Source organism: Saccharothrix syringae (assembly GCF_009498035.1).
GTDB classification, from domain to species: domain Bacteria; phylum Actinomycetota; class Actinomycetes; order Mycobacteriales; family Pseudonocardiaceae; genus Actinosynnema; species Actinosynnema syringae.
Window position 1 is genome coordinate 7,739,810 of record NZ_CP034550.1, and the last position, 57,526, is coordinate 7,797,335.

50 protein-coding genes and 1 pseudogene (2 of these 51 cut by a window edge) are annotated in these 57,526 nt (G+C 74.0%); 14 read left to right on the forward strand and 37 right to left on the reverse strand.

Annotation, left to right across the window (positions count from 1 at the left end):
- The 10 genes from EKG83_RS32525 to EKG83_RS32570 form a co-directional block, all read right to left on the reverse strand.
- A protein-coding gene (locus tag EKG83_RS32525) for a carbohydrate ABC transporter permease (protein WP_033434882.1) crosses the window boundary here: on the reverse strand, positions 1–310 show its 5' portion. The gene continues 539 nt to the left of window position 1, outside the view; the window shows 310 of its 849 coding nt (coding positions 1–310); the start codon lies at positions 308–310; the stop codon falls past the left edge of the window.
- Between the two features lie 23 nt (positions 311–333).
- Complete coding sequence (locus EKG83_RS32530; protein WP_033434883.1) at positions 334–1,290, reverse strand: carbohydrate ABC transporter permease; 957 nt, start codon at positions 1,288–1,290, stop codon at positions 334–336.
- Positions 1,287–2,558, reverse strand: coding sequence for an ABC transporter substrate-binding protein (locus EKG83_RS32535; RefSeq protein ID WP_033434884.1), 1,272 nt, complete (start codon positions 2,556–2,558; stop codon positions 1,287–1,289). The genes EKG83_RS32530 and EKG83_RS32535 overlap by 4 nt, the downstream gene beginning before the upstream one ends.
- A gap of 269 nt (positions 2,559–2,827) precedes the next feature.
- On the reverse strand, positions 2,828–4,624 hold the full coding sequence (locus EKG83_RS32540; protein ID WP_228122303.1) for a beta-L-arabinofuranosidase domain-containing protein: 1,797 nt from the start codon (positions 4,622–4,624) through the stop codon (positions 2,828–2,830).
- 79 nt (positions 4,625–4,703) lie between these two features.
- Complete coding sequence (locus tag EKG83_RS32545) at positions 4,704–6,029, reverse strand: glycoside hydrolase family 6 protein (protein WP_153278598.1); 1,326 nt, start codon at positions 6,027–6,029, stop codon at positions 4,704–4,706.
- 19 nt (positions 6,030–6,048) lie between these two features.
- Positions 6,049–7,389: a cellulose binding domain-containing protein gene (locus EKG83_RS32550; RefSeq protein ID WP_407690738.1), complete on the reverse strand. Its 1,341-nt coding sequence runs from the start codon at positions 7,387–7,389 to the stop codon at positions 6,049–6,051.
- A 31-nt stretch (positions 7,390–7,420) separates the two neighbouring features.
- Positions 7,421–8,785, reverse strand: coding sequence for a glycoside hydrolase family 43 protein (locus EKG83_RS32555; RefSeq protein WP_153278599.1), 1,365 nt, complete (start codon positions 8,783–8,785; stop codon positions 7,421–7,423).
- Positions 8,786–8,936: 151 nt separating this feature from the next.
- The gene (locus EKG83_RS32560) at positions 8,937–10,580 is read right to left on the reverse strand and encodes a glycoside hydrolase family 27 protein (RefSeq protein WP_033435578.1); all 1,644 of its coding nucleotides are present in this window, start codon (positions 10,578–10,580) and stop codon (positions 8,937–8,939) included.
- A 50-nt stretch (positions 10,581–10,630) separates the two neighbouring features.
- On the reverse strand, positions 10,631–11,644 hold the full coding sequence (locus EKG83_RS32565; RefSeq protein ID WP_033435579.1) for a non-reducing end alpha-L-arabinofuranosidase family hydrolase: 1,014 nt from the start codon (positions 11,642–11,644) through the stop codon (positions 10,631–10,633).
- A 25-nt stretch (positions 11,645–11,669) separates the two neighbouring features.
- On the reverse strand, positions 11,670–11,816 hold the full coding sequence (locus tag EKG83_RS32570) for a hypothetical protein (RefSeq protein WP_153278600.1): 147 nt from the start codon (positions 11,814–11,816) through the stop codon (positions 11,670–11,672).
- Between the two features lie 692 nt (positions 11,817–12,508).
- On the opposite strand from EKG83_RS32570, the gene EKG83_RS32575 reads away from it, so the two are divergent.
- Positions 12,509–13,918 carry an endo-1,4-beta-xylanase gene (locus tag EKG83_RS32575; RefSeq protein WP_153278601.1) on the forward strand — a complete coding sequence of 470 codons (1,410 nt, stop codon included), beginning with the start codon at positions 12,509–12,511 and terminating at the stop codon, positions 13,916–13,918.
- A 41-nt stretch (positions 13,919–13,959) separates the two neighbouring features.
- Here the strand turns inward: EKG83_RS32575 and EKG83_RS32580 are convergent, their stop codons facing one another.
- The gene (locus EKG83_RS32580; RefSeq protein WP_033435580.1) at positions 13,960–15,012 is read right to left on the reverse strand and encodes a LacI family DNA-binding transcriptional regulator; all 1,053 of its coding nucleotides are present in this window, start codon (positions 15,010–15,012) and stop codon (positions 13,960–13,962) included.
- 104 nt (positions 15,013–15,116) lie between these two features.
- Here EKG83_RS32580 and EKG83_RS32585 point away from each other — a divergent pair, with 104 nt between their 5' ends.
- The 3 genes from EKG83_RS32585 to EKG83_RS32595 are packed head-to-tail and all read left to right on the forward strand — an operon-like array spanning position 15,117 to position 18,147.
- A complete protein-coding gene (locus EKG83_RS32585; protein ID WP_033435581.1) occupies positions 15,117–16,460 on the forward strand; it encodes an ABC transporter substrate-binding protein in 1,344 nt (447 codons plus the stop codon).
- A gap of 8 nt (positions 16,461–16,468) precedes the next feature.
- Positions 16,469–17,308, forward strand: a complete 840-nt coding sequence (locus tag EKG83_RS32590) for a carbohydrate ABC transporter permease (protein WP_033435598.1) — start codon at positions 16,469–16,471, stop codon at positions 17,306–17,308.
- On the forward strand, positions 17,305–18,147 hold the full coding sequence (locus EKG83_RS32595; protein WP_033435599.1) for a carbohydrate ABC transporter permease: 843 nt from the start codon (positions 17,305–17,307) through the stop codon (positions 18,145–18,147). The genes EKG83_RS32590 and EKG83_RS32595 overlap by 4 nt, the downstream gene beginning before the upstream one ends.
- A 35-nt stretch (positions 18,148–18,182) precedes the next feature.
- Here EKG83_RS32595 and EKG83_RS32600 read toward each other — a convergent pair whose 3' ends face one another.
- From EKG83_RS32600 to EKG83_RS32630, 7 genes are all read right to left on the reverse strand, one after another.
- Positions 18,183–18,764 (reverse strand): M15 family metallopeptidase domain-containing protein, encoded by a 582-nt coding sequence (locus EKG83_RS32600; protein ID WP_033435582.1) that lies wholly within the window; start codon positions 18,762–18,764, stop codon positions 18,183–18,185.
- The gene (locus tag EKG83_RS32605) at positions 18,761–21,133 is read right to left on the reverse strand and encodes a glycoside hydrolase domain-containing protein (RefSeq protein ID WP_033435583.1); all 2,373 of its coding nucleotides are present in this window, start codon (positions 21,131–21,133) and stop codon (positions 18,761–18,763) included. Before EKG83_RS32605 ends, EKG83_RS32600 begins: the two co-directional genes overlap by 4 nt.
- A 203-nt stretch (positions 21,134–21,336) precedes the next feature.
- The gene (locus EKG83_RS32610; RefSeq protein WP_033435584.1) at positions 21,337–22,572 is read right to left on the reverse strand and encodes a styrene monooxygenase/indole monooxygenase family protein; all 1,236 of its coding nucleotides are present in this window, start codon (positions 22,570–22,572) and stop codon (positions 21,337–21,339) included.
- Between the two features lie 32 nt (positions 22,573–22,604).
- Positions 22,605–23,195, reverse strand: coding sequence for a GTP-binding protein (locus EKG83_RS32615; protein WP_051767000.1), 591 nt, complete (start codon positions 23,193–23,195; stop codon positions 22,605–22,607).
- Positions 23,176–23,511: a DUF742 domain-containing protein gene (locus tag EKG83_RS32620; protein ID WP_033435601.1), complete on the reverse strand. Its 336-nt coding sequence runs from the start codon at positions 23,509–23,511 to the stop codon at positions 23,176–23,178. The genes EKG83_RS32615 and EKG83_RS32620 overlap by 20 nt, the downstream gene beginning before the upstream one ends.
- Before the next feature lie 55 nt (positions 23,512–23,566).
- On the reverse strand, positions 23,567–24,007 hold the full coding sequence (locus EKG83_RS32625; protein ID WP_033435585.1) for a roadblock/LC7 domain-containing protein: 441 nt from the start codon (positions 24,005–24,007) through the stop codon (positions 23,567–23,569).
- The gene (locus tag EKG83_RS32630; protein WP_084717163.1) at positions 24,000–25,277 is read right to left on the reverse strand and encodes an ATP-binding protein; all 1,278 of its coding nucleotides are present in this window, start codon (positions 25,275–25,277) and stop codon (positions 24,000–24,002) included. Before EKG83_RS32630 ends, EKG83_RS32625 begins: the two co-directional genes overlap by 8 nt.
- 326 nt (positions 25,278–25,603) lie before the next feature.
- Between EKG83_RS32630 and EKG83_RS32635 the strand changes: the two genes are divergently transcribed.
- Positions 25,604–28,840 carry a GH92 family glycosyl hydrolase gene (locus EKG83_RS32635; protein ID WP_033435586.1) on the forward strand — a complete coding sequence of 1,079 codons (3,237 nt, stop codon included), beginning with the start codon at positions 25,604–25,606 and terminating at the stop codon, positions 28,838–28,840.
- Here the strand turns inward: EKG83_RS32635 and EKG83_RS32640 are convergent.
- The 6 genes from EKG83_RS32640 to EKG83_RS32665 form a co-directional block, all read right to left on the reverse strand.
- The gene (locus EKG83_RS32640; RefSeq protein WP_228122304.1) at positions 28,827–29,219 is read right to left on the reverse strand and encodes an SRPBCC family protein; all 393 of its coding nucleotides are present in this window, start codon (positions 29,217–29,219) and stop codon (positions 28,827–28,829) included. The genes EKG83_RS32635 and EKG83_RS32640 overlap by 14 nt on opposite strands.
- A gap of 167 nt (positions 29,220–29,386) precedes the next feature.
- Positions 29,387–30,280, reverse strand: coding sequence for a MerR family transcriptional regulator (locus tag EKG83_RS32645; RefSeq protein ID WP_033435587.1), 894 nt, complete (start codon positions 30,278–30,280; stop codon positions 29,387–29,389).
- A gap of 130 nt (positions 30,281–30,410) precedes the next feature.
- Positions 30,411–30,698: a WhiB family transcriptional regulator gene (locus EKG83_RS32650; protein ID WP_033435588.1), complete on the reverse strand. Its 288-nt coding sequence runs from the start codon at positions 30,696–30,698 to the stop codon at positions 30,411–30,413.
- A gap of 186 nt (positions 30,699–30,884) precedes the next feature.
- Entirely contained in the window at positions 30,885–31,832 is a 948-nt protein-coding gene (locus EKG83_RS32655) for an ArsR/SmtB family transcription factor (RefSeq protein ID WP_033435589.1), read from the reverse strand.
- A 296-nt stretch (positions 31,833–32,128) separates the two neighbouring features.
- Positions 32,129–33,031, reverse strand: a complete 903-nt coding sequence (locus tag EKG83_RS32660; RefSeq protein WP_033435590.1) for a pyridoxamine 5'-phosphate oxidase family protein — start codon at positions 33,029–33,031, stop codon at positions 32,129–32,131.
- Positions 33,032–33,033: 2 nt separating this feature from the next.
- Positions 33,034–33,486, reverse strand: a complete 453-nt coding sequence (locus EKG83_RS32665; protein ID WP_033435591.1) for a VOC family protein — start codon at positions 33,484–33,486, stop codon at positions 33,034–33,036.
- Positions 33,487–33,615: 129 nt separating this feature from the next.
- On the opposite strand from EKG83_RS32665, the gene EKG83_RS32670 reads away from it, so the two are divergent.
- Positions 33,616–34,164, forward strand: coding sequence for a CGNR zinc finger domain-containing protein (locus EKG83_RS32670; RefSeq protein WP_033435604.1), 549 nt, complete (start codon positions 33,616–33,618; stop codon positions 34,162–34,164).
- Positions 34,165–34,195: 31 nt separating this feature from the next.
- On the opposite strand, the gene EKG83_RS32675 is transcribed toward EKG83_RS32670, so the two are convergent.
- Complete coding sequence (locus EKG83_RS32675) at positions 34,196–34,600, reverse strand: hypothetical protein (protein WP_051767001.1); 405 nt, start codon at positions 34,598–34,600, stop codon at positions 34,196–34,198.
- Between the two features lie 190 nt (positions 34,601–34,790).
- Here EKG83_RS32675 and EKG83_RS32680 point away from each other — a divergent pair, with 190 nt between their 5' ends.
- Genes EKG83_RS32680 through EKG83_RS32690 form a run of 3 tightly spaced genes read left to right on the forward strand, consistent with a single transcriptional unit; the run spans position 34,791 to position 37,602 of the window.
- Positions 34,791–36,194, forward strand: a complete 1,404-nt coding sequence (locus tag EKG83_RS32680) for a hypothetical protein (protein WP_033435592.1) — start codon at positions 34,791–34,793, stop codon at positions 36,192–36,194.
- Positions 36,191–36,454, forward strand: a complete 264-nt coding sequence (locus EKG83_RS32685) for a hypothetical protein (protein ID WP_033435593.1) — start codon at positions 36,191–36,193, stop codon at positions 36,452–36,454. The genes EKG83_RS32680 and EKG83_RS32685 overlap by 4 nt, the downstream gene beginning before the upstream one ends.
- A complete protein-coding gene (locus tag EKG83_RS32690) occupies positions 36,451–37,602 on the forward strand; it encodes an ARPP-2 domain-containing protein (RefSeq protein ID WP_033435594.1) in 1,152 nt (383 codons plus the stop codon). Before EKG83_RS32685 ends, EKG83_RS32690 begins: the two co-directional genes overlap by 4 nt.
- Before the next feature lie 457 nt (positions 37,603–38,059).
- Here the strand turns inward: EKG83_RS32690 and EKG83_RS32695 are convergent, their stop codons facing one another.
- Together EKG83_RS32695 and EKG83_RS48540 are read right to left on the reverse strand one after the other, a co-directional pair.
- On the reverse strand, positions 38,060–39,238 hold the full coding sequence (locus EKG83_RS32695; RefSeq protein ID WP_033435595.1) for a PucR family transcriptional regulator: 1,179 nt from the start codon (positions 39,236–39,238) through the stop codon (positions 38,060–38,062).
- Positions 39,239–39,252: 14 nt separating this feature from the next.
- Complete coding sequence (locus tag EKG83_RS48540; protein ID WP_033435596.1) at positions 39,253–40,608, reverse strand: helix-turn-helix domain-containing protein; 1,356 nt, start codon at positions 40,606–40,608, stop codon at positions 39,253–39,255.
- 436 nt (positions 40,609–41,044) lie between these two features.
- Between EKG83_RS48540 and EKG83_RS32705 the strand changes: the two genes are divergently transcribed.
- Both EKG83_RS32705 and EKG83_RS32710 read left to right on the forward strand, forming a co-directional pair.
- Positions 41,045–41,662, forward strand: coding sequence for a DUF6801 domain-containing protein (locus EKG83_RS32705; RefSeq protein WP_051767003.1), 618 nt, complete (start codon positions 41,045–41,047; stop codon positions 41,660–41,662).
- Positions 41,663–41,762: 100 nt separating this feature from the next.
- Positions 41,763–42,224, forward strand: a complete 462-nt coding sequence (locus tag EKG83_RS32710) for a PaaI family thioesterase (RefSeq protein ID WP_033435607.1) — start codon at positions 41,763–41,765, stop codon at positions 42,222–42,224.
- 64 nt (positions 42,225–42,288) lie between these two features.
- Here EKG83_RS32710 and EKG83_RS32715 read toward each other — a convergent pair whose 3' ends face one another.
- The 5 genes and pseudogenes from EKG83_RS32715 to EKG83_RS32730 all read right to left on the reverse strand — a co-directional run bounded on the left by EKG83_RS32715 (position 42,289) and on the right by EKG83_RS32730 (position 47,526).
- A complete protein-coding gene (locus EKG83_RS32715; RefSeq protein ID WP_033435597.1) occupies positions 42,289–43,218 on the reverse strand; it encodes a MerR family transcriptional regulator in 930 nt (309 codons plus the stop codon).
- A gap of 89 nt (positions 43,219–43,307) precedes the next feature.
- Positions 43,308–43,790: a cellulose binding domain-containing protein gene (locus EKG83_RS49875; protein ID WP_211269316.1), complete on the reverse strand. Its 483-nt coding sequence runs from the start codon at positions 43,788–43,790 to the stop codon at positions 43,308–43,310.
- 156 nt (positions 43,791–43,946) lie between these two features.
- Positions 43,947–45,350: pseudogene (locus EKG83_RS48550) on the reverse strand (endo-1,4-beta-xylanase); the annotation flags it as partial.
- A gap of 230 nt (positions 45,351–45,580) precedes the next feature.
- Positions 45,581–46,612, reverse strand: a complete 1,032-nt coding sequence (locus EKG83_RS32725; protein WP_033435064.1) for an alpha/beta hydrolase family protein — start codon at positions 46,610–46,612, stop codon at positions 45,581–45,583.
- On the reverse strand, positions 46,609–47,526 hold the full coding sequence (locus tag EKG83_RS32730) for a zinc-binding dehydrogenase (protein ID WP_033435077.1): 918 nt from the start codon (positions 47,524–47,526) through the stop codon (positions 46,609–46,611). The genes EKG83_RS32725 and EKG83_RS32730 overlap by 4 nt, the downstream gene beginning before the upstream one ends.
- Positions 47,527–47,614: 88 nt before the next feature.
- On the opposite strand from EKG83_RS32730, the gene EKG83_RS32735 reads away from it, so the two are divergent.
- Entirely contained in the window at positions 47,615–48,553 is a 939-nt protein-coding gene (locus EKG83_RS32735) for a LysR family transcriptional regulator (RefSeq protein WP_033435063.1), read from the forward strand.
- Here EKG83_RS32735 and EKG83_RS32740 read toward each other — a convergent pair.
- On the reverse strand, positions 48,550–49,908 hold the full coding sequence (locus EKG83_RS32740; RefSeq protein WP_084717098.1) for a sensor histidine kinase: 1,359 nt from the start codon (positions 49,906–49,908) through the stop codon (positions 48,550–48,552). The two genes, EKG83_RS32735 and EKG83_RS32740, sit on opposite strands and share 4 nt — an antisense overlap.
- A gap of 146 nt (positions 49,909–50,054) precedes the next feature.
- Positions 50,055–51,671, reverse strand: coding sequence for a MocR-like pyridoxine biosynthesis transcription factor PdxR (pdxR, locus tag EKG83_RS32745; protein ID WP_033435062.1), 1,617 nt, complete (start codon positions 51,669–51,671; stop codon positions 50,055–50,057).
- 28 nt (positions 51,672–51,699) lie between these two features.
- Here pdxR and EKG83_RS32750 point away from each other — a divergent pair, with 28 nt between their 5' ends.
- Both EKG83_RS32750 and EKG83_RS32755 read left to right on the forward strand, forming a co-directional pair.
- Positions 51,700–52,623: a DMT family transporter gene (locus EKG83_RS32750; RefSeq protein ID WP_033435061.1), complete on the forward strand. Its 924-nt coding sequence runs from the start codon at positions 51,700–51,702 to the stop codon at positions 52,621–52,623.
- Positions 52,620–53,324, forward strand: coding sequence for a B3/B4 domain-containing protein (locus EKG83_RS32755; RefSeq protein WP_033435075.1), 705 nt, complete (start codon positions 52,620–52,622; stop codon positions 53,322–53,324). Before EKG83_RS32750 ends, EKG83_RS32755 begins: the two co-directional genes overlap by 4 nt.
- A 45-nt stretch (positions 53,325–53,369) precedes the next feature.
- On the opposite strand, the gene EKG83_RS32760 is transcribed toward EKG83_RS32755, so the two are convergent.
- The 3 genes from EKG83_RS32760 to EKG83_RS32770 all read right to left on the reverse strand — a co-directional run.
- Complete coding sequence (locus EKG83_RS32760) at positions 53,370–54,161, reverse strand: efflux RND transporter periplasmic adaptor subunit (protein ID WP_033435060.1); 792 nt, start codon at positions 54,159–54,161, stop codon at positions 53,370–53,372.
- A 288-nt stretch (positions 54,162–54,449) separates the two neighbouring features.
- Entirely contained in the window at positions 54,450–57,299 is a 2,850-nt protein-coding gene (locus EKG83_RS32765; RefSeq protein ID WP_051766874.1) for an AfsR/SARP family transcriptional regulator, read from the reverse strand.
- Between the two features lie 79 nt (positions 57,300–57,378).
- Positions 57,379–57,526: the final stretch of a helix-turn-helix domain-containing protein gene (locus tag EKG83_RS32770; protein ID WP_228122305.1), read on the reverse strand. Its footprint extends 1,070 nt past the window's final position; only the last 148 of its 1,218 coding nucleotides appear in the window; its start codon lies off the right edge, out of view; the stop codon is at positions 57,379–57,381.

Below are 57,526 nucleotides of genomic sequence, written 5' to 3' on the forward strand. Positions count from 1 at the left end.
TGGCGAAGGCGAACCCGGCCAGCGCGCACAGCACCGCCTGGCCCACGCCGATGGCCGTGGCCACGACCAGGCTGTTGAGCAGCGCCTGGATGAACGGCACCGTCTCCAGCACCAGGCCCAGCAGGTGGAAGAAGTTCCCACCCGGCACCACCTCGGGCGGCATCCGGGTCGCCGTCGCCGTGTCCGTGGTGGCCACGATGAACATCCAGTACAGCGGGAACAGGCAGGCCACCGTCGCGGCGGTCAGCAGCAGGTAGGTCCACCAGCGGACCCGGCCGGGACGCCGGCCGCGCGTCGCGGGTGCCGTCATCGGTCCGTCCTTCGCGGGGGCCGTCATCGGTCCGCCCTGATCCGCGCGGACAGCAGGTAGTTGATCGCGGCGATGACCACGATCATCACGAACAGCGCCACGCCGATCGCCGAGCCGTAGCCGAACGCGAACTCGCCGAAGCCCTGCTCGTAGAGGAACAGCGTCAGCGTCTGGCACTGCCGCACCGCGCCGCACGTCAGCGGCGCGCCGGTGGCGATCAGCAGCGGTTCGGTGAAGATCTGCAACCCGCCGATGGTGGAGGTCACCACGGTGAAGATGATCACCGGCCGCAGCGACGGCACGGTGATGTGGCGGAACTGCTGCCACGCGCCCGCGCCGTCGATGGCCGCCGCCTCGTAGACCGCGCGGGGCACCGCCTGGAGCGAGGCGAGGTAGAGCAGCGTGGTGTAGCCGAACCACCGCCACGTCACCATCGTGGCGATCAGCACGTGGCTGCCCCAGGTGGACTGGACGAAGTCGACCGGTGCCACCCCGACCAGGCCCAGCAGCCAGTTCAGCAGCCCGTAGTCGCGGTCGAACAGCTGCGCGAACACGATCGCGGTGGCCGCCACCGAGGTGATGTAGGGCACCAGCATCGACATGCGGAAGAACAGCGCGAACCGCAGCCGGGCGTGGTTGAGCACGTGCGCCAGCACCAGGGCCAGCAGCAGCTGCGGGACCGTGGACAGCGCCCAGATGCTCACCGTGTTGCCCGCGGCGTTCCAGAACCGCGGGTCGCCGAGCATGCGGGTGAAGTTGTCCGCGCCGATGAACACCTGGTCCCCGATGGGGTTCCAGTCGAACAGCGCGACGTAGAAGGTGAAGGCGAACGGGAACAGCCCGAACACCGCGAAGATGACGAAGAACGGGGCGATGTAGGCGTACGCCGACAGGCGCTCCCCCCACCCCCGGGTCACCCCGGGGGTGGGGGGTGGCGCGGCCGGGCGCTCCAGGGTGAGCGGGGCGGCCACGGTGCTCACTTGCCGATGGCGGTCTTGATGTTGCGCACCGCGTCGTCCCACGCCGTGGCCGGGTTGCCGCCGCTCTGCTCGACGTTGGTGATGGAGTTCAGGAACTCCTGGCCGATGGTCGCGCTGTCGGGGCCGATGTAGAACGGCTTCAGCTCCAGCAGCGCGTCGGTGTAGATCTTGCCGGTGGGCGCGTTGGAGAAGAACGGGTCCTTGGACTCGGCGAGCTTGGCGTCCTGGTAGACCGAGGGCGTCGACGGCAGGGCGCCGGACCGGCCGAAGTGCTCCAGCTGTCCCGCCGGCGACTGCATCTCCTTGATGTAGTCCCAGGCCGCCTGGGGGTTCTTCGCGCGCTTGGGGATGGCCAGGTAGCTGCCGCCCCAGTTGCCGGCGCCGCCGGGGATCTTCGCGATGTTCCACTTGCCGTTGGTGTCGGGCGCGGTGCTGCGGATGGTGTTGAGCATCCACGACGGCGCGGACACGGCCGCGTACTGGCCCTGCGCCATGCCGGCGCTCCAGGCGCTCTCGAACGACGACTGCCCGGCGGTGATCCCCGCGGTGGCCGCCTTGATGCCGAGGTCGAACGCCGCCTTCACCTCGGGGTTGCTGTCGTAGACCAGCTTGCGGTCCTTGTCGTAGTACTTCGCCGAGACCTGGTTGACCGCCTGGTAGAACACGCTGGTCGCGGCGTTGTCGGTGAACGCCTTGCCGGTGGCCTGCTTGTAGCGCTTCCCGGTCTCGATGAACGCGTCCCACGTCGGCCACAGCGCGCTGACGGCCTCCGGGTCGGTGGGCAGGCCCGCGGCGGCGAACAGGTCGGTCCGGTAGGCCACGGCCATGCCGCCCACGTCGGTGGGGATGCCCAGCACCTCGCCGTCCTTGGCGATGCTCTGCGTCATCACCCAGTCCAGGTAGTCGCCCTTGATGTCGTCGGCGCCCAGCGTCCGCAGGTCGACGAAGTTCTGCGGCTGCTCCACGAACTTCGGCAGGTTGTCGCCCTGGATCAGCACCAGGTCCGGCACCTTGCCGCCGGCCAGCGCCGTGGTCAGCGCCTGCGCGGTCTCCGTGGAGGTGCCCACCTCGGTCAGCTTGATGTCGATGTCCGGGTGCTTCTGCTTGTAGGCGTCGACGGACGCCTTCTGGTTGATCGCGGCGAAGGACCAGAACTCGAAGGACTTGCCGTCACCGCCCCCACCGCCGCCGCCCCCACCGGGCGTGCAGGCGGCGGCGACCAGGGCGAGTGCTGCGACGGCGGGCAGCAAATGCGAGCGGAGGGTCACGGCGTTTCTCCAAGTTGTCCGAGGCGCGCGGCGCACAGCCTCGTTGAGCAATCGAAAATTTTCGTTACGAATCCCGATTGTTAGCGTTCACGACCGTAAGCTGAGTCACAACTTTCGTCAAGAACTCTCTGGTGCGGGCTTTGCCGACGGGCGGCGAAACTGTTTCGCAGCCCCTCCCGGGTTGGAGCTAAAAAGTGGGGCCGAACTTTTAGCTCCCGGTGCGCGCAGTCCGGCCCCGGTGGAATACCGGTCCTGCCGAACTGCCAACGTCAACTCCCGGTTCCCCACGAGCCGCCGGTGCGCCAGTAGACGGTGTAGTTGAAGCCGTGGGCGTCGTGGAACGGCCGGAGGTCCACGGTCGCGCCGTCGGCGCGGGCGGTGAACGCCAGGGGCGACGTGCCGGTGCGGGTGATGGAGCCGGTGTCCAGCGACGGTGGCGCCGACAGGGCGGTGTCGCCGTAGTCGCCCGCGAGCACCACCGGCCCGTAGGTCACGGCGACGACGCCCGGGTCGTCGTTGGCGGGCTGGACCACCACGCGCATGGGCAGCCGGAGCGTGACCACGTCGCCGGACGACCACGCCCGGGTCAGGCAGGCGTAGGTGCCGGGTGCGGCGGTGACGTCCCGGGGCACCCCGTTGACGCTGACCCGCGCGCCGTTGGCCCACGTCGGGATGCGGAACTTCATCGTCCACGTCCCGCCGACGCCACCGGTGACCGTCAGGGTGGTGGTGTCGCTCGCCGGGTAGGTGGTGGTCTGGGTGACCGTGATGTCGCGGGAGGACCACGTCAGCACCGAGGACGCGTAGAGGTTGACCACCAGCGTGGTGCCGTTGTGGAAGTAGATCGAGTCGGCCAGCTTGGTGTTGGTCTCCAGCGCCGTGCCCTGGCAGCACCAGAACGAGCCGTAGTCGGTGCTCCAGTTGCCGCCGCCCCACGCGGGGCCGGTGTCGCCGCGCCGGTGGCCGGGGTTCAGGCCGGTGAAGTAGCAGACGCGCCCGTGCTCGTCGGACGGGTCCTGCTGGCCGATGAGGTGGTTGAGCAGGGCCCGCTCGTAGTAGTCGAAGTAGTCCACCCGGTCGGGGTCGAGCAGCCACAGCTCGCGGGTCAGCTTGAGCATGTTGTGGGTGTTGCACGCCTCGGCCGTGTCGGTGTCGAGGTGCGCGGCGATGGCGTTGGGCGCGCGGAAGTGCTCGGCCTGGCTGTTGCCGCCGATCACGTAGGTGTGCGCGCCGACGGTGAAGTTCCAGGCGTTGACCGCGATGTTGCGGTACCGGGGCGTGCCGGTGGCCTTGTACTCCCGCACCGCGCCGACCCACTTCGGCACCTGCGTGTTGGCGTGCAGGCCGTCGAGCCGGTCGTGGCCCGCCGCCAGGGGCGTGAACGCGTCCGCGTGGTCGAACCGCTGCGCCGCGACCAGCCACCGGGGGTCGCCGGTCCGCTGGTACAGGTCCGCGAGCACCGCGTTCATGCCGCCGAACTCCGTGCCCAGCACGGCCTGCATCCGGTTGTAGGACAGCCGCGCGGTGCGCCGGTCCACCCAGCCGGCCAGGCCCAGCAGCACGTCCCGGGCCTGCGTGCCGCCGATGTGGCGCCACACGTCCAGCAGGCCGGCCAGGGTCTTGTGCAGCGCGTAGTACGACACCGCCCTGGGCGAGCCCGCCTCCAGCGCGTCGAGGTCCGACTCCGGGAAGCCGGACAGGTAGCCGGTGTTGAAGCCGGCCGCGCCGTTGTTGGCCTGGCACTTGGCCAGTTCCGCGACCAGGTGGTTGGCCTTGTCGCGGCACGTGGTGTCGCCCAGCACCGCCCACGCCTGCGCCCAGGCGGTGAGGAAGTGGCCCTGGCTGTGCGTGCGGAACGGGAAGTCCGGCGCCTCCCAGCCGCCCAGCGGCGCCGCGCCGCCGGTGGGCAGCCGGTGGTTGGCGCGGAAGTTGTAGAGCAACCGGTCGACGTCGACGAACCGCAGGTAGGACAGCGTCCGGTCCTGGTTGTCCAGCCACCGGCCCGAGGTCAGCCGGACCTCGGAGAGGTCGAACGGGTAGGCGGACACGCCCGCGTCGTCCCTCACGGGCGCTCCCGCGGGGTGGCGGCCCCCCACCCGGCGAGGGCAGTCGCCGGGCGGGGGACCTCCGGGGTCCGCTGCCGCGTCAGGAGCACGCGGTGCCGTTCAGCACCGGTGACGAGAACGGCGGCGTCGCCCCGCTGTAGCTCGCGTTGTACCCGATGGTGGCGGTGCCACCCGTGGCGAGCGAGCCGTTCCAGGACGTGTTGGTGACGCGCACGGTGTCGCCCGTGTCGGTCCACGTCCCGTTCCACCCCTGCACGACGGTCACGCCCGGTGCCGAGAACGTGAGGGTCCAGCTGCTGATCGCCGCACCCCGGTTCGTGATCACGACCTCGCCGGTGTACCCGCCCGACCACTGGCTGACCACCCGGTGGGTCACCGCGCAGCCGCCACCGGGGTTGTTGCCCGTGGTGGTGGTCGAGGTGGTGGTGCTGGTGGTGGTGATCGGGCCGGCGGCGATGGCCAGGTCGTAGGCGCGTTGGGGCACGAACTGGCCGGCCTGGGCGATGCAGCCGTCGGCCTCGCCGGGCAGCTTGACCCACAGGAAGGCGTCGATGCGGGAGTCGCCGGTGGTGGTCGTGCTCGGCGTGCCGATGGCCCGGCCGGCCGGGTCGCACCACTCCTCGCCCAGCGGGCCCTTGCCGTTGCGGCTGGTGTCGATCACGGCCTTGAGCCGGGAGTCGCCCACCGCGTTGAGGATGTTCTTGACGTAGTTGACCTCGTCGGAGGTCCAGCGGTAGTTCGACACGTTGGAGGCGATGCCGTCGGCGCTGTTGGAGATGTCGGCGGCGCGCAGCCGGTTGGCCGCCTCGGACGGGGTCAGCCAGGCGGAGTTGCCGATGTCGTAGTACACCCTCGCCTGCGACGACCCGGCCTTGAGCCGCTTGCCCGCGTACGCCATCGACGCCCGGGTCTCGGCCTGCTGGTTGGCGTCCTGGCAGTTGGACATGATCGGCAGCACGTCGGGTTCCAGCACGATCGACGCCGGACGGCCGGCCAGCCCGGCCGCGACCTCGTCCACCCACGCCCGGTAGGCCGAGTGCGAGGGCGCGCCACCGCCGCTGGCCCCGCCGCAGTCCCGGTTGGGGATGTTGTAGACCACCAGGATCGGGATCTTGCCCGCCGACGCCGCCGCACCCACGAACGCGCTGACCTCCGCCCGCACCGACGAGGTGTTGGTCGTGGTGAACCACCGCGCCTGCGGCACCGACGCGATCCGGTCCCGGATCACCCCCGCCCGCGAGTCGCCCGGGTTCTGCGCCACCCACCGCGCCGCCGAACTCGACGGATCGGCGTAGAACGGCGAATCAGCCGCCTGGGCGGCCGTGCCACCGGCCAGCGCCAGGGCCGCGGCCACGAGCGCGCCCGACAGCGCGGTCGCGGCCGCGACCTGCTTGTTCCTCTTCATCGAAGCTCCTCTGACGAGTTCAGGCGAGGGCGCACGCCGCGCCGTTGAGCGCGAACGAGGTCGGCTTGCCCGCGTCACCCGTGTGACCGGCCTGGAAGCCGATGGCCACCGACGCGTTCGGGGCGATGTCGGCGTTGTAGGAGACGTTCCTCGCCGTCACCTGGCCGGACGTCGGGGAGTACGACGCGTTCCAGCCCGAGGTGATCGTCTGCCCGCCGGGCAGCGTGAAGACCAGGGACCAGCCGGAGATCGGCGCCGAACCGGTGTTGGTGATGGTGATCGACGACGTCAGGCCGTTGTTCCAGGCGTTGATCGTGTTGGTCACCCGGCACGACTGCCCGCCCGGGTCGGTCGAGGTGGTCGTGGTCGTGGTGGTCGTCGTCGTGGTGGTCGTGCTCGTGGTGGTCGTCGTCGTGGTCGTGGTGCCGCCCGGGGTGCCCTCGAACTGCGAGAAGAACCTCCAGACCTCGCCCTTGGTCCACGTCCGGGCGCCGTTCTCGCAGGAGCACCCGTCCACGGGGCCGGGCGTGTGCCCGCCGTCGAACGCGGCCCACACCACCGGGTACCCGGCCCGGCACCCCGTGTACGCGGTGACGACGTGCGTCAGGCTGCCCGCGGCCGGCTCGCGCGGGTTCGTGGCCGTGCAGCCGTTGTTGCGGACGAACCTGTCGCGCAGCGACCGGCCCTGGGAGATGTTGAGCACCGTGTCGCCGATGCCGTGGATGCCCAGGTACGCCACGGGCTGCGTGCCACCGTCGCACCCGCTCAGCTGCGCGCCCGAGAACACCGCCACCGCCCGGAAGACGTTCGCCCGGCCGCACGCGAGCGAGTAGCTCATGCCGCCGCCGTAGCTGAAGCCGGTCGCGAAGCGCAGGTTGGTGTCGACGCACAGGGCGGCGTCGATCCTCCTGATCATCTCGTCGACGAACGCGGTGTCCTGGCCGCCGCTGTTGGGCCACGCGTTGTCGATGCCCTGCGGCGCGACCAGGATGGCGCTGTTGTTCGACAGCTCCTGCTGGCCGTAGTAGGCCCACGACGTGCCGCTGCTCCCGCCCGTGGCGACCTCGTTGGCCGTGCCGCCCCACCAGTGGAAGGCGAAGATCAGCCGGTACGCCCGGGTGTTGTCGTAGTTGGCGGGCACCCTCAGGATGAAGGTGCGGTTCTGCCCGCCGCTCTGGATGGTGTGCGTGCCGCTCGCCAGCCCGGGTGCCTTGCCGCACCCGGCGGTCGTGGCGGCGGCGCCGACACCGGCGGTCGTGGCGGGCTCGGCGAGCGCTCCGCTCAACGCCGTGCCCGCCGTGGCCAGTGCCAGGAACGCCGCGACGACGGCTGCCCCCAGTGTGGACCTGTGCCTCATCACGCGTCTCCTTCCGCTGTTGGGATGGCGGTGGTCAGGCGGCGAACTGCCACCAGTTGACGTTGAGCAGGTAGCCGCTGCCGCCGGTGAACCGCAGGAACAGGTCCTGCGTGCCGGTGGCGCCGCTGACCGGGCAGGTCACCGACTGCCACGTCTGCCAGCCGCCGGTGTTGGGCACGGTGCAGCGGCCGACGACCGTGCCGGTGGCGCTGCCCAGGCGCAGCTCGATCGTGCCGCCGGCGGTGGAGGCGGAGGCGACGCGGGCGGTGAACGACGAGGCGCCGCCGCCGAAGGCGACGTTGCGGACCTTGGTGTAGTCGCCGTTCTCGATGAACCCGATGTTCATGCCGCCCTCGGACGACACCTCGGTCTCGATGCCCGAGCCCCAGGCGATCGTCTCGGCCTCCTGCCGGACGAACGGGTTGAGCGTGTCGGCCGGCGGCGGGCCGCCCGTGCTCATGTTCATCGTCGGGATGCTGCCGTCGGCGTTGTAGGTGAACCGCTCCACCGCCACCGAGCGGGTGAAGCCACCGCCGCCGGGCAGGGCGCCGTTGTGGTAGAAGAAGTACGAGCTGCCCTTGTAGTCCACCACGCCCGCGTGGTTGGTGAAGCTGCTGCCCTGCGTGGGCATGACGGTGCCGCGGTAGGTCCACGGCCCCGTGGGCGAGGGCGCGGTGGAGTAGGCGATGAACTCCGAGCAGCACTTGGCGGCGTAGACGTTGTAGTACAGGCCGTTGCGCTTGTAGACCCAGGGCGCTTCCTCGTACAGCGTCGGCCTGCTCGCGTCACCGGTGCGGGTGCCGAACCCCGCGGTGGTCAGCGGGATCTTCGTGGCGCTGCCGGAGAACGAGATCATGTCGGCGTTGAGCCGCACGTACCACAGGTTCGGGTTGCCCCAGTACAGGTACGCCTGGCCGTCGTCGTCGATGAACACCGACGGGTCGATCTCGCCGTTCTCCACCAGCGGGCGGCCGAGCGCGTCGCGGAACGGGCCGGTCGGGCTGTCCGAGACGCCGACGCCGATGGCCATCCGGTTGGTGGACCGGTTGACCACGGGCACGTACCAGTAGAACTTGCCGTTGCGGTAGATGGTCTGGCCGGCCCAGGCGTCCTGCTTGGCCCAGGAGAACGTGGCCAGGTTCATCGGCGAGCCGTGGTCGGTCCAGTTGACCATGTCGGTCGACGACCAGACCCGCCACTCCTTCATGGTGAACCAGGTCGAGCCGTCCTCGTCGTGGCCGGTGTAGAGGTACACCCGGCCGTTGTGCACCAGCGGGGCCGGGTCGGCGGTGTAGATGTGCTGCACGATCGGGTTGTCGGCTTGGGCCGTGCCCGGGACGAGGGCGAGGGTGCACAGCACGCTCGCAACCCAGGCGATCAGGCGCCTTCTGCGTTGCACGGTTACCTCCATCAGCGGCTGCCGTCGGATGGGTGGGAAGGCGGGGTGCCGCGCGCCGCCGGAGGGCGGTAGCGGCGCGCGGCACCCGGTCCCCGCTCGCTCGGGGTCTAGGGGTGCGCCCGCACGAGGTGTCGCGCGGGCGCGCCGTCGCTCACACGCGCGTCCACTTCTGGTTGTCCTGCCCGTTGCAGGTCCACAGCACCAGGCGCGAACCGTTGGCGGTCGCGCCCTGCTCGACGTCCAGGCACAGGCCGGCGCGGGTGTTGCGGATCGAGCCGTCGGAGTTGAGGGTCCACTTCTGGTTGTCCTGGCCGTTGCACGGCCAGGTGATCACCCGGGTGCCGTTGGTGGTGCCCTGGTTGTAGGCGTCCAGGCACTTGTCGCCGAAGACCCGGACCTCGCCGCCGGCCCAGGTGGTCCAGAGCTGGTTGGCGGCGGTGTGGCAGTCCCAGATCAGCACGGTCGCGCCGGCGGCGGTGGAGGCGTTGTCGACGTCCAGGCAGCGCCCGGAGCCGGTGCCGCGCAGCCTGCCGGTGGTGGCGGCGAGCGGGCTGCCGCCGGAGACGCGGAACGCGGCCACGCCGTGCGCGGGCACGCTCGCCGAGATCGCGCCGCCCGACGACGTGGTGCCGCCGGTCCACAGGTCGGTCAGGGTGAACGAGCCGCCGGACAGGCCGACCTGGGCGGCCGTGGTGGAGACGGTGGCGGTGCCGCTGCCCCGGTTGAACAGGCCCACGGCCACCGAGCCGTCGGACAGGGGCTTGGCGAAGACCTCGGTGTTGCCGTCGTCGCGCACCCGCCGCCCGCCGATGCCCAGCCGGTCCTGGTTGACCGCGATCAGCCGCGGGTTGCGCAGGATCGCGCTCACGTCACCGGACATGGTGCGGATGTCGTTGCCCGCCATCAGCGGCGCGGCCAGCAGCGCCCACAGCGCGAAGTGCGACCGCGACTCGGTCAGGCTGAGCCCCGGGCGGCCGACCACGAGCATGTCCGGGTCGTTCCAGTGCCCCGGGCCGTTCTGCGCGGCCAGCGGCGCGGTGACGTCCAGGACGTTGCCCACGCCCATGGGGTAGCTGTTGACGTTGCCGTTCTGCCAGATGTCCAGCAGGTCCTCGGTGGTGCGCCAGAGGTCGGCGACCTGGCCCCAGTCGTACTTGTCACCGGTGATCGCGTGGAAGCTGTTGGGGTTGATGCTGTAGACGATCGGGCGTCCGGTGGCGCGCAGCGCGTCGCGCATGATGGTGAACCGCGCCACCTGCTCGTCCCGGGTGCCGGCGCCCGAGCACCAGTCGTACTTGAGGTAGTCCACGCCCCACGAGGCGAACGTCCGGGCGTCCTGGACCTCGTGCCCCTTGCTGCCGGTGGCGCCGGGGTGCGCGCCCGTGGTCTGGGCGCAGGTCTTCTCGTTGGGCACCTGGTAGATGCCGAACTTCAGGCCGCGGGCGTGGATGTAGTCGCCCAGCGCCTTCATGCCGCTGGGGAACTTCGTGGGGTGCGAGCGCAGGTTGCCCGAGCTGTCGCGGTTCGGGTCGAACCAGCAGTCGTCGACCACCACGTACTGGTAGCCGGCGTCGCGCATCCCGGAGGACACCATCGCGTCCGCGGCCTGGCGGACCTGGGCCTCGGTGATGCCGCAGCCGAAGCTGTTCCAGCTGTTCCAGCCCAGCGGTGGGGTCAGGGCGGGGCTGCCGGGCGCGGCCTGGGCCGCGGGCGGCGCGGTGACGGCCGTGGACAGGGCCACGGCCGCCGCCACGGCGGCCACGAGGCGCGGCAGTCCGCGTGGTCTGGTGGGCATCGTCGCCCCTTTCGGCGAGGGCGGGGCGCCGCCGGCGGCCCGCCACTGGGTCAACAGGTGGGGTCGAGCTGGGTGAGCAGGCCCAGGCGCCAGGGCAGGTGGTTGTAGTCACCGCTCGCGTCGGGGTCCAGGCCCTGGTAGAGGTAGGTCAACTTGCCGGGGTCGATCTCCATCGTCTGGTCGACGTTGGTGCGCACCACCTCGCCGTGGCTGATGTCGCGGGTCCAGGCGCCGTCGGGGAAGGTGACGTTGTCGGCGCGGGCGAAGGGGTTGGACTCGCTGTCGGCCAGGGCGCTCCACGGGCCGGTGATGGCCGGCGCGGTCCAGGAGCGGAACCAGCGACGGCCGTCGGAGCCGATGGCCTCGTGGAGCATCAGGTACCGCTGCTCGCCGGCGATCTTGTAGATGTTGCACGCCTCGAACAGCCGGTGGCGGTCGTTGTCCCGCATGGCGATGACGGTGTTGCCGAAGCCGTTGGGGAAGTCCGCCAGAGCGGTCTCGGACCGGTAGAGGTGGCCGTTGTCGTCGCTGGAGAACAGGTAGCACTTCGCGGAGTCGCAGATGACCCAGAAGTCGACCCAGTAGCCGTTGCCGATGTTGTCCCGGACGATGTCCGGCATCCCGTCGGCGTAGAGGTGCTTCGGCGCCGACCACGACATCGGGTCGGCGATGTCGGTGGTCGTGGAGTACGAGGCGTTGGAGTCGGTCTGGTAGACCAGGTACCACAGGCTTTGCGGGGCGAAGTAGAACACCTGCGGGGCGGCCCGGTAGCCGGCGCCGATGGCGCTGCGGTCCAGGTAGGAGTGCGGCGCCGACGGGGCCTGCGACCAGTCGGTGAAGCTGGTGTGCATCAGGTTGTAGCCGTCGGTGTAGGTCGAGGCGAACACGTGGTACCTGCCGTCGTGGTGGACCACGCTCGGGTCCTTGACCGCCACGTTGGCGTGCGCCGGGTCCGGCTTCGGGCCGATCAGGGGACCGCTGGAGGACCAGCGGAAGGTGTCGGGCAGCGAGCCGGCGGTGGGGGCGGGCCGTGACGCGGGGGGCCGCAGCAGGGACATGGTCATCCTCGGTCGCTGGAACGGGTGGTGGTCACGGGCCGGTGCGGGTGGCGGTGCCCGGGGTCGGTGCGGCGGAGCCCGGTGCGGTGGACCCGACCGCGGCGGAGGCGCACGCGGCGGCGGGCGGCGCGACGACGTCAGGCGCGGTGGCGACGAGCGATCTCGTCGTGGGGGGCATGCGAAGTCCTCCGGTGAGGCGGGTCGGCGGGCGTGCGGCCCCGCCCGGCGGCCGGGTGTGCCGTCGGGCGGGGCGCGGGTCGTCGTACCGCGCTCAGCGGTGGTGGGCGCCCTCGGGCGCGCCTCTTCGCGGACCGCGTCCCGAGGGCGACCGGCGGAGGGGGCTCGTCGCGGTTCGGGCCACTGGGGTTCGTCGCATCGGTGTTCCCAACGTCATCGTTGACGGCGGTCGCGGCGGCGGTGCTCGGCCGGGCGGGGTCGCGGCCCTGGGCGGAGCCGCCTCGATCGTCAGCCAATGTAGCCACGGCCACGACAACCGGTCAAAGCTAAAAATGTGAGCGCTAACTTTAGCCGGTTTTCAGGCGAGGGAAGTCGAACAGCATTCGACAAGGTCACATAAAGCCAGGTAGAAGCGGTTAAGCGTAAAGTTGCTCCGTTCAGACCATTGAACGGCCCTGTCTCAAAGGGTCGTCTTGTGAGCGTGAACAATTCAGTGCGACACTGCCGGTCACCCGGCTCGCGGTGCACGCCGACCCCGGCGGCGCGGCGCTCCAGGACCTGACCGGCCCGTGGTCGCACCGCGTCCCACCCCGGACCCCGCCCCTCCGCCACGGCGGTGCCCGGACCGGCCGGGCGCTCCTGCCCACCCCACCCGCCGGTCAGTGGCGGGTGCCCTCACCGAAGGTGTCGACGATGAAGTTGACAGCGAGGTCAGTGTCACGAGCGTTGCTCGCGGCGACTTTGGTGGCCACGACCACCGGCGGCGTCGTGGCGCTCGCGACCACGTCCGCGAGCGCCGCGAGCACGCTCGGCGCGGCCGCGGCCCAGAGCGGCCGCTACTTCGGCACGGCCGTCGCGGCCGGCCGGCTCGGCGACTCGACCTACGTCGGAATCCTCAACCGCGAGTTCGACATGGTCACCGCCGAGAACGAGATGAAGATGGACGCGACCGAGCCCAACCGGGGCCAGTTCTCGTTCAGCAGCGGCGACCGTATCCTCAACCAGGCGCGCAACCAGGGCAAGCGGGTGCGCGGCCACACGCTGGCCTGGCACGCCCAGCAGCCGGGCTGGATGCAGAGCCTGTCCGGCAGCACCCTGCGCCAGGCGCTGCTCAACCACGTCACCCAGGTCGCGACCTACTACAAGGGCAAGATCTACGCCTGGGACGTGGTCAACGAGGCGTACGCCGACGGCAGCTCCGGCGCCCGCCGCGACTCCAACCTCCAGCGCACCGGCAACGACTGGATCGAGGCCGCGTTCCGCGCCGCCCGCGCCGCCGACCCCGGTGCCAAGCTCTGCTACAACGACTACAACACCGACGACTGGACCCACGCCAAGACCCAGGGCGTCTACCGGATGGTCCAGGACTTCAAGCAGCGCGGCGTGCCGATCGACTGCGTCGGCTTCCAGTCCCACTTCAACTCCCAGTCGCCGGTGCCGTCGAACTACCAGACGACCCTGCAGAACTTCGCCAACCTCGGCGTGGACGTGCAGATCACCGAGCTGGACATCGAGGGCTCCGGCACCGCGCAGGCGCAGAACTACCAGCGCGTCACCCAGGCGTGCCTGGCCGTCGCCCGCTGCGCCGGCATCACGGTGTGGGGCATCCGGGACACCGACTCGTGGCGCTCCTCGGGCACCCCGCTGCTGTTCGACGGCAGCGGCAACAAGAAGGCCGCCTACACGTCGGTCCTCAACGCCCTCAACGCGGGCGGCACCACCACTGACACCACCACGACCACGACCACCACGACCACGACCACGACCACGACGACCACCACGACGACCACGACCTCTCAGGACCCCGGTCCGGGCGGCTGCACCGCGTCGGTGGTGCTGAACTCCTGGAACGGCGGCTTCGTGGCCAACGTCAGGGTCACGGCCGGCTCGTCGGCGCTCGACGGCTGGTCGGTCACGGTGCCCCTGCCGTCCGGCGCCACCGTCACCAACCAGTGGAGCGCCAACCGCAGCGGCAACACCGGCACGGTCGTCTTCACCAACGTCGACTACAACCGGTCCGTCGCACCGGGGCAGTCCGTGGAGTTCGGCTTCCAGGCCACCGGCAGCGCCGGCAGCCTGTCGCCCACCTGCTCGGCCCGCTGAACACCCGGGTCCCGCCCGCCGACCCCGGCGGGCGGGACCCGTCAGCGCACGGGCTTGACCGACTCGCCGTGCCGCACCGACATGGGGACGCGATGGACCACGGGAGCACCCCGGAGCCGCCCGCGCCGCTCGGCCGCGGCGAACAGGACCTCCACCGCCTTGGCGCCCAGCTCGTGGTGCGGCAGGGCGACGGTGGTGAGCCTGGGCCGCACCCAGGAGGCGATGGGGTGGTCGTCGAAGGACACCACGGAGACGTCGTCCGGCACGGACAGGCCGGCTTCGGCGAGGGCCTGGTAGGCGCCGAAGGCCAGGCGGTCGTTCAGGCAGAGCAGGGCCTTCGGGCGGTGCCGGCGCAGGATCTCCCGGGTGGTGTCGTAGCCGTCCTCGGGCATCCACTTCGGACAGCGGTGCGCCGTCACCGGTCGCACGCCCGCGGCGTCGAACACCTGGTGGATGCCCGTCAGCCGCTCGGCCGCGGCGATGCTGTTCGGCGGGATGTCCTCGATGCCGGGACCCGCGCCGACCAGGTGGACGCCGTCGCGGTGGCCCGCGTCCACCAGCACCCGGGCGGCGGCGCGGCCGGCGCCCACCTCGTCGGGCAGCACCGACGGCACGGGCGAGTACGCCGCGGGCACGGCGTTGAGCAGGACGGCCGGACCGTGGTCGAGGCCCTCGGGCACGGCGACCGGCCTGGTGTACATGGCGGCGAAGACGATGCCGTCGACCCGGCGGTCGTGCATGGCCTCGACGAGGGCCTTCTCCACGCCGGGGTCGCCGCCGCTCTCGCCGAAGAACAGCATGAACCCGCGCTGGTGCGCCGCCTCCAGCGCACCCTTGATCATGTTCCCGGCCAGCAGGGAGGAGGCGACCGTGTCGGACACGAAGCCGATCGTCTGGGTGCGCCCGGTGCGCAGGCCCACCGAGAGCGTGTTGCGCCGGTACCCCAGCTCCTGGGCGGTCGAGCGCACCCGGCGCTCCACCTCCTCGGAGATGCGCAGGTCCCGCCCGCGGCCGGTCAGCACCAGGGACACCGTCGTGGTGGAGACACCCGTCGCCTTGGCCACGTCGGCCAGCGTGACGCGTCTTCGCCCCATCGCGCCCTCCGTCCTCCGTGGACACCCGCCGCGCTTGACAGCGAGTCGAACGCCATCGAAACTCCCGGATGCTAACACGATTTAGCCTGGGCGAGGAGAGAACGTTGCCCCGTGCCGGACGTCCCGGTCCACTCGCGATCGCCGCGCTGGCGGTGTCGCTCCTGGCGGGCTGCTCGGCCCCCGGCGCGGACCGCCCGGTTCCGACCGGGACGGCGGCGCCGGTGTCCAACCCGGACTGCGGCACCGCGCCGGTGGTGCTGCGCGGTCGCTTCGAGACCGGTTTCCCACTGGCGAAGGCGCTCGCCGACGAGTTCACCCGCCAGCACCCCAACGTGACGTGGGACGTGCGCGAGGAGCAGTTCGCGGTGCTGACCCAGAACGCGCCCCGGCTGCTGGCCGACGACCCGCCCGACCTCGTGCGGCTGCCCCAGGTGTCCGACCTGGCCGGTGCCGGCCTGCTGCGCGACCTCGACGGCTACGCCGCGGAATTCGGTTGGGACGACTGGCCCGCGGCGCAGCTGCGGCCGATGCGCGTCGGTCCGGGCGGGCGGCCGCGCGGCGAGGGACCGCTGTACGCGATGGGGTTCTCCACCAGCGTCACCGGCGTGTTCTACAACAAGGACCTGGCGGCGCGGATCGGGTTCCGCGAACCGGCGACGCTGGCGGAGTTCGACGAGGCGCTGGCCCGGGCCAAGCAGGCGGGCATCCCGCCGCTGGCGGGGTTCAACGCGGGCGCGACGGGCGGGCTGGCGTTCCCCCTGCAGGCCCTCATGGCCGCCCACGGCTCCCCCGCCGCGATCAACGACTGGGTGTTCCAGCGGCCCGGCGCGACCGTCGACACCCCGGCCAACGCCGAGGGCGCGCGGCACCTCCAGCGGTGGCTGCGCGCCGGGTACTTCGACGCCGACCTCAACGCCACCGACTACGCGCGGATGGTCGACCGGTTCGCCTCCGGCCGGGCCCTGTTCATGGTCGACGGCGACTGGGAGGCCGCGGCGCTCGACCGGCGGATGCCGGGCCGGGTCGGGTTCTTCCTGGTGCCCCCGGTGCGGGCCGGTGACGCGCGGGCGGCGATGGCCGGTCCCCCGACCTTCGGCGTGCCCGCCGGCGCGGCGCACCCGGACTGCGCCGCGTTCTTCCTGAACTGGGCGGTCACCGACCGCGTGGCGCGCGAGACGACCGTGCGGGTGGGCGGGGCGCTCCCCCTCGGCCCGGCCGACGCGCCGGTGCCCCCGGCCGAGCCGGGCTCGGCCACGGCCGCCACGCTCGCCGCCGCCGCCGAGGTCGTCGCGAGCGGCACGGGCATGGACTTCATCGCCAACGCCACCGGCGCCATCCTGGCCGGGAGCTGGACGCCGCGGTTGCAGGAGCTGGCGGCGGGCGAGGTGACCCCGGAGGAGGTGCTGCGGCGGGTGCAGGAGGACTACGCCGACCAGGTCGGCGGGTGAGGCGGGCGGTGTCGCGACTGGTCGGCTGGCTGTTCGTGCTGCCCGCGCTCGCCGTGTACGCGGTGTTCGTGCTGCGGCCCCTGGCGCTGACGGCCCAGTACTCGCTGTACCGGTGGGACGGGACCGGGCCGTCCGCCTGGGTCGGCTGGGACAACTACCTGGCCGTGCTCACCGATCCCGACCTGCGCGGCACGCTCGGCCGCGCCCTGGTGCTGGTCGCGTTCTTCACCGGGGTGCCGCTGTCGCTCGGCCTGCTCGCCACCGCGGTGCTCCGGCGGGCGCCCGGCCGGTCGGTGCGGGCGGTGCTGCTCCTGCCCCAGGCGGTGCCCCTGGTCGCGGCGGGGCTCGCGTGGGGGCTGCTGCTGTCGTCCACCGGCGCGGTCAACCGGCTGCTGGCGGCGGTGGGGCTGGGCGGGGTGGCCAGGGCCTGGCTGGGCGACTCGTCGACCGCGCTGGCGGCGGTGGGCGTGATCGGGGCGTGGGTGCTGCTCGGCCTGTGCACGACCCTGCTGCTGGCCGGCGCGGACCGGATCGACCCGGCGCTGTACGAGGCGGCCCGGCTGGACGGCGCGGGACCGTGGTGGGAGCTGCGCGCGGTCACGCTGCCCGGCGTGCGCCGCGAGCTGGCCGTCTGCGCGACCGTGACGACCACGGCGGCGCTGGCGAGCTTCGACGTCGTCTACGTCACCACGCAGGGCGGGCCGGGCGACGCCACGGCGGTGCCGGGGCTGGAGGTGTTCCGCCTGGCGTTCGCGCAGCGGGAGGTGGGGTTGGCCTCCGCGCTGGCCGTCGTGCTGGTGGTGCTGGTGCTCGTGGTGGTGGCGCCGCTGCTGCGGTGGTCGCGGTGACCGCGGGGCGGTGGGAGCGGGCGGGCGGCGCGCTGCTGACGGTCGTGCTGGTGGTGGTGACGCTGGTGCCGTTCGCCGACCTGTTCCTGACCGCGCTGCACCCGCCGGGGACCTACCCGCCGGGCCTGACCTGGCCGGCGGACCCGCACTGGTCGAACTTCGCCACCGCGTTCCGCTCGGCGCGGGTGGACCGGCTGCTGCTGTCGAGCGGCCTGGTCGTGCTCGGCGTGGTGCCGCTGACCCTGGTCCTGGCCGTGCCGGCCGGCTACGCGCTCGGGCACCTGCGGTTCCCCGGCCACCGGGCGGTGTTCGGGTTGTTCGCGGTGGGGCTGGTGCTGCCGCAGGAGGCCCTGGTCACCCCGCTGTACCACCAGGTGCGCGACCTGGGGCTGCTCAACACGCGGTCGGGCCTGGTGGCGGCGCTGGTCGCGGTGCACCTGCCGTTCGCGGTGTTCTGGCTGCGGGCGCACTTCGCCGGCGCGCCGCCGGAGCTGTCGGACGGCGCCCGGCTGGACGGCGCGGGCCCGTGGCGGCTGTTCGCGCTGGTGCACCTGCCCCTGGCGCGGCCGGCGGTGTCGTCGCTGGCGGTCCTGCTGTCGGTGTGGACCTGGAACCACTTCCTGCTGGCGATCGTGCTGGTCGACGACCCGGCGCGGCGCACGGCGGCGGGCGTGCTCGGCGCGTTCCAGGGGAGGTGGGGCACCGACGTGCCGCTGCTGTGCGCCGGGTCGCTGCTGGTCCTCGCGCCCGTGCTGCTGGTGTTCGCGCTGCTGCACCGGCGGTTGGCGGCGGACGTGGCGCGGACGGCGCCGGGTGGCGGCGGGCGGCGCTCCCGATGAGCTTGAGGATCGCCGTCCGACCGCTCAAGCGGCGATCAGCCCGGCCCGGCGAACACCGCGCCCGCACCCCGCCCCGGCGCGGCGTCCCACGCCCGCACCCGGGCGGCGACCGCGGCGAGGCGGTTCGGCGGCACGGCGATGTGGAAGTGCCCCTCCTTGGGCGTCCCCTCGTCCCCGCCCCAGGCCACCGCGTGGTCCAGCTCCGCCACGACCGCGTGCACCACGGCCAGCTCGTGCGGGAACAGACCGCCGGCCACGCCGACCGGGTAGGCCCGCGGTCGGATGGCGATGGCCGTGCCCGACAGGTGGTTGCTCTCGTAGGGCGCGGCGACCTCGCGGTCGCGGGTGTGGCCGACGACCTCGCCCGCGCGCAGGGCGTCGATCTCGTAGTGGAACCGGCGGGCCACGTGCAGCAGGACCGCGGCCACGTCACCGCCGCGCAGCGGCACGTCCACGTCCGATCCCTCGATCCGGTGCACGGGCACCTCGTCGAGCACCGGCCAGCCGTTGGCCGACCTGCGCCCGGTCCACCGCGCGGCCTCGGCCCGTCCCGCTCCCACCCAGAGCACGGCACCCGCGCCACCGGCCAGCACCGCGCGGCGGCTCACCCCGGTCATCGCTCCCCCTCCGCGGCGCGCCGCCGCTGCTCCAGCACCGCGGCCCGGCGTTGGCCCTCGTGCCCCACGCGGGCCCGCAGCACGTCGGCGAAACCCCGCAGGAACTCGGTCAGCTTGTCCTCGGTCAGCATGGCGGGCATCAGCGTCGGCACCCCGCCGGTGGACTGGACGAGGTAGGTGCGCCCGAGCGAGATCACCGGGTCGTCGTCCGCCGTCAGCACCTCGCGCGCCAGGGCGACGACGCCGTCCGCGCCGCCGAAGCGCCCGCCGACGTAGTCGCGGAACCGGGTGAGGCTGCCGTCCTCGGCGTAGTGCCGGCGGACCGCGTCGACGATGCTCGCGCCACCGCGCACGGCCCGCGCCAGCAGGTACCCGTCGGCGTCCTCGACGAGGTCCGCGAAGCCGAACGACGAGCTGACCGCGAGTTGGGCCAGCCGGTCGGCGCAGTAGGTGTAGCCGGAGGAGTAGCTGCCGCTGTCGCGCCGCCACTCCCCGTAGAACGTCATCAGGTCGCCGCCCCACCCGGCGACGTCGCCGCGGTCGACCGCGCCGGGGGCGGCCGGGCCCGGCTGGGCGAGGTGGCCCTCGAAGGTGGCCATCAGGTGCTCCACGCCCAGGGCGTGGCCGGTGAAGCCGTCCAGGAACTCGGTCATCGGGGACGCACCGCGCGACTCGGCGTAGTCGACGAAGCCCCGGTCGATCGGGCCGATGAGCTGCTGCCACTGGAAGTCGTCGTAGCGGCGGTGCCGGGCGTACTGGGCCACCAGCCGGTCCGCGCGGCTGCTGTCGTAGACCGTGGCCAGGCGGTGCAGCCCCTCGACGTGGGCGACGAACCCGTCGGACGGGTCGACCGGCTGGTTGACCGAGCCCTGCCCCGCGTCGGCACCCGGCCGGTGCACGTCGTTGTCCAGGTCGAAGGCGTCCGCGCCCGCGGTGAACCGGAACTCCCGGACCTGGTTGAACGCCCAGTTGGCGGGCAGCGGGAAGCCGAGGTTGCCGGAGAAGCCCCACGACATGCCGGACACGAACGACCACCGGGCCTGGGTGTGCTTGGTGACCTGCGCGCACACGTTGCGCGAGCCGTAGACGCCGTGGACGTACCGCTTGCCCTGGTTGGCCAGGCCCGCGACCACGCCGTTGAAGTAGGGCACGACGTTGGACTCGATCTCGGCCTGCGTGGCGTCGTAGTCGACGGCGAAGTAGATGACCGTGCCGTGGTTGAACCCGTGGTGCAGGCCGCGGGCGTGGGCGCGCAGCGCATCGTCGAAGCCCTTGGCGTAGGTGAAGTCGGCCGGTTCGCGCGCGCTGTACTGCCAGATCGGGAACACCCGCATGCCGGTGCCGAACACGCCCTCCAGCTCGCCCGGCTGGATCTGCTTGTCCAACGTGCTGCCCGGCGGGTCCTCCAGGTAGCGGCCCACGTAGCGGTAGCCGGCGTCGTACAGGACCCGGGCGCGGGCGGGCGTGATGGTGAACCGGGTGTCGCAGGCGGTCGCGGGACGGCTCGGGTCGCCCGTGGACACCAGGAGCTGCGCCCAGGTGCGGAAGTCGCCGCGCCCGGTGACGTCCAGGGCCGAGAACCGCTGGAACGCCTCGACGAACTCGCGCAGCCGGGCGTCGAAGGTCTCCTTGAAGGTGGTGACGGTGTCGTCCACCGGCTCGTTGAACACGCACGCCGCGCTGAACAGCCGGACGAAGATGCCCGAGGCGCCCTCGGCGACCTCGTTGCGGCGCAGGCCCTCCTGCGTCCCCGGGCCGAAGTTGCCGTTCGCCTGCTCCTCGGGGATGCCGACCTCGTACTGGATGGCCTTGACCAGCGCCTGCTGCACGTCGCGGGAGAAGTGCCCGTCGCAGGGCCCGAGGAAGTACGTCGACCGGTGCTGGTACCGGCCGTTGAGCCACCGCTGGACCTCGCGCACCTTCTCCGAGCCGCCCGCGGTGAGCACGCAGGCGTCCATCGACAGCAGCGCCTTGAACAGCTTGGGCGACAACGACAGGTACGGCTCCTCGGTGGCCACGCCGAGGTCGTCGGCCATCTCCCGCACGGCCGCCGCGGTGACCGACGAGTACCGGCCCTCCCCCGCGCCGCCCCAGTAGCCCTTGGCGAACAGCCCGTACTGGACGATGTCGCAGATGTTCGCGTTCGGCTCGCCGGGGCCGATCGGGCCGCGCGCCCGCAGGCGCGCGAGCGTGCCGGGGCCGAAGCCCGCCACCACCGGGCTGATGCCCAGCTCGTGCTGGAGGCCCATGGTCAGCGCGTACACCGTCGCCCAGCCCGTGCGGCCGTTCTCCGGGCACGGCTCGTAGCCGGGTGCGGCGCGGTAGGTGGCGTTGACCCAGCGCTGGGCTTCGAGGACCTTCTCGTCCACGCGCGTCCCCCCGGTCGTGCTCCCCGAACTTCCGGCGGTGGAGTCAACCAGCGGAGTTCCCCGGCCACAACGGCCGACCGGGCGGGCGGGCCGGTCGCACAGGGCTCGACCTGCCCGAACGGGTCGGGGGTCCGGTCCCCGCGGGCCGCGCCTGTCCCGCCGGGCGGGCTGCCGGAGGGGCAGCCCCGCCCGCCGGGCGCGGATCAGGCCGGGGTCACCGACGCCAGGTACCGGTCGGTCAGCGCCGGGTCGAAGAACCACTTCTCCAGGTCCGTCGGGTCGCCGAAGGCGTTGGCGAACCGGTCGGCCACCGCGGGCACCCGAGCCGCCGTGCCGAAGATGCGCATGACGTGCTCGGGCGGCGGCTGGAGCATGGCGTTAGTCCAGAACGTCACGTGCCGGGCGTACTCCCAGTACGCCTCGAACGCGCCGTGCATCCACTCCTCGTCGAACGGCTCGTCACCGCGCGCCAGCACGCTGTCCAAATAGGACGCCGCGCACTTGGCCGCGTTGTTGGAGCCCTGGCCGGTGAGCGGGTCGTTGGCCACCACCACGTCGGCCATGCCCAGCACCCGCCCGCCCGCCGGCAGCACGCCCACCGGCCGCCGCACGACCGGGGCGTAGGAGCCGACGAGGGTGGCGCGGTCGTCGGTCAGCTCGACCGCGCGGCAGCGGTCGTGCTCCCACGGCACGTACCGCCGCATCAGCGACAGGGTCCGGTCCAGGTGCTCGGCGGGGTCCGGCCGGTCGTCCCAGCAGTCCAGCGGCCCGCCGGGCAGGCCCTCGAAGAACAGGATGTCGCAGTCGCCGCTGAGGGTGTGGGCGGGTATGACGAACAGCTCGCCCACCCCCGGCACCGCGTTGAACCGCACCGCCCGCAGGTCCGGGTGCTCGGGACGTGGCTCCATGCCGTGCACGTAGACCACCGACAGCACCCGCTGGGGCGTCCGGTACGGGGACCGCCCGGGGTCGCGGTCGAACAGCTGCACCAGCTCGCCCTTGCCCGCGGCGATCACCACCAGGTCGTACAGGCCGGTCAGCGGGTCCAGGTCGGAGGTGGTCACCCCGTGGTAGACGACCTTCGCGCCGCGGTCCTCCAGCAGCTCCAGCCAGCCCGCCATCTTCACCCGCTGGTCGACCGACTGGGCGTAGGCGTCCAGCCGGCCCAGCCAGTCCAGCGCCCGGCCGCCGTCGGGCGCGGCCACGGACAGGCCGATGCCCTCGACCCGGGGCGCCTGCGCCTCCCACAGGTTCAGGCCCAGGTCGCGCTCGTGCTGGAGGGCGGGGCCGAACATGCACTGGGTGCTCATCACCCGCCCGCCGCGGATCTCCTCCGGGGTCCGCGCCGACATGACCGTGACGTCGTAATCGTGCCCGACCAGACCTAACGCCAGTTGGAGACCAGCCTGACCGGCCCCCACGATCAACACCTTCCGCATCTCGCCGCCACCTCATCTCCTCGCAAGGGCTGTCACACCGGGCCGTAGGACAGGGTGAGCCGCATCGTGTAGGACACCAGTTCCCGCAGCGCGGCGGCGACCGACGGGCGGTCCCTGGCGTCGCAGGTGATCAGGGGGACGTCCGGGGAGATCGCCAGGGCGTCGCGGACCTCGTCCAGGTCGTGCGAGAGCACCCCGTCGAACAGGTTCACCGCGACCACGAACGGGATCTCCGAGTCGTTCTCGAAGTAGTTGATGGCCGCGAACGACTCCTCCACCCGGCGCGTGTCGACCAGCACCAGCGCGCCGAGCGCGCCGCGCGACAGGTCGTCCCACAGGAACCAGAACCGCGGCTGGCCGGGGGTGCCGAACAGGTAGAGCACCAGGTCCTGCTTCAGGGTCAGCCTGCCGAAGTCCATGGCCACCGTGGTGGTGGTCTTGTCGCCCTCGGGGTCCACCGGGTCCACGCCCTCGGCGGCCTCGGTCATCCACGCCTCGGTGTTGATCGGCGGCACCTCGGAGACCGAGCCCACGAACGTCGTCTTGCCGACCCCGAAGCCGCCGGCGACGACGATCTTCGCCGAGATGGTCAGCGGGTCGGCGTCAAACGCCCTTGAGCCCATCCAGGATCCTCTCCAGCAGCTGCAGGTCGTACTGGTACTCGTGACCGGTGGGGTGGATGTAGACCATGTCCTGGGACGCCAGGTCGCTCAGCAGCACGCGGATGACGCCGAGCGGGATGTCCAGGGCCGCCGACAGCTCCGCCACCGAGGTGCGCTGCCGGGCCCGCTCGTAGAGGGCCTGCGCCTCGGGCATGAGCTGCGCGCTGGCCTGCGGGTCGTAGTTGGGCACCGACACCAGCGTCTCCACCAGCAGCAGGTGCCGCGGCCTCGTGCGCCCGCGGGTGATGGCGTACGGGCGGACCCTGGTGCTGCGCATCGGGCCCGGTTTCGGGCCGGTCCGGCCACCGGTCGCCACCGCACCCCTCCTTCCGTCACGCACCGGGGCGCCGCGCGGTCACGGTGCGCCGCATGTCCGCCCGCAGCTGCGGGGTCAGCGCGTGCCCCGCGTTGCCGACGAACTTGGTCATCTCGTAGCCGATGACCTTCATGTCGCAGGCGGAGGAGGTCAGCACGCCCAGGCCGGCGCCCTCACCGATGTCCATGAACAGGAAGTAGCCGCCGGTGAGCCGCACGACGATCTGCTCGCAGGTGCCCTTGTCGAACACGGCCGCGGCGTTGCGGGCCAGGCTGAGCATGCCGCTGGAGATGGCGGCCAGCTGCTCGCCCGCGTCCACCCCGACGGTGTCGGAGGCGATCAGCGGCAGGCCGTCGGAGGACAGGATCAGCGCGTGCGTCACGCCGTGCACCCGGCGGACGAAGTCGTTGATCAGCCAGCTGAAGTCCGGTTCCGGGTCGGCGCGTTGGTCAGTCATCACTCGGGTGGTCCTCGGGGGGTTCGTCGGGGAGGGTGCCGCGGGCCGCCCGCTCACCGGCGTCGAAGTCGAGCAGGTCGCCGAAGAAGTCGTCACCGCCGGCGTCGTCCGGGTCGAGCCGGAACGGCGCGGGCGGGTCGCCGAAGCCCTCGTCGCCCGTGCCGCGCGGCCGGGGTGTCGCGGGGACGTCCGCCGGGCGCAGGCTGGCGGGCACGCGCCGGGGCAGGCCGCCCGCGGTCACGCCGCCCTCGCGCGGCGGGCGGTGCACGGGCGGTCGGGTGAGCGAGTGCCGGGGTGAGGGCATGCCCGGGGTCGCGGCGGCGGTGGCCGTGGCGGTCGTGGCGGGCTCGGCGGGTTCCGGCTGCCGCACCAGCGACACCGGGGCCGCCTCGCGCACCAGGTCGGGCGGCAGCAGCACCGAGGCCGTGGTGCCGTGGGGCGCGCGGCGGCCGAGCCAGACCCGCACGCCGTGCTTGTCGGCCAGCCGCCGCACGACGGCCAGGCCCATGTGCTCGATCGACGAGCCGTCCAGGGACGGCTCGGTGGACAGGCTGTCGTTGAGCGCGGCCACGCGCTCCGCGGGCAGGCCGATGCCGGAGTCCTCGACGCGCAGCAGGATGCTGCCCGCCTCGGTGACGTGGGCGCTCACCGTGACCGGCGAGTTGGGCGGCGACTGCGCGGTGGCGTTGTCCAGCAGCTCGGTGAGCAGGCGGCTGATGTCGTCGGCCGCGAAGCCGACCACGGCGAGCGGTGCCACCCGGCCGACGTCCACCCGCGGGTACTGCTCGATCGCGGAGATGGCGGCGCGGATGACGTCGACCAGGGAGGCCGTCTCCTCGGCCGCGGCGCCCGCCTCCTCGCCGGCCAGCACGCGCAGGTTCTCGGCGTTGCGGCGCAGGCGGGTGGCGAGGTGGTCGAGCCGGTAGAGCCGGGAGAGGGCGTCGGGGTCCTGCTCCTGGGCCTCCATCTGCTCCAGCTCGGCCAGCAGGGAGTCGACCAGGTTCAGGTCGCGCAGGGCGATGCCGGCGCAGACCGCCGCGAGCAGGTCCTCGCGCGGCGCGGCGGCGGTCGGCGCCGGGGTGGGCGCCGGGGTTCGGGGGCGGCGGGTTTCGAGGAGTTCGAGGATGGTGTCGCGGGCCTGTTCCAGGAGGGCCCGGGCGCCCTGCCGGTCGAGCAGCACCCGCGCACCCTGCCGGCGGTACTGGTCCAGCAGCGACCGCGCGCCCTGCCTGCGGTACTGGTCGAGCAGCGACCTCACCCGGCTCACCATGCGCGCTCCGCTGGGACGTCTTCGGTCAACACCGCGCCAACCATAGTCACGCAAAGGTGCCGGTCAAGACGGACGGTAACGAGTTTCCCTCTTTTGGATGCGGAAAGTGATCACCACGGAGGCAAGGCCGCTGGTCACACTGCGTGCCGTGACGGCTCCGCCCCGAGATTCCGTCGGTGACGCCCGATTGGGATTCACTCGATCGAGGACAGGTCAACTCTCCGCCGCGATCGGGTCGTTGACACCCCCGACGCGCCCGTGACAGGTTCGTCCCCGTGGTCCCGCCGCCACGTCCTGACAACGTTGTCACAGAGAGGTCCCTGCGCATGGCACCGTCGCACCGCCGCAGAGCCCGTCCCCTCGTCGCGTCCCTCGCCCTGCTGGCCGGCCTGGTCACCGGGGTGCCCGCCGCGGTCGCCCAGCCCGCGCCGGAGGACCCGGCGACCCTGGTCAACCCCTTCATCGGCACGCAGAACTTCGGCAACACCTTCCCCGGCGCGAGCGCACCGTTCGGCATGGTGCAGGTCAGCCCGGACACCGGCGGCCAGGGCGGTTACGACTACCTCCAGGGCAACATCCACGGCTTCAGCCAGACGCACCTGTCCGGCGTCGGCTGCCCGGTCATGGGCGAGCTGCCGGTCATGCCCACCACCGGGCCCGTGGACAACGTTGACACCAACGCCTACCGCTCGCCCTACTCGCACGACGACGAGGACGCCGAGCCGGGCTACTACCGCGTCGGCCTGTCCCGCTACGGCATCGACGCCGAGCTGACCGCCACGCCGCGCACCGGCTGGCAACGCCACTCGTTCCCGGCGACCACCGCGGCGAACGTCCTGTTCAACACCGGCAAGGCCAACCAGCAGGTGCTCGACTCGGAGGTCCACGTCGTCGGCGACCGCACCGTCGAGGGGCGGGTGCGGGCGGGCCGGTTCTGCGCGGGCCGCGACGAGCACACCGTGTACTTCAGCGCCACCTTCGACCGGCCGTTCGCGGCCTTCGGCACCTGGCGCGGCACCACGCGCTCGCCGGGCGCCCGGGACGCGGCGGGCGGCGGCGGCAACGGCGCGTGGGTGACCTTCGACGCCACCGCCGACCGGGACGTGGTGCTCAAGGTCGGCCTGTCCTACACCGGTGTGGAGGGCGCGCGGCGCAACCTCGCCGCGGAGACCGGCGACTCCTTCGACTTCGACGCCACGCGCGCCGCGCTGCGGCGGGACTGGGCGGGGCGGCTGGGCGCGATCCGGGTCGACGGTGGTCCGGTCGAGCGGCGCACCGCCTTCTACACCGCGCTCTACCACTCGCTGCTGCACCCCAACCTGGCCGGCGACGTGGACGGCCGGTACACCGGGTTCGACGGCGCGCAGCACGTGGCCGAGGACTTCACGCCGTACCAGAACCTGTCGCTGTGGGACACCTACCGGCCGCAGAACCAGTTGCTGGAGCTGCTGGAACCGGCGGTGGCCCGGGACGTGGCGCTGTCGGTGGTGGCGAGCGGCCGCGACGGCGGGTGGCTGCCGCGGTGGGCGCTGGCCAACAGCGAGACCAACATCATGACCGGTGACCCGGTGACGCCGTTCCTGGTGGAGGCGTGGTCCAAGGGCCTGCTGGCCGGGCACGAGCAGGAGACCTACGACCTGCTCAGGCGCAACGCCACCGAGACCCCGCCCGCCGACTCGCCCTACAACGGCCGGTCCGGCGTGGCCTTCTACGACGAGCGGGGTTACGTGCCGTCCGGCTTGGCCCTCGGCGAGGACTGCGCGCACAAGGGCGGGGACAACGACTGCGTGCACCCGGCGTCGGCGACGCTGGAGTACGCGGCGGCGGACGCGGCGCTCGCGCTGATGGCCGCGGGCCTGGGGCACCGCGAGGACGCGCGGCTGTTCGCCGGGCGCGGGCAGTGGTACCGCAACCTGTGGGACGCGGGCACCGGCCACTTCCGACCGCGCACGGTCGAGGGCACCTGGGTGTCGCCGTACAACCCGGTGGACGCCGGGCACCAGTTCCACGAGGGCGGCGCCTACCAGTACCAGTGGCTGGTGCCGCAGGACCCGAACGGCCTGGTCGAACTGATGGGCGGGCGGCGCGCCACCGAGCAGCGGCTGGACGCGTTCTTCGCCTACGACAAGCTCTTGGTCGACCCGGCGGGCACCGCGCGCACCGAGTGGATCACCCAGCCCTACGACTACTACGGCAAGCCGACCTACAACCCGAACAACGAACCCGACCTGCTCGCGCCGTACTTCTACCTGTCCGTCGGCGCCCCCGCGAAGACGGCGACCGCGGTGCGCGCGGCGATGACGCTGTTCACCACCGGCCCGGACGGCATGACCGGCAACGACGACCTGGGCACGATGTCGGCGTGGTACGTGTTCTCGTCGCTGGGCCTGTACCCGACGATGAGCGGCGCCGACTTCCTGGCCCTGTCCAGCCCCCAGTTCCCCGCCGCGACCGTGCGGGTCGGGCAGGGGCGGGTGCTGACCATCACCGCGCCGGGCGTGGACGACACCAACCGGTACGTGCGGCGCGTGTCGCTCGACGGCCGGGACGTGCGCACCACGTGGCTGCGGTGGGACGACGTCGTGGGCGGCGGCACCCTGGCGCACGAGGTCGGCCCGACGCCCTCGGCGTGGGGCACGGACCCGGGCGCGGCGCCGCCGTCGGTCAACCGCGCGCCCGCCGACGACCGCAGGCACGTGGACGCGTCGCTGCGCGAGTCGACCGCGGTGGTGCCGACCGGGGACGCCGAGCAGACCGCGACGCTGACCCTGGACGTGCTCGCCCAGGCGCCGGGCGCGGTGCCGGTGACGGTGCGCCCGACCGCGCCGGCCGGGTGGCGGGTCTCCCCGACGCCCCTGCTGGTGCTGCGGTCCGGCCGGCTGCCGGTGCAGCGCACCGTGGCGCTGGCGGTGACCGTGCCGGCGGGGACGCCCGCGGGGTCGTACCCGGTACGGGTGGAGGTGCGGGGGCCGAACGCGGTCACGCGCGAGGCCGTGGTCGAGGTGCGCCCGGCGGCGCGCTGCGCGGTGACCGCGGGCACCCAGTGCGCGGTGGACCTGACCGGTTCGCTCAACCACGACGGCACCGCCACGGTCGAGCAGCCGGCCCAGGGCGACTTCGACGGCCAGGGCTGGAGCTACGACGCGGCCCTGCTGCCCACCGGGCCGGTCACCCTGGGCGGGGTCGCCTACGCCGCGCCGGACCCCGGTGGTGCGGCGGCGAACTTCGTCGAGGCGCGCGGGCAGGCGGTCCTGCTGCCCGGTGCGCGGTACGGCGGTCTGCGGCTGGTGGCGGCCTCGCACAACGGGCCGGTGACCACCGCGCTGACCGTCCGGTACGCGGACGGCACCAGCGCCTCGCTGCCGGTGACCGTGCCCGACTGGGCGGGTTCGGGGCCCGCGCTGCTGGAGATGCCGCACCGGATCAAGGCGGGGCAGGGCGTGGACGGGCCGGCGGTCCGGCTGTTCGGGGCTTCGGCGGCGCTGGACCCGGGCAGGGTCGTGCGGTCCGTGGGGCTGCCCGACGACCCGCGGGTGGAGGTGTACGCGATCACCCTGGTGTGAGGTCGCGGGGGTCGGTGAGGCGGTGCAGGGCGAGGCGGGCCAGCGGCAGGTAGGGCAGCACGACCGCCGCCGGCCCGCGCACGGTCAGCCAGGTGCCGCCGTCCGGTGCCACGCCGTGGCGCAGGTGGAGCCGGAGCGGGCCGAGGCGGGCGTCCCAGGCCCAGGTCCGGGCGGTGTGGTCCACGGCGGTGACGGTGAAGCGCACGCGCACGCCCAGCGGGGCCCGGACCCGGCCGGTGACGCCCGGCGCGAGGCGCGGTGCCGAGGTCTCGACGCCGGTGATCTGCGGGGCCCACCTCGGCCACAGGGCCGGCTGGGCGTACCGCTCCCACACCACGTCGGCGGGTGCGCGTCCCGGTGCCCGGGTGCCGATTTCCACGGTCACCATCGTCGTCGACGCGGCGGGGGCGCGCTCGGTGTGGCGGGCGGGTCCGCCTGTTCGGGGAGGGTCCGGTTCGGTTCGGCGTGCGGCGAGCGGCGGGGGTCGGCAGCGGTTCACCCCGCCGCTCACGAGGAGGGCGGGGCAGTGCGCCGCCCGGGTCGGGTTCAGCCGGTCCGGCCCGTGGCCCTCAGCACGACGCGCACGCCGTGCCGGAGGGAGGTGAGCCGTTCGGCCCCGGCCGGCACGACGAGCGGGTCCCACCCCGGTCCCGCGACGGCCACGACCGCGTCGAAGCGCGTGGCCAGGGTCCTCAGCGGCACCTCGCGCGCCAGCTCCGCCCGGTGCGCCCAGACGACGACCACCGCGGGCCGCAGCTTGCCCACCGCGTCGAGCAGCGCGCGGGCGGGCAGCCGGGCACCGAGGTGGCGCCACGTCGAGTCGCACTCGGACAGTGCCGCCCCCAGCGCCTCCAGCGGCAGCGTGTGCTGCTCGTCGGGCGCGCACGCGAGCAGCGCGGCCAGCCTGCCCTCGGCCGCCGGGAACGGGACGCCGCGCAGCGCGTGCAGCACGGCCGCCGTGGTGACGTGCTCGACCTCCACGCCCCGGCCCCGGGCGGCGGCGCGGCGGCCGAGCTGGACCAGGGTGGGCATGAACACCTGGTGCCAGGAGTCGACGACGCCGTGCTCCGCGATGAGCTTGACGGCCAGGTCCCGCATCAGCGGCTCGTCCAGGCGGCAGGCCGCGTTGAGGAAACCGCGCCGGACCGCGCGGGCGGCGTCCGGGCTCAGGTCGACGCGGGGCGCGGGGGTCGCGACCGCGGGCGGCGGTTCGCTCAGCACGATCCCCGCGGCGGCGGCCGGGGCCAGGCCCTTGGCGGTCAGCTCGACCATGCGGCGCAGCCGCTCCACGTCGGCGGGCGTGTAGCGGCGGTGGTTGCCGCTGGTGCGGGCGGACGGGCCGAGGCCGTACCGGCGGTGCCACGTGCGCAGCGTCGTCGGGGAGATGCCGAGCATCCCGGCCAGCGCTCCCGGGGTCAGCCCACTGCCCTGCTCGCCCATCACCCTCCGACCTCCGTGCCGCCGCCGGGCACCGCCTGGACGGCCGCACCGCCGGTCAGTCCACTGAGGACCGTCATCGGCGCGGGCGGCCCCGTCGAACACCCGGGTCTCCCCCGGTGCCCGCGCGGGGTCACGCGCGCCTGTGCTGCCTGGCGATCATGGTGCGCAGCTCGCTCTCGCCGAGCCCGCCCCAGATGCCGTAGGTCTCCTCGACGGCCAGCGCGTGCTCGCGGCACTGGCGCATCACCGGGCAGCGCCGGCACACCTGCTTGGCGCGCTCCTCCCGGCTGCGCCGCGCCTCGCCGCGCTCGTTGGGCGTGTGGAAGAACAGCGTGCTGTCCAGGCCCCGGCACAGACCTCTCAGCTGCCAGTCCCAGGACTCGGCGACGGGGCTGGGCAGGCGTGACAGTTCGGGCATGCGACCACGTCCTCATCCGGGCGTCCAGGTGGATGCCCACACCCTAAATTCGATTCAAAAGCGTTGCAACTCGACGCGCTGCGGGCAGGCCAGTGCGTGGCGTCCACGCAGGTGGGGAGGGTTTTCCACGCCGGGCACGACCAGGACCGGGCCCGCACGACTGCGGGCCCGGTCGCGGGGCCGTCGTTACCGCACGGCGCCTTCGAGGAGCGATTCGCCCAGCTCGGTCAGCGAGTGCACGGCCCGCTTGCCGTACCGGGTGGTCCGGAGCAGGCCGGCGTCGCGCAGCACGCAGGTGTGCCTGCTCACCGAGGCGGGCGAGGTACCGACGCGGCGCGCCAGCTCCACCGTGCCGACCCCGGTGCGCGCGCACTCCAGCACGGCGCTGCGCGTCGGCCCCAGCAGGGCGTCGAGGCTCTTGGGCACGCTGCCCGCCCACCGGTCGGTGTCGTCGATCGGGTGCACCAGCACCGGCGGGAGCGACGGGTCGGTCAGCGCGCCCGGCCGGTGGCGGGCGAAGTACGACGGGACCAGCCGCAGGCCGCGGCCGCCCAGGCGCACCTCCCGGTCGACCGGGTGGTCGACCTCCAGCACCGGCGGCCGCCAGTGGGCGCCCCCGCCGAGCCCGGCGAGCAGGCCGTGCACCCCGTCGTCGACGAGGTCGCGGGCCCGGCGGGCGCGGTCGGCGTTGACGCTCTCCCGGATGACGTCGGCGAACGGCTCGACCAGCACCGAGTGCAGGCGGCGCAGCATGTCCGCGACGGCGCCCAGCGCGGCGTCGTCACCGCGCGCCAGCGGCTCCACCCAGCCGGGCAGCGGCGCGAGGCAGGCCAGCTCGGCCCGCACCCGGTGGCGCGGCGTGGCGCGCACGGCCGCCAGCCCGGCCTCCAGGCCGCGCGCCGACTCGGCGGGCAGCAGGAAGTCCGGGCAGGGCCGCAGCACGTGCAGCAACCGCAGCGCGGGATCGCGGTGGTCGATCGCGCGCCGCACGGCGTACGACCACTTGGCGAACACCGGCGACTGATCCCGTTCGGCCAGGCGGCGACTGGCCAGCAGCACGTCCCAGAGCGGGTCCGAGGTCGGTGCCACCGTCGTGCACACCAGGTCTTCGGTCGTGAAAAAGATGCGGAGCACGAGATCCCCCCAAATCGTTCGTCCCCGCTCCGGATGGTGGCAAGTCGCTCACCGGGGGCGCAAGGGTTCGGCGGGGTCCGCCGTGGGGGGTCCTGTGCCCGTGGCCTTGCCCGTCCGGGCACGGTCCACAGAGGATGGTCGGCAACCGCAGGTAGTCGCGGTCGTGCCGAACCACCTCGGCGCACCGTGCCCGGAATCGGGAGAATTCCACGTCAGTCGGACGCAATCATTTCGCAACACTGTTGCAAGTGCGTCGCGCCGCGCGTTCCGGGTCGATTCCGGCAATTCGGCGCGGCTCAACCGAGCGGCGGGTTGAACCGCGAGTAGCCGGGTTCGCCCCAGCGCAGCGGCACCAGGCCGGCCACCTCCACCACGTCGGTGACGGTGAACAGGACCACGCGCTCGGCGCCCGGGTGGTCGGCGGCCCGGTCCGCCGACCAGTCGACCCGCGCCCGGCCCGAGACGTGCAGGGTCGCGCCGGTGGCCCAGTCGCAGAACAGCAGGCCCGCGGCGGGGTTCACGTCGAGGTTGCCCAGGGTCAGGAACATCGCGTTGCCCGCGTAGTCGGGCCACTCCAGCTCGGTGCCCGAGCGGACCCGGACGAAGCCGGGGTTCCCGCCGCGGTGGGAGGTGTCGACGTCGCCCTCGTCGGAGGCGGTGGTGACGAAGAACGTGTCCGCGGCGCGGACCCACACCTGCTGCGCGGCGGTGAGCGCGACGCCCCGGCCGGTGACGCGCGGCTCGGCGGCACCGGGCACGCGCTCGGGCACGCGCTGCTGGATGTACTTGGGGCAGTTGGCCACGACCTGCTCGACGGCGACGACCAGGCCGCCGTCGCGCGGGCGGGCCGTGCCGTTGACGCGCATCCGGCGCCGCGTGCCCGGCTCGACCGCGATCGCGCCGACCGCGGCGGGGCCCGCCAGCACCCCGGCCAGCGGGTCGGCCGCGGCCGGGGTGGCGGCGACCTCGACGGTGCGGCCGTCGGGGACCCGGAGGAAGCCGGGCTCCCCGGCGAGCGCCGTGCCCCACAGCCGGCCCCGGTCGTCGGCCGCGCCGAGGAACAGGACCGGTTGCCGGGCCAGGAAGTCGGCGGCGACGTCCGGGACCGACGTGCGGACCGCGCGGAGCGTGTGGTCGGCGCGGTCCAGCACGCCGGCCCGGCGCTGGACCGCGCGTTCCCCGCGGTGATAGGTGGTCACGGTTAGAAGAAGCCGCAGGTGGGCGCGTCCGACCTGGGTGCGGCGGCGGTCCCGGCGCCGGACGGTGCGTAGATCTCCAGGCGGATGCCGTCCGGGTCGGTGAAGAAGATGCCGCCGGAGTCGGCGCCCTCGCCGTGCGGCACCACGCCGTCGTAGGCGAAGGTGACCGCCAGCTCGCGCAGGACCTCCTCGGCGCGGCGGACCTCGTCGATGTCGTCGACCTGGAACGACAGGTGGTGCAGGCCGGGGCGCCCGGTGTCGAAGGCACCGGCGCTCTGCTGCCACAGGGTCAGCCGCAGCTCGCCGCCGTGGCCGAGGAAGGCGAAGCGGCGGTCGGGCTCGGTGCCCTCGCCGAGGCTCTCGAAGCCGAAGACCCGCTGGTAGAAGCCGCGCGAGCGGTCGAGGTCGGTGACGTTGAGGCCGACGTGCCCGGTCTGCGGGGTGGCGGTCGCCATCTGGTTCCTCCTTGATCTAACTGTTGAGGAGAACTTAGACGGTTAGAATCGAGGACGTCAACCCGGCTAAGCTGATTTGACTGGTTAGAAGTAGGTTGTTCCAGGTCAACGCCGGTGGAGGAGGTGCGGGTGCCCGAGCGAACGACGTCGGCCGACCCCAGGCCCCTGACCGGCGAGCCCCTGTCGCTGGATCTGCTGAACACCCGGTGGATCACCGACGGGCCGCACGACCTGCTGGAGACCGTCGACGGGCTGGCCACCTGGCTGACCGGTGCCGGCCTGGCCGACCGCTGCCCGGCCGACGAGGCGACCCTGGCGGCCGTCCGGCACGCGCGGGACGCGCTGGCCGCCGCGGTGGTTTCGCCGGACGCGTCGGCGCTGAACGCCGTGCTCGACCGCGGCCGGGTCCGCCTGGCGCTGGTCGACGGCGCGCCGGTCGAGCGGGTGGAGGTCGACGACCCCGCCTGGCTGCCCGGCTGGCTGGCCGCCCGCGACTACCTCGACCTGCTGGGGCGGGCGCCGGACCGCATCAGGCCCTGCGCCAACCCGGCGTGCGTGCTCCACTTCTTCGACGTGTCCAAGAACGGCAGCCGGCGCTGGTGCTCGATGGCCGGGTGCGGGAACCGGTCCAAGGCCAACCGGCACTACGCGCGGGTCCGGGAGAACCGGGCGGGGTGAGGGCGGACCGCGGTGGGCGGTTGTCGAGCGCTCAGCGCCCCCCGCCCGGCGCCGCCACCACCCGGCCCAGGTCCTCGTCCGTGACACCGACCCCGGGGTCCACCTCCACCAGCGCCGTGGTCTCCCGCCGCCGGGCCGGGAACTCCGCACGGGCGGTCGGGAACAGGCCGGAGTCGTCCAGCCGGCCCAGGGGCCGCCCCGCCGCGAACCGGCCCACCGCCGGGAACTTCCGCCCCGGCCGCCCCTCGTGCGCGCGCAGCCCGACCACCCGCAGCGGCGGCAGCCCGAGCGCGGGCCCCGCGTACCGGTTCGCGTCGTCCTCCCCCGTGGTGCACCACGCCAACTCCGCGTCCGACTCCTCCGCCGTCCGCGTCGACGCGCCCCACGCGTTCGGCGGACCGTCCACGTCCGGCCGCACCAGCGGTCTCGCGGTCACCCGCCGATCGTGCCCGGCACCCGCGGCGGCGGGCGAAATCGCGCGCTCACGCGCCCGGCCCGTTGCTATCCTCCGCGCACGCCGACCGCGGGACTCCGGTGCGACTTCCGGGACGCGCCTCTGAAGCGATGCTTCGCTGATCGCACCCCCATTCCCCGGTCGGCGCCCACGACTCCAGGACGGGGGACCGATGGACCTCCTCGCCGCCGAGGACATGCTGCTGTTCGTCAACGCGGCGACCACCTCCACCGGTCAGCGCGAGTTCCACTCCGACGCCGACGCGCAGCGGCTGTCGCTGGACTTCCTGCACGAGTACATGGCGGTCAACTACCGCGACCTGTACGCGGCGGCGCTCGCGCTGGACGTCAACGACCACAACGCCGCGCTGATCATCCGCCGGCTGCTGGCCGACCCCGGCGACCTGCCCGCCGACCAGCGGCGGGTGGAGGGGCGGCTGATCGGCGCCCGGCTGCGGGCCCTGCCGCCGCAGCGCGCCTACGACCTGTTCCGCGACCTGCGGCGGGCCCGGGTGAACAACCGGCGCACGCGCGCGGTCGTCCGGGACTGGCTGGCGCGGCGGCCCGACCCCGTGTTCGACGCGGTGAAGTACCGCGCCGGGGTGAAGCGGGCGCTGCGCCACGCGCACGTCCGGCCGGCGGACGAGGAGGTGGGCGCGTTCCTGTTCGCACGGCGCCCGCGCTACCGCGCACCGCTGCTGGACTCCTGGCGACGGGCGCACTACGACAAGTCCGCCGTGTACGAGCTGCCCTACACCGTCGCCGAGGGGTTCGCCGCCAGGCACGGCATCGAGCGGGCGGTGTTCCTGGCGCGCATCGCGCCCCGGCTGACCCGGCTGGAGCGGCTGCGGTTGCAGGGCGCCGCCCGGCGCGACGGGGTGGCCGAGGTGGTGGCGGACCTGTCCGGGATGCCGCTGACCCGGCTGGCCTCGTACGTGCTGGCGCTGCCGTTCGCCGAGCGCGGGCGGCGGCGTGCCGAGCTGACCTCCGCCCTGCGCGCGGCGGCCCGGCGGGCGTGCGGCCCCGAGGCCGGCCGGTGGGGTCGGGTGGCGGCGGTGCTGGACGACAGCTTCTCCTCGGCCGGGTCCGCGACCAAGCGCAACCGCCCGCTCGCGGTCGCGCTGGCCTGCCACTACCTGCTGGAGGCGCTGGCGGCCGAGTACACCGGCCTGTGGACCTCCGGCAACGACGACCCGCTGATGGCCCGCCCGCGCGGCGTGACGCCGCTGGGCGAGCGGGTGCTCGACGCGGTGGAGTTCGGGCCCGAGCGGCTGGTGGTGGTGTCGGACGGGTGGGACAACGCGCCGCCCGGGCTGGCCGCCGAGGTGCTGCGGGTGTGGCGCGAGCGGTTGGACCCGGAGCGCCGGGTCAGCGCGGTCCACCTCAACCCGGTGTACGACGCGGACGCCTTCACCGCCCGGCGGTTGACCCCGCAGGTGCCCACCGTGGGGGTGCGGGACGCCGAGGACGTGCCCGCGCTGATCGGGTTCGCGCGGCTCGCCGAGGGGACGACCGGGTTGGCCGAGCTGCGCGCGCACCTGGGGCGTCGGGTGGAGCGGTTCCTGGAGGGGCGATGAGCGCACGGCCGGGCGACGCGCGCTCGGGACGCGGGGCCGACCGGCTTCCCGACCACCCGCGCCCGCCGCACCGCACCACCAGCTCCCCGGCACACCGGGCCGACCACTCCCCCGACCACCCGCACCACCGCGCCACCGGCTCCCCCGACCACTCGCACCACCGCGCCACCCGCTCCCCCGACCACCGCACCACCAGCTCCCCGGCCCACTCCCCCGACCACCCACACCACCGCACCACCCGCTCCCAGGAGGGCCGATGACCACCCTGGACCTCACCGGCCTGACCACCGCCCCGGCGCAGGTGTGGGGCGGCGTCCGGCTCGTGCCGCTGCTGCGGGACGAGCCGATCCCCGGCCTGCGGCTGCGCGCCGAGTGCTACGGCGACGGTCCCGCCGTGGTCGCGGTGGACCCCCGCACGACCTACCTGTCCTACATCCCGCACGGCTTCGTGGCGACGCTGACCGGCGACAGCGCGCCGACCGCCGCCTACGGCACCACCCTCGCCCGCCCCGGCGACCGGACCGGTGCACCCGCGCGCGTCCCGGTGCACGTGCACCGCCGGATGGCCCGCCGGACCGCGCCGGACCGGTTGCGCTTCCTGCCCCTGCACCTGGCCGTGGAGGGGTACCTGGCGCTGCACTTCGGCGGTCCGGAGGTGGTGTGGGAGGAGTGGTCGCAGCGCGCCGTCCGCCACGGCCTCTCCCCGCGCGAGGAGCAGGCGTACGCCGGCGCCGAGGTGCGGGACCTGGCGGACGCGCTGCGGCTGTTCGAGATCCACCCGCGCCAGTGCGGTGTGGTGGTGCACGTGGCCGACGCGCTCGCCGCGGCGTTCGTCGTGCCGCACCCCGACGACTACCGCGCCCTGCACCCCACCCTGCTCCAGGACATGTACGGCGAGCTGATCCACCACTACGCCACGCTGGGCGCGCCCGTGCCGGAGTTCCGCTCGCGGCTGGGCGGTGACCACGTGCGCACCCTGGCCGACCTGCGCGCGGCGGCGTGGCGGCAGCGGGTCGAGTGGGCCGGGTTCCACGGCACGACGATGGCCGCCGGGCTGCTGGGCACCGCGTACTCGGTGCACCGCGTGCACCGGCTGGGGCACTTCACCCTGTCCCGCTTCCTGCCCGCGTTCCGGCCTGGCCTGGAGAACCACATCGGCGAGCTGATCACCGACCGCCGGGGGCGCACCGCGTACCTCAAGACGTTCCGGCTGTCGGAGGCGCAGGTGCGCCGGGGTCACCTGCTGAGCAGGCTGGCGGAGCACGACTGGCACCTGCCGACGACGGCCGCCGCGCTGGGGGTGACCGAGGCCGCGCTGGGGCTCCGGCTCGACGGGGCGGGCTTCGGGGCGCTGCTGCGCGAGGACGTGCTGGCCCGCTACCGCGCGGCCGCGCGGCGGGAGGGGTGAGCGGCAGTGCGGTCGGACCCGGCCGTCGGCGCGGACGGCCGGGTCGTCCCGCATCCGCCCGACCGGGGGTCCGGGGGGTTGCACCGGACGGTGCGGACGTCCTGCTGCGCCTCGGATCGGTGCCGGGCCGGCGTGCCCGGCCCCCTCGGGGACCGCGTCGGCCCTCCTCGGGAGCCGATCTCGACCCCTTCGCGAAACGGCGGCGGCCGGGTGTTGGGGAGCCGGTCCACCCGGCCGCCGCACGTGATCGCCCTGCCGGGGGTGTGCGGTCGGCGCCGTCCGACCGAAGCCGGGACGGCACCGTCGGGGAGCGCCGCACCCCCGGCCGGTCGTCGCGCCCCCGACCCCCCGGGAGCTTCCGCGATCACCTCCGATGACGCCCCACCAGCCTGCCGCGACGGCGGCGCCCGGCGCCTCGTGAGGAAGCGAGAACCCCACCGGGGCGAATTCCCCGGATTCACGAGTCCCGGCGGTACCCGCCCGGGGCGTCGGCCAGGAACCGGGACACCGCCGTGCCCAGCACGCGGATGCCCGCGGTCGAGTGCGGGTCGATGCCGACCAGCTCGTGCACGCGCCGCAGCCGGTAGTCCAGGGTGCGGGGGTGCACGTTGAGCGACGCGGCGGTCCGCGCGCGGCTCATGTCGTTGCGGTAGTACGAGTCCAGGGTCACCACCAGCTCCGGGCCCCCGGCCAGGTGCGCCGCGATGCCGCGCAGCCACCGGTCGACGTCGGGCAGTTCCGCCACGCCGACCTCGACGGCCACGTCGCCCAGCGTGGGCACGTGGTCGGGCGCGGTGCGGGGGCGGACGACCCGGCTGACGCGGCGGGCCAGGGCGACGGCCTCGTCGATCGCGCCCGCCGGGCCGGTGGCGGAGCCCGCCGCGCACTCGCGCCCGGTGATCTCGGCGACCGACCTGGCCAGCGCGGGTGCCAGCTCGTCCCGACCGGCGGGCAGGAACGCGACCAGCTCGGCCGCGGTCGGCCACGTCGCCGGGGCGCGGTGGTGCCGCCACAGGGCGTCCAGGACCTCGTCGGCCGCCGGGTCGCCCAGGTCGTGGTCGGGCTGGGGGTGCACGCGGACCACGACCACCAGGTACCGCTCGGGCACCGGGAGGTCGATCGAGCGCGCGTGGTCGCCGGCCACCGGGTCGCCCGCGACCAGCAGGTCGGCGTAGCGCCGGACGCGTTCGGCGGCCGAGATCAGGTCCTGCTGCCCGCTGAGCAGCCCCGCGGTGTACGCGCGCTGGGCGGCCGGGCTGTGGGCGGCGAGCCAGGCCAGCATGTGCATGGCGTCGTCGAGGTCGTGCGGGCTGCACGCCTCGTGGATCTCGCGCAGCGTGGCCGTGGCGTGCAGGGCCAGCACCTGGTCGTGGACCGCGCGCGACAGGCCGCGGCGGCCGCGGTCCGCGCCCATGGCGGTCACCAGGGCCAGGTCGTCGGGGGTCAGCGGTTCGTCGACGGCCACGCAGTCGAGGGTGCGGCGCCGGATGTGGACGGCGAACTCCACCATCCGGTCGCGGTCGGCCGCGGTGCGCGCCGTGGCGTCGTACTCGGGCAGCTCCGCGGTGCACAGCTCGACGACGCGCTCGCCGTTCTCGCCGGCGCGCCGCCGCAGTGCGTCGAACAGGTCTCCCATGCTCCACCCGTCGCTCAGTGGTAGGCGCCGGCCAGTGCCCGGGTCACGGCCGTGCTCAGGACCAGCACGCCGCGGGCCGACGCCGGGTCGAGGCCGGTGAGGTGCCGCACCCGGTCGAGGCGGTAGTCCAGGGTTCGCGGGTGCACCGCCAGCGCCGCCGCCGTGCGCGTGCGGTGCATGTCGTTGCGGTAGAACGCGTCCAGGGTGGCGATCAGGTCGGGACCGTCGCGCAGCCGGCGCGCCGTCTCGGCCAGCCAGCGGTCGACCGGGGGCACGGCCGCCGCGCCCAGCTCGGCGAACAGGTCGGCGCGGAAGTGCAGCGCGCCGGGGCGGGCCGGGGCCACCGCGCAGAGCCGCCGGGCTTCCGCCAGCGCATCGGCGAGCCCGCCAGCCGCACCACTTGCCGCACCGCCCAACGCACCGCTCACCGCACCGCCTGCCACACCCCCCGCCGCACCACGAGCCACACCGCCCGCCGCACCGGCCAACGCGCCGCGAGCCGCACCGCCCACTGCACCGGCAAACGCACCACGAGCCGCACCACCCACCGCACCGGCCGCCACACCACCGGCCGCACCCCCCAACCCCAGCCTCCCGCGAGCCGCCCCGACCGCGCACGGCACGTCGACCCGGTCGGTGAAGCCGCGCACCACCGCCCGGGCCCGCTCCTCGGCCACCGCGGGCTCGTCCGCACCGGCCAGGGCGATGAACTCGTCGGGTTCCTCCCAGCACAGCGGCACCCAGTGGTGGGCCAGCAGGTCGGTCAGCACGTCGGTCCGGTCACCGGGCCCGGGCGCCGCGCCGGGCACCCGCACCACGGTCACCACCACGTGGTCGTGCAGCTCCATCGCCAACCCCGTCGCCACGTCCTCGGCGAAGGCGTCCTCCGCCAACAGCAGCAGCGCCAGCGACCGGACGCGGTCGACCACCGGCCGCAGCGCGGCCTGGCCCCGCAGGTAGCCCTGGGTGTACGCGGCCTGGGCCAGCCCGCCCTGGTCGGGCAGCCAGCGCAGGGCGTGCATGACGTCGGCGACGTCCACCGGCGTGGCCGCCTCGTGGACCTCCCGCAGGGTGAGCGAGGTGTGCAGCGCCAGCACCCGGCGCTGCGCGACGGGCGACACCCCGGCCGCGCCGCGCTCCCGGCCGACCGCCTCCATGACGGCCAGGTCGGCGGCGTCGAACGGCCGGTCCTCGGCGGCGAGCGCGACCGTCCGCTCCCGCAGGAAAAGCGCGAAATCGAGCAATTCGGCCCGGGAGCGCAGGTCAGTCGACATCACCTGGAAATCGGGCAATTCCCGGACGTACGTGTCGACCGCGCGCTTGCCGTGCCGGGCCACCATGCCACGCCACCGCGCAAACAAATCCCCCATGCACCCGCCTTCCCGCTCCCGACCAAGCAGGGTCGCGCCGGAGCGCGCGGAGCGGGTACCGCCTAACGGCGCAACCGCGCGCCCGACCGCACGCCGCGGCGGGGCGCGAATCGGCCGTCGACAAAACACGGGGTGCCCGGCCGGGCGTTTTCGCCGACCACCCAGCGACCACCCCCCGACCACCCACCGACGCGACCCGCCTGGTCCGAATGAGTGAATGTCACCCGGTCGGACACCCCACAATAGTCGGCAGAGTAACCCGCGTCACAGTTGTGACAAAATCGAACAATCATTTTGTGGCCAGGTTTACTAAATTTGCCGATGTGCCATGAATACTTGTCCCAAAGGTCGCAGGATAGGTACATTACCGACCAGTACACCAGCGACCCCCGCCGCCGAGGTCGCGTTTCCGCACAGTCTCGACGAGGAGATTCGCATGCTGAAACTCAATTCCGCTGCGCGCAGGGTTTTCGGGGGCTTCGCGGTGGCCACCGCGGTCGCGGGCACCATCCTCACCGCCGGAGCGGGCGTGGGCCAGGCGGCGACCGCGTCGTTGACGCTCGTCTACAACTGCCCGTTCCCGTTGATCGGGGCGCAGGACATGAGCGTCAGGATCGACGTGGCCAACCTGCCCACCTCCGGCCGGGTCGGCGTGGCCCTCCCGGCGACCACCGTGACGGCCACCGCGACCGTGCCGTCGACCGCGACCCTCGGCCTGGCGCTGGTCGGCGCCAAGACCGTGGAGGGCACCGCGAAGGCGCAGACCACCGTGAACAACGCGGGCACCCTCGTCCCGGTCGCGCCGGACCTGGTCGTGGCGAAGACGAACGTGCCCTCGAACGGCTCGTCGTTCCCGACCGTCGCCACCGGCAGCACGGCTCCCCTCACCCTGACCAAGGCGGGCACCACGACCATCACGGTCGGCAACTTCAGCACCACCCTGACCCCGCGCAAGGGCGACGGCTCGCTCACCGGCCTGGGCACCTTCACGTCCAACTGCACGCTCAAGCCGAACCAGGCGACCACGCTCTACACGTTCCCGGTCACGGCCTGACGCACGACGCGCGGTGGGCCGCCCTCACGGGGGCGGCCCACCGCCGCACGTCCGGGGCCCGGTGGCGGGTCGGGCGGGCACGGCCACCTACCGTGGGCCGGTGACCAGCATCCAGGAGCGCCTCTACCCCTCGCTGCCGTGCTTCGGCTGCGGCCACGGCAACCCCGAGGGCCTGCGGCTGCGCAGCTACCCCGGCGAGGACGGCGTGGTGACCGCCGCGTTCACCCCGCGGCCCCGGCACGACAACGGGCTCGGCTTCCTCAACGGCGGCATCATCTGCACCCTGCTGGACTGCCACAGCGCCGCGGCCGTGATGCTGGAGGCCGACCGGCGGGGCTGGGCACCGCTCGGCGGCGCCGCCCTGCCCTACGTGACCGCCGGGCTGGACGTGCGCTACCTGCGGCCGTCACCGCTGCACGAGGCCGTGGAGCTGCGGGCCGTCGTGCGGGAGGCGTCCGAGGCGGAGGTGGCGGTGGACGTCACCCTCTGGTGGGAGGGCAAGCCGCGCGCCGAGGCCGCCGCGACGTGGAAGCGCTGGCGGCCCCGCCCGGCCACGACGTGAAGTCCGGTCGGGGGTTTCCGGTCGGACCACCCGGTCGGGGGCTCCCCCGGCCGGGCCCTTCGCCCTAGGGCTCCCCGACCGGCTCCCGCCGCCGGGCGCGCAGGGCGCGGGTGAACCAGTCGAGCGCGGGCCCCGGGCTCTCCGGGGCCGCCCACCCGTTGATCGTCGCGAGCAGCCGGAGGTAGCGGTCCCGGCGGGGGTCGTTGGCGGTTTCCAGGCGGGACAGCAGGAGGTCCGCCTCCGGGCCGGGAAGACCGCACCGGGCCGCGACCGCCGTCGTGACCTCGGCGACGACCCGGTCGGCCTCGGGCGAGAGCGGGGACAGGCCGGCGGCCAGGGCCGGGGCCACCAGGTCCCGGACGACCGCCACCGGGTCGGGGCGCGGGACGGCCCCGTCTCCGACGTGGTGCCGCACCAGCTCCCGCAGGCCGTCCCGGAAGCCGGCGTCCCGCGTCAGCTCGGCCAGCTCCACCCAAGCCTCGACCTGCTCGACCTCGGGGTCGTCGGGCAGCTCGGGCGTCATCGTGCGGGCGACCCCCGCGAACGCGGGCCCGTCCAGCCCGCCGAAGACGGCATTGAGGAAGTCGTCGACCAGGCGTCCGCGCTCGTCCTCGGACAGCTTCGCCAATCGGTGCACCAGTTCCACCTCTCGTGGTGAGGACCCGCGCCTGGCCACCGCCACCGCGACCGCCCGCCGCAGGCGCAGCACCCGGATCTGCACCGCCAGGGCCTCGGCGTGCGCGGCCGCGAGCTCGGGCAGCCCGACCTCCCGGTCCACCACCCGGCGGATGTCGGCGAGCCCGACGCCCAGGTCGCGCAGTGCCCGCACCAGTTCCAGCCGGGCGACGGCGTCGGCGCCGTAGAGGCGGTGACCGGCCGGGCTGCGGCCGGTCGGCGGCACGATCCCGCGATCGGAGTAGAACCGGACCGCCTTGACCGTCAGGCCGGTGCGCCGGGCCAGGTCGCCGATCGAGTGGAGCGCGTCGCCGTTCACCCCGCCACCCTCACACCTCCCCCCGGAGGAGGTGCAAGCGGCGCGGGGCCGGGTGGGTCGCCCCACCCGGCCCCGCGCCGGTCACCGGGTCACGGCGTGCGGCAGGAGACGGTCGGCGCCGCCCACTGGCCGTTGGTCATCACGGTGAAGCCGAACGTCGTGCTCGCGCCCGCGGCGAGGTTTCCGTTGCCGTTGGGCTTCATGGTCATGACGTTGCCGCTGGAGTCCCAGCTCGGCGTGCCGTTCCAGGTGGCCGACACCTTCTGCGGGGAGGTCACCGTGACGGTGGCCGTCCAGCTGGTGATCGCGGAGGCGCCCGCCCGGACGGTCACCTCGCCGTTGAAGCGGTCGCCCCACTGCTGGGTGGTCCGGTAGGTCGCGGTGCACGAGCCGCCGGGCTGCTGGGACGTCGTCGTGGTGGTGGTCGTCGGGCCGGTGGTGGGCGGGTTGTCGTTCGGCGCGACGGCCTGGCCGGTCGACGTGGAGATCATGCCGGCGCACAGGCCGCGGCTGGCGAGGTTGGCCGCGATCTGGGGGATGGCGTTGATCGTCGTCTGGTAGCCGTCGTGCATCAGGATCACGCCGCCGTTCTGCAGGGTCGACGCGGCCTGCACGATCTGCGCGGTGCTGGCGTTGTTCCAGTCCTGCGAGTCGACGCTCCACAGCACCTCGGTCAGGCCGTACTGGGCCTCGACCGACTTGAGCGTGCTGTTGGTCTCGCCGTAGGGCGGGCGGAACAGCTTCGGCGCCTCACCGGTGGCCGACTGGATGGCCTGCTGGGTCTGGGAGATCTCCGAGGCCATCTGCGACTGGCTCAGCTGGGTCATGTGCGGGTGGCTCCAGCTGTGGTTGCCGACCCACATGCCGGCGTCGCGCTGCGCCTTGGCCAGGCCGGGGTTCTGCTGGACCCGGTTGCCCTGGTTGAAGAACGTGGCGCGCAGGCCGGCCGACCGCAGCGCGTTGAGCAGCTGCGTGGTGGTGCTGCCGTTGGGGCCGTCGTCGTAGGTCAGGCCGACGTAGCCGGCGCGGCAGTCCGAGGTGTTCGGCGGGGTCGTCGTCGTGGTGGTGGACGGCGGCGCGGTGCTGCCCGCGTTGAGGGCGTTGAGGACCGAGGTGTAGGCGGCCTTCTTGTTGCCCGAGCCGTCGAACAGCAGCGGGGTGCCCGAGGAACGCCACGAGTCGCTGTCGCGGATGCCCCACACCGTGATGCCGGTGCAGCGGGTCACCGCGAGGCACGCCTGGACCACGCCCTGGTACTGCTGGGCCTGGGTGCTGCCGGAGCCCTCGATGTCCAGCTCGGTGATCTGGACGTCCACGCCGAGGTCGGCGAAGTTCTGCAGGGTGGTGTGGTAGTTCGACGGCACCGGGTTGCCGCTGTTGAAGTGCGCCTGGAAGCCGACGCAGTCGATCGGCACACCGCGCGACTTGAAGTCCTGCACCATCCGGTACACGCCCTGGGTCTTGGCGTGCGACCAGTTGTCGGTGTTGTAGTCGTTGTAGCACAGCTTCGCGTTCGGGTCGGCGGCGCGGGCGGCCCGGAAGGCGGCCTCGATCCAGTCGTTGCCGGTCCGCTGGAGGTTCGAGTCACGCCGACCGCCGGAGCTGCCGTCGGCGTACGCCTCGTTGACCACGTCCCAGGCGTAGATCTTGCCCTTGTAGTACGTGGCGACCTGGGTGACGTGGTTGAGCATCGCGTTGCGCAACGCCGTGCCGGACATGTTCTGCATCCAGCCCGGCTGCTGCGAGTGCCACGCCAACGCGTGGCCACGGACCCGCTTGCCCTGGTTGCGGGCGTGGTTGACGATCCGGTCACCGTTGCCGAACGAGAACTGGTTCTGGTTCGGCTCCGTGGCGTCCATCTTCATCTCGTTCTCAGCCGTGACCATGTCGAACTCACGGTTGAGGATGCCCACGTAGGTCGAGTCCGAGAGCTTGTTGGCCGCGACCGCCGTGCCGAAGTAGCGCCCGCTCTCCGCGGCGGACGCGCCCAGCGTGGTGCCGGCGGTGGCCACGTTCGGCAGCACCACGGCCGCCGCGCTCAGCAACCCGATCGCACCGACCACCACCGCGGCGCGCCGCGACCGGCCTCGTGCCTCCGACCTGCCGGCAGCTGTGACAGCAGTTCTGGACATCACTTCCTCCAAGGGATTCGCTCCGGGACCAGCCGGACCGCTGAGCACCACATCAGGGTCGAAACTTTCGACAATCGTGCGTGACGCTTTCGTAAAGTAAGGCGCTCATTCCACACAGTCAAGAACATCGTTGACCTATAGAGACGCAAGCACAGAGGCAGAGTCACGCGGAGGCTGCGAAACAGCACCTTCTGCGGTTTACGAAAGTATCGGCTCCGCGGTCCGCGCCGTCACCGCGCGAGGCGGTCCAGCAACCAGTCCGCGGCCACCGGCAGCCAGTCCGGCCGGGCGTTGCCGAGCAGGTGGTCACCGTGGTCCACGCGGAGGTGGTCGCCCGCGGGGGCGAGCCGGGCCAGCGGTTCGCCGTTGGTCACCCCCGGGATGACGTCCCGGCCGCCGTCGACCACGAGCAGCGGTGTGGTGATGCGGGGTGCCAGGTCGGTGAGGTCGACCCGGTCGGCGAAGCTCTCGGCTTCCCCCGCCCCGCCCGCGCGCACGGTGAGCACCTCCCGGATGAGCGGCGGCAGGTCCGGCCACGCCAGCCGGAACGGTCCGCTGACCGTCACGGTGGCGGCGACCCGGGTGTCGTGCGCGGCCGCCTCCGCCGCGTAGTAGCCGCCGAGGCTGAGGCCCACCAGGCCGACGCGGTCGACGCCGAGCGCGGTGACCGCCTGGTCGACCACGTGGTGGTAGTCGGCTCGGACGCGGGTGGTCGGGGCCAGGACGCCCTGGCCCGGGCCGTCCAGGGCGAGCACCGCCGCGCCTCGGCGGAGGAGGGCTTCGGCGAGGAGGTGGAACTCCTCTTTGGAGGAGTCCAGGCCGGGCACGACCACGACGGTGGCGACCGGGTCGGCGGGGCCGCGCAGCCAGCCGGTGAACAGCGGTCCGCTCAGCCGGCGCGCGGTGGTCGGGGGGTTGGTGGGGCCGGGCGAACGTCCAACGGCCCTGTTGTCAGGGCCCAACCCCAGCGCGAGCCCCATCGCCTCGTCGGCCCGCGCCGCCGCACCCGCCCACGCGTCGCGGTCCAGCGAGGGGCACAGGGTGGCGAAGTGGAACCAGCGGGCGGCCAGCCGGCGGTACTCGGCCGCGGTGACCGGTGACGTGGCCGCCGCCGCCCGGCGCAGGTACTCCTCCCCCGCCCCGGCGCAGGCGTCCAGCCAGTCCCGCGCGGTGGTCACCCCCTCGGTGCGCCGCAGGTACTCGTGCGGGTCCAGGCCGGCGCCCGTGGCGCGGGACAGATCGGCGGTGACGAGCGGGCTCACCGGTCGCTCCCCACGGTCAGCACGGCCCGGCCCCGGACCCGGCGCTCGCGCAGGTCCACGAGCGCGTCGGCGGTGCTCCCCCACCCCGCGACGCGGCCGACCTCGGGGTGCAGCCGGCCGCCGGCGACGAGGCGGACGAGCGTGGCCAGGTCGTCGGCGTAGGGCGCGCCCTCGTAGTGGAAGTGCCGGATGGTCGCGTTGTCCGGCCCGGCGAAGAAGTCGAAGAAGTCGAGCGCGACCGGGGTGCGGGATGCCTGGCCGAACCAGATCAGCGTGCCGCCGGCGGCGAGCCGGGCCAGCGCGACGGGCAGCACCGCGCCACCGACCGACTCCAGCACCAGGTCGAACGGACCGCGCGCGTCGGCCACGTCGTGCACCACCTCCGCCGCGCCCAGCTCCAGCAGGCGTGCCCCGCGCCGCGGGGTGGCCGTGACGGCGGTGATCTCGGCGCCCGCGGCCAGCTCGACGAGGTAGTGGCCCACCCCGCCCGACGCGCCGGTGACCAGCAGCCGCCTGCCCGCCACCGCGCCCGCCGCGCGCAGCAGGCGCAGCGCGGTGAGGCCCGCCAGCGGCAGGGCGGCGGCCCGGACCGCGTCCACGGCGCCGGGCAGCACGGCGAGGGAGCGGGTGGGCACGGCGACGCGCTCGGCCCAGCCGCCGGCGGGCGGGTGCCCCACGACGCGGGTGCCGACCGCGGGCCCCGAACCGTCGGCCGCCGCCCGGACCACCACACCGGCGACGTCCTTGCCCGGCCGCCACCCCGGCACCGGGCGTTCGAGCAGGAAGGTCTCGCCGCGGTTCACCGCGAACGCCTCCACCTCCACCAGCGCCTCGTCGGGCGCGGGCACCGGTTCGGGCTCGTCGGCGAAGGCGACCGGCTGCCGCGGGTCGCCCGTCGGGATCAGTGTTCTCACGGCGCCCATGCCACCCCGGACGGCGTGCCCACCGCCAACAGCCACCGGACGTCGTCGACAACCAGCGGTTGTCACCTATGGTCGGCGCGTGGACCTCGACCTCGCGCACGTCCGCGCGTTCGTGCTCGTCGCGGGCGAGCTGCACTTCGGCCGCGCCGCCCGGCGGCTGGCGATCTCGCAGCAGGCGCTGTCCAAGCGGATCGCGGCGCTGGAGTCGAGGCTCGGCACCCGGCTGCTCGACCGCGGCGGCCGGGGCGTCCGGCTCACCCCGGCGGGCGAGCGCTTCCTGACCCCGGCCCGGCAGGCGCTCACCGCCGGGGACGCCGCGGTCGTGGCCGTGCGCGGCGAGGCGCGCCCGCTGCGCGTCGACGTCTGGGGGCACCTCTACGCGCCGATGCGCACCCTCGCCGCCCTGACCGGGGCACCGCCCCTGGAACCCGGGCACGGCCGCGACCTGCCGTCGGTCGCGGCGGCCCTGGCGGACCACCAGGTCGACGCCGGCTTCGGCCGCGTGCACCCGCCGCTGCCCGGCGACCTGACCAGCCGCCTGGTCCGGGTCGAACCGGTCGACGCGCTCGTCGGCGCCGACCACCCCCTGGCCCGGCGCGACCGGGTGCGACCGGACGAGCTGCGCGACAGCGCGCTGTGGACGCCCGCCCCGCTGGACCGGCTGCACTTCCTGAGCCGGTTCGCCGACCGGTTCGGCACCACCCGGCTCACCGGGGGCACGAACCTGGGCCTCGACCACGTCGCCGCGCACGTCGCGGCCGACCCCGGCTGCTTCGCGCTGCTGCCCGCCGACGGACCGGTGCCCGACCACCCGGGCGTCCGCTCGATCCCGCTGGTCGACCCGACCCCGCTGTACGCGTGGTCGCTGCTGTGGCGGCGCGACAGCCCGCACCCGTTCCTCCCGGCGCTGCTGGACGCCTTCGCGGAGGCGGCGCGGCAACGGCGGTGGCTGGAGCACGACCCGGGGCGGGACTGGTTGCCGGACGGGGATTGGGTGGTGGAGCGCGTCGGGGGTTAGTCCGCCAGGGGGATGCGCGCCACGAGCCGGGCGCCGGGGCCTCCCTCGGCGTGGAGGGTGCCGTGGTGGTTGGCGGCGATGCGGCGGGCGATGGGCAGGCCCAGGCCGGTGCCGCCGGTGTCGCGGGTGCGGGCGTCGTCGAGGCGGGTGAAGCGGTCGAAGATCCTTTCACGGTCTTCGGGTGGGATGCCTGGGCCGTCGTCGTGGACTTCCAGGACCGCTTGGCTGCTGCTGGTCAGGCGGACGGTGATGGCCGTGGTGGCGTGGCGTTCGGCGTTGTCGAGCAGGTTGCCCAGCAGACGGTCCAGCAGGGCGTGGCTGCCGCGCACGGGCACCGGGTGGTCGGGCAGCTCGGTGGTGAGGGTGTGGTGGGTGCGGCGGCGGGTGGTGTGGTCGTCGACCAGCTCGGTGAGGTCGATGGTGTCGTCGTGACCTGTGGTGTGGTCGAGGCGGGCGAGCAGGAGCAGGTCGGTGGCCAGGTGCTGGAGGCGGTGGGTGTCGGCCAGGGCCGCGTCGACCACGGCGGGCCAGTCGGCCTGGCCGGGGTGCGCGGTGGCGATCTCCAGCTCCGCGCGCAACGCGGCGATGGGGCTGCGCAACTCGTGGGAGGCGTCGGCGACGAAGCGGCGGTTGTCCTCCACCGCGACCTCCAACCGGTCCAGCGTCGCGTTGACCGTCCTGGCGAGTTCCGCGATCTCGTTGCGCGCGCGGGGCACCGGCACCCGCCGCGACAGGTCGCGCTCGGTGATGTCGGCCACCTCCCGCCGGATCGCCTCCACCGGCCGCAGCACCAGCCCGGTGGCGAACCACACCACTGCGGCGATCAGGCAGGCCATCAGCGCGCCCAGGCCGGCCAACGCCAGCACCGTGCTGTTCAGTCGTTCCTGCATCGCCCCGATCCGTTCGCGCGGAACGCGGAAACCCAGTTCCTCGGCGGTTCCGTCCGCGCCGTACAGGTGCTGGAGGCGGTAGGACGTCTCGGCCGGGTCTGACAGCGGCCACAGCGACAGGTCGGGGACCACGTCCACGGAGCGGTGCGAGGCATCCGCCCGCATGATCATCCGTTCCAGGGGCCAGTTGTCCGGGTAGTGCTGCCTGAGGTAGGTGAACTCCGCCACCACGTCGAGGCCGGCCTGGCACGAGTTGTTCTGCTGGAGCGGCATTCCCTGCTCGGAGGGCCAGATCACCACGCTCGCGCAGGTGGTCGTGGCCGCCAGGTCACCCGTCTCGTAGCGCAGCATCCGTTCGCGCACCAGGAAAGCCGAGGCCACGACCGCGACGCCCAGGAGGACTGTTGCCGCGGCGGTGACGGTGCAGGTCACCTTCACGCGGAGGGACGCCGCTTCGGACCGCATCTCGACCACCTTCGGCCACTTCGCCGGAACTTCGGGCCGACAGCGTGCCACAGCGGCGCGGTTCGCCCCTGAAAAACCGGTTCAGCCGACTTCAGCCGGTCCTCCGGCGGGGTGCTGCCGACAACGCACGCATCGGGGTCGGGTCGTCACCGCAGTTCGCGCACCACCTCGCCCAGCACGGCCACGCCCTCGCCGATGTCGCCCGCCGTGTTGGCCGCGTAGCCCAGGACCAGGCCCGGGGCGCCGGGGCGGTGGCGGTGCCAGGACAGGGGCTGCGCCTTCACGCCCCGCGCCAGCGCCTCGGCGGCCACCGCCACGTCCGGCACGTCGGCGTCGAAGGTGACCATCAGGTGCAGGCCGGCCGCGGCGCCGTGGACGTGGGCGCCCGGCAGGTGGCGGCGCAGCGCGGCGATCATGGCGTCGCGGCGGTCGCGGTGGCGGCGGCGCAGCAGGCGGAGCTGGCGTTCCAGTTCGCCGTTCTCCATGAGCCTGGCCAGCACCAGTTGCGGCAGCACCGCGTTGCCCAGGTCGGTGTCGCGCTTGGCCGCCACGACGGCCTCGCGGTAGCGGTGCGGCACGAGGAGCCAGCCGGTGCGCAGGGCGGGCGCCAGCAGCTTGGAGACGCTGCCCGAGTAGCAGACCCGCTCGGCGCGCAGCGAGCGCAGCGCGGGCACGGGAGGGCGGTCGTAGCGGTGCTCGGCGTCGTAGTCGTCCTCGATGACCAGGCCGCCCTCGTCGGCCCACCGCACCAGCTCGCGCCGCCGGCCACCGCCCAGGACGACGCCGGTCGGGAACTGGTGCGCCGGGGTCAGCAGGACCGCCGACGCGCCGCCGGCCCGCAGCGCGTCGACCCGGATGCCGTCGGCGTCCACGGGTACCGGGTCGACCTCGACGTCCCAACTGGCCAGTTGCGTGCGGGCGCCCAGGGAACCGGGGTCCTCCACGGCGATCCGGTCGACGCCGTCGGCGCGCAGCACGCGGGCGAGCAGGGCCAGGGCCTGCGCCACGCCGGCGACGATCACGACCTCGTCCGGGTCGACCAGGACGCCCCGGTTGCGGGCCAGCCAGGTGGCCACGGCCAGGCGGAACGCGGGTGCGCCGCGCGGGTCGCCGTAGCCGAAGTCGGCCGAGGACAGGGTGCCCAGGACGGCGCGCTCGGCGCGCAGCCACGCGGTGCGCGGGAACGCCGCCAGGTCCGGCACGCCCGGGGACAGGTCGATCCGCGCGGGCAGCGAGCGCAGCGACTCCAGCAGCCCGCAGCCCGGCGGGAGGGCGAACACCTCGGCGGTGCGCGCGGCGGGTGGGGCGGATCGGGTGGACGGCGACGCGGCGGAAAGAGCGCTTGGGGCGGTGGGCGCACCGGTGGCGGGTGCGGCGGTCGGGTCCGTGCGCGGGATGGCGCGCGTTGCCGGTGGGCGCGGGGTGGCACTTCCGGTCGGCTGTGCCACGGCCACGGCCACGGCGGCGATCGGGGCGGCGACGACCACCGTCCCGGCCCGGCCGCGCCCGGCGACCTGCCCGTCCTCGGTGAGCCGCTGGTACGCCTCGGTCACCACGCCCCGGGACACGCGCAGCTCGGCGGCCAGCACGCGGGTCGCCGGGAGCCTGCTGCCCACCGGCAGCCTGCCGTCGGCGATGGCCTGCCGCAGCTGCCGGGTCAGCCACTCCGCCAAACCGCCGACCGGGACGTCGGCGAGGTTGAGCTGGAGGAAGTCGGCCCCCGTTGTGGACCTGTCGACCGGACCCTTTTTGGACCTGCTCACCGGACCATTGTGCCGACAGGGTGAACCCATGCACACGAGCACCGCACCCAGAGCCACCCCGGGCATCACGCCCGCCGCCGCACCGGCACGCCCGCCGGTGCGCAGCCTCGTCGCGGGCGTGACCGCGATGGCCCTCGTCGGGGGCAGCGTCGGGGTGTCGCACACCCTGGTCGCCGCCCCGCTGTTCACCGCGCAGGCGGTCCGGTACGTCGTCGCCGCGCTGGTCCTGGTCGCGCTGGCCGGGCTGCTGCGGGTGCCCGTGGTGCGGCCGAGGGGCCGCGAGTGGCTGTGGCTGGTGGGCATCGCGGCGATCGGGCTGGTGCTGTTCAACGTGGCCGTGGTGCGCGGGGTGGCGCACGCCGAACCCGCGGTCGTCGCGGTGGCGGTGGCGTGCGTGCCGGTCCTGATCGGGGTCGTCGGGCCGCTGCTGGAGCGGCGGTCCCCGCAGCGGCAGGTGCTGCTGGCGGCGGTGGTGGTCACCGCGGGCGGCGTCCTGGTGGAGGGCGCGGGTCACGCGGACGCGGCGGGCGTGGCGTGGGCGGCCGTGGCCGTGCTGTGCGAGGCGGGGTTCACGCTGCTGGCCGTCCCGGTGCTGGCGCGGCACGGCGCGTGGGGCGTCTCGCTGCACTCGGTGTGGCTGGGCGCGGTGCTGCTGGTCGGGCTCGGCCTGGTGACCGAGGGGCCCGGCGCGGTGCTCGGGCTGACCGCCGGGGACTGGGTGGCGATCGCCTACCTGGCGGTGCTGGTGACCGCGGTGGCGTTCGTGCTGTGGTACTCCACCGTCGCCGCGGTCGGCTCCGGGCGGGTCGGGCTGCTCACCGGCGTGGCGCCGGTGGCGGCGGCGCTGACGGGCGTCGCGCTGGGCACGCGCGTGCCGGGGCCGCTGGTGTGGCTGGGGATGGCCGTGGTCGTGGCGGGGCTCGCGGTCGGGTTGTGGCGGGCGGGGTCGTGAGGGCGTTCCGGCACCTGGACGAGGTCCGGCGGGACTTCCCCGAGCTGGCCGCCGGGGTGGTGCGCGTCGAGGGGATCACCGCGGACGTGTCCGCCGAGGCGCGGGTGGCCGCGTTCCTCGCGGTCGCGGACGCCCGGCTCGACGGCCGCGCGGAGTCGGAGCTGCCGGAGGTCCGGGCGTGGCGGCGGGTGTTCTCGCGGATGGGGTTGAAGCCCACGCAGTACCGGTGCGCGTCGGAGGCGTTGTTGCGGCGGTACCGGGTGGAGCGGGTGATGCCGCGCGTGCACCCGCTGGTCGACCTGTGCAACGCCGTGTCGATGGCCTTCGGCGTGCCGGTGGCGGCCCTGGACCTGGACCGGGTGGAGGGGTCGCTGGAGGTGCGGTACGCGCGGGGCGACGAGGTCTACCACACCTTCGCCGGCGGCACCGAGCACCCGAACCCCGGGGAGGTCGTCTTCGCCGACGCCGCCCACCGCGCCCACGCGCGCCGGTGGACCAACCGGCAGAGCGGGTACTCGGCGGTGCGCGACGGCACCGAGGCGGTGCTGATCGTCGCGGAGGCGGTGCACGACACGGCGGTGGCGGACGTGCGGGAGCTGACCGCCGTGCTGGCCGGGGAGGTGGCCGGGTTGTGGTCGGTCGAACCGCGCTCGGCGGTGCTGGACGCGGACGGGGCGCGGTTCGACCTCGGGGGTGGGTGAGCGGCGGCCGGACCCGACGGGTCCGGCCGTCCTCTGTGGACTGTTCTAGGGCGCCGAGGTCGGCAGGGCGGTGGTGGACGGGGCGTCCGTTGTGGAGGGTGGGGCGGTGGAAGGCCGGGTGGTGGTGGGCTGGGTGGTGGTGGGCTGGGTGGTGGTGGTGGTGGGCGCAGTGGTGCCGGGCGAGGTGGTGCTTGGCGGGGTGCTCGTCGGTGTGGTCGACGTCGGCGTGGGGCGGGTGGAGGGGTAGTCCTTGCACGCCGGGTTGTCCGCGAGCTGCTTCTTCACCGCCTCGATGCGCGCCTCGACCTGCTGCCGCTCGACCTTGGCCACCTCCCAGGCGGTCTTGCGGCGCTCCACCTCCTCCCGCGACACCGCGCCGCTGCCCAGCAGGGCCAGCGCGGCGTCGTAGCTCTCCTTGGCCAACCGCTCCAGTTCCTTGCGCAGGGCCAGTTCGTCCAGCAGCCGGTTCAGCTCCAGCGACAGGCCGACGCACTCCTTCTTGGGGTCGTTGCCCAGCTTGTTGCGGCAGGCGGCCTCGGCGTACTTGGCGTTGTTCAACGCGATGGCGGCCAGGTGCAGCGCCCGTTCGGCGGTGCGCAGCTCCTCCACCGAGGCGGCGTTGGACGGGACCAGCGCCTTGATGCGCTCGTACTCCCGCTTGGCCTGGTCGTGCAGCAACTGCTGCTTCTGGATCTCCAGCTTCTCCACCCGGCAGGCGTCCGCGTTGGGCGGCACCTCCGGGTAGGGCGTGGTGGGCGGGACGGGGGCGGCGAGCGCGGTGGTCGCCGCCGCGATGACGGCGACCACGGGTAACAGGACGCGGAACAGGCGTTTCACGGGGAGTCCTCTCGCGTGCGGGCGGCTCGGGCGACAGGACGGTAGGGCAAGTCCGGCGGTGGGGCCGGCGCCCGAACGCCGAAAGCCTTGGTCGGCCGCCTCGGCGGGTTCAGGAAACCGCAGTGCCGCAACGGTTTCGCGAGCCGTGCTCGCAATGGCCCGGCCAACGCACCCCACCCCGCCGCCACACCTCGCCCCGCCGCCACACCCCACCCGGCCACCACACCCAGGCCGCCCACCACACCCAGGCCGCCCACCACACCCAGGCAAGCCCTCCGCCGCAGCCGATCAACGAACGGCGTTCTCCGCCTCCCCCGCGTCCCCCTCCGCCCCCTCCGCCTCCCTCTCCGCAGCCCCCAACCCCTCCAACTCCCCCCGCACCCGCTCGACGTCATCAGCCCGGTCCTGCGCCCGGAACAGCTCCAGCGCCTCCTCCCACACCTCCCGCGCCTCCTCGTACCGCCCGAGCGCCGCACAGGGCCGACCGAGGTGTTCGAGGGTGTCGGCGACCTGGACGGTGTTGCCGATCCGCCGGAACAGCACCAAAGCCTGCCGGTAGTGCTCCACGGCCTGCTCGTGCCGCCCGGTCTCGTGGTCGATGTAGGCCAGGCTGTCGAGCGTGTCGGCCTCGCCCTCCGGGTTGTGGTGGCGGCGGTGCAGGTCCAGGGCCGCCCGGCAGTGCTCGCGCGCCCGGTCGTGCTCGCCGTTCTGCGCGGCGTACCAGCCGACCATGTTGAGCGCGTTGGCCTCCCACGCCGGGTTGCCCAGGGCGCGGTAGAACCCCAGGGACCGGGTGGCGTGCTCCAGCGCCCGCCGCTCGTCGCCCCGCCTGGACCACGTCCACGCCAGCACCTGGTGGATGTGCGCCTGGGTGGTCGGCTCGTGCCGCTCGGCCAGCGCCAGGGCGCGGTCCAGGTGCTCCACCGCCTCCTCGTGCTGCCGGAGGGCGGCGTGGGCGCGGCCCAGGTTGCGGTGGACGCGGATGCGCGCGGACGGCGAGTCGAGCCGTTCTGCGGCGGTCAGGCCGGCCCGCCACACCACCAGTTGCTCGGACAGGTGCCCGCGCCGGTTGTGGAACGTGGTCAGCGCCCAGGCCAACTGCCACACCGCCTGGTGCCACCCGGCCGCCGCGGCCGCCTGCTGGGCGGCGAGCAGGCCGGGCTGCTCGGTGTCGAACCAGGCCAGGGCGTCCTCGGTGCCGGCCGGGGTCCACGGGTCGGCGCCGGGCACGGGCGGGTCGAGCGGCACGGTCTCGCGGTGCGGGTCCAGGGCCCGGTCGGCGGCGTGGGCGGTGTGCAGGTAGAAGTCGACCACCCGGCGCAGCGCGGCGTCCCGCTCCCCCGGCGGCAGCTCCTCGGTGGTGTCCGCGGCGTAGGCGCGGACCAGGTCGTGCATCGCGTACCGGCCGCGCGAGTCGCGGGTGAGCAGCGACGCCTGCTCCAGGCCGCGCAGCACCTTGCCGACCTCGACCGGGGGCAGGCCGGTGAGGGCGGCCGCGGCGGGCAGGCCGGTGTCGGGGCCCGGCGCGATGCCGAGCAGGCCGAACACCCACTGCTGCTCGGCCGTCAGCGCCCGGTGCGACCAGGACAGCACGGCGGGCAGGCTGGCGGCGGGGTCGCTGTCCGCCAGCGCGTCCAGGCCCAGCTCGCGCAGCTCGGCGGCCAGGGTGGCCAGGGGCAGGTGGGGGTGGCCGTGCGCCCGCGCCGCGATCACGCCCAGCGCCAGCGGGAACCCCTTGCAGAAGGCGATCAGCTCCTCCACCGCGCCCGCCTCGGCGGCCACCCGCGCGGCGCCGAGCCTGCGGGCCAGCAGCGCGCGGGACTCGTCGTCGGTCAGCACGTCGAGGTTGAGGTGGCGGGCGCCGTGCGCGGTCATCAGGCCGAGCAGCCTGCTGCGGCTGGTGACCAGCACGGTGCAGGACTCGCCGCCGGGCAGCAGCGGCACGACCTGCCTGGTGTCCGCGGCGTTGTCCAGCACCAGCAGGATGCGCTTGTCCGCGACCAGGCCGCGCAGCAGGGCGGCCTGGGACTCCGGCGCGGTCGGGATGCGGCCGGGCTCGACCCCGAGGGCGTCCAGGAAGCCGCGCACCGCCACCGACGCCGGCATCGGCTCGCCGTCCGGGCTGAAACCGCGCAGGTCGACGAACAGCTGGCCGTCCGGGAAGCGGTCCAGGTGCTCGTGCGCCCAGTGCAGTGCCAGCCACGTCTTGCCGATGCCGCCCGCGCCGCCGATCGCGGAGATCACCACCGTGCCCGCGTCGACGTCGTCCAGCGCGGCGGTCAGCGCGGCCAGCTCGTCGGCGCGGCCGATGAACGCCCCGGGCGGCGCGGGGAGCTGCCGCGGCACCGCGACCGGGGTGCCGGTCGCCGGGGTCGGGGTCGGCGCGGCGGGTCCACCGGCGAGCACGGCGGGGTCGGCGGCCAGGATGCGCTGGTGCAGGTCCCGCAGCGCCAGGCCGGGGTCGGTGCCCAGCTCGTCCGCCAGCCGGGCGCGGACCACCTCGTAGTGGCTCAGCGCGGCGGCCTGGCGGCCACCGCGGGCCAGCGCGAGGAGGTACTGGCCGGCCACGCGCTCGTCCAGCGGGTGCGCGCGGACGCGCTCGGCCAGCTCGGGCAGCAGGTCGAGGTGGTGGCCCAGCGCCAGCGCCAGGTCGGTGCGCTCCAGCTCGGCGGTCCACCGCTCGGCGGCCAGCGCCTCCCGCGCGGTGGCGGTCCAGGCGGTCTCCAGGCCGGTGAACGCCTCGCCGCGCCACAGCCCCAGCGCCCGCTGCACCGCGGCCAGCCCGAGGGCCGGGTCCGGCGCCGACCGGGCCCGGTCGAGCAGGCCGCGGAACCGGTGCAGGTCCACCCGGTCCGGGTCGACCTCCAGGACCCAGCCGCCCGAGCGGTGCACGATCGCCACGTCGCCCAGGTCGGCCAGCGCGGTGCGCAGCCGGGAGACGTAGGAGTGCAGGTTGCCCTTGCCCCGGTGCGGCACGCGGTCGCCCCAGACGCGGTCGAGCAGCTGGTCCACCGCCACCACCCGGTTCGCGTCGACCAGCAGCGCGGCCAGCACGCACTGCTGGCGGGCGTGCCCCACGTCCAGCCGCCGGTCCCCGGCCCACGCCTCCACGGGACCCAGCACCCTCAACTCCGCCACGGCGCCGCCCCTCTCCCCGGGATCCGCTGGTGCGCCCCCAGGGATATCAGGCCCGGCAAGGGGGCGTGCCGGGGTCGGGTCAACCGCTCGTCGGCGGCGCGCCCGGGGCGGTGCGGAACGGCTGGTCGCAGTGCGGCCAGTCGCGGAAGTCGCGGTAGCGGGCCCACGCCCGCCGGGCCGTCCGGATGTTCCACTCCGGGTCGAACGCCTGGCGGGGCGTGCCGCCG

Coding starts and splice junctions, on each gene's coding strand:
- EKG83_RS32545 (WP_153278598.1), bottom strand. CDS start 6,029: ATGAAGAGGAACAAGCAGGTCGCGGCCGCGACCGCGCTGTCGGGCGCG.
- EKG83_RS32560 (WP_033435578.1), bottom strand. CDS start 10,580: ATGCCCACCAGACCACGCGGACTGCCGCGCCTCGTGGCCGCCGTGGCG.
- EKG83_RS32565 (WP_033435579.1), bottom strand. CDS start 11,644: ATGACCATGTCCCTGCTGCGGCCCCCCGCGTCACGGCCCGCCCCCACC.
- EKG83_RS32570 (WP_153278600.1), bottom strand. CDS start 11,816: ATGCCCCCCACGACGAGATCGCTCGTCGCCACCGCGCCTGACGTCGTC.
- EKG83_RS32575 (WP_153278601.1), top strand. CDS start 12,509: ATGAAGTTGACAGCGAGGTCAGTGTCACGAGCGTTGCTCGCGGCGACT.
- EKG83_RS32580 (WP_033435580.1), bottom strand. CDS start 15,012: ATGGGGCGAAGACGCGTCACGCTGGCCGACGTGGCCAAGGCGACGGGT.
- EKG83_RS32600 (WP_033435582.1), bottom strand. CDS start 18,764: ATGACCGGGGTGAGCCGCCGCGCGGTGCTGGCCGGTGGCGCGGGTGCC.
- EKG83_RS32610 (WP_033435584.1), bottom strand. CDS start 22,572: ATGCGGAAGGTGTTGATCGTGGGGGCCGGTCAGGCTGGTCTCCAACTG.
- EKG83_RS32615 (WP_051767000.1), bottom strand. CDS start 23,195: ATGGGCTCAAGGGCGTTTGACGCCGACCCGCTGACCATCTCGGCGAAG.
- EKG83_RS32620 (WP_033435601.1), bottom strand. CDS start 23,511: ATGCGCAGCACCAGGGTCCGCCCGTACGCCATCACCCGCGGGCGCACG.
- EKG83_RS32625 (WP_033435585.1), bottom strand. CDS start 24,007: ATGACTGACCAACGCGCCGACCCGGAACCGGACTTCAGCTGGCTGATC.
- EKG83_RS32630 (WP_084717163.1), bottom strand. CDS start 25,277: ATGGTGAGCCGGGTGAGGTCGCTGCTCGACCAGTACCGCAGGCAGGGC.
- EKG83_RS32635 (WP_033435586.1), top strand. CDS start 25,604: ATGGCACCGTCGCACCGCCGCAGAGCCCGTCCCCTCGTCGCGTCCCTC.
- EKG83_RS32645 (WP_033435587.1), bottom strand. CDS start 30,280: ATGGGCGAGCAGGGCAGTGGGCTGACCCCGGGAGCGCTGGCCGGGATG.
- EKG83_RS32650 (WP_033435588.1), bottom strand. CDS start 30,698: ATGCCCGAACTGTCACGCCTGCCCAGCCCCGTCGCCGAGTCCTGGGAC.
- EKG83_RS32665 (WP_033435591.1), bottom strand. CDS start 33,486: ATGGCGACCGCCACCCCGCAGACCGGGCACGTCGGCCTCAACGTCACC.
- EKG83_RS32680 (WP_033435592.1), top strand. CDS start 34,791: ATGGACCTCCTCGCCGCCGAGGACATGCTGCTGTTCGTCAACGCGGCG.
- EKG83_RS32685 (WP_033435593.1), top strand. CDS start 36,191: ATGAGCGCACGGCCGGGCGACGCGCGCTCGGGACGCGGGGCCGACCGG.
- EKG83_RS32690 (WP_033435594.1), top strand. CDS start 36,451: ATGACCACCCTGGACCTCACCGGCCTGACCACCGCCCCGGCGCAGGTG.
- EKG83_RS32695 (WP_033435595.1), bottom strand. CDS start 39,238: ATGGGAGACCTGTTCGACGCACTGCGGCGGCGCGCCGGCGAGAACGGC.
- EKG83_RS48540 (WP_033435596.1), bottom strand. CDS start 40,608: ATGGGGGATTTGTTTGCGCGGTGGCGTGGCATGGTGGCCCGGCACGGC.
- EKG83_RS32705 (WP_051767003.1), top strand. CDS start 41,045: ATGCTGAAACTCAATTCCGCTGCGCGCAGGGTTTTCGGGGGCTTCGCG.
- EKG83_RS49875 (WP_211269316.1), bottom strand. CDS start 43,790: ATGCACGACGGCTACCAGACGACGATCAACGCCATCCCCCAGATCGCG.
- EKG83_RS32740 (WP_084717098.1), bottom strand. CDS start 49,908: ATGCGGTCCGAAGCGGCGTCCCTCCGCGTGAAGGTGACCTGCACCGTC.
- EKG83_RS32750 (WP_033435061.1), top strand. CDS start 51,700: ATGCACACGAGCACCGCACCCAGAGCCACCCCGGGCATCACGCCCGCC.